Annotated in this window: 66 protein-coding genes (2 of these 66 cut by a window edge); 55 read left to right on the plus strand and 11 right to left on the minus strand. The window is 53.5% G+C overall.

Annotation, left to right across the window (positions count from 1 at the left end):
- From dcm to NOM67_RS00975, 37 genes are all read left to right on the plus strand, one after another.
- On the plus strand, positions 1–459 hold the 3' end of the coding sequence (gene dcm, locus NOM67_RS00790; protein ID WP_255933134.1) for a DNA (cytosine-5-)-methyltransferase. The gene continues 972 nt to the left of window position 1, outside the view; the window shows 459 of its 1,431 coding nt (coding positions 973–1,431); the start codon falls outside the window, past its left edge; it ends in the stop codon at positions 457–459.
- Complete coding sequence (locus tag NOM67_RS00795) at positions 456–1,490, plus strand: conserved phage C-terminal domain-containing protein (RefSeq protein WP_255933135.1); 1,035 nt, start codon at positions 456–458, stop codon at positions 1,488–1,490. Before dcm ends, NOM67_RS00795 begins: the two co-directional genes overlap by 4 nt.
- Before the next feature lie 37 nt (positions 1,491–1,527).
- Positions 1,528–1,956, plus strand: coding sequence for a hypothetical protein (locus NOM67_RS00800; RefSeq protein ID WP_255933136.1), 429 nt, complete (start codon positions 1,528–1,530; stop codon positions 1,954–1,956).
- A 2-nt stretch (positions 1,957–1,958) separates the two neighbouring features.
- On the plus strand, positions 1,959–2,261 hold the full coding sequence (locus tag NOM67_RS00805; RefSeq protein WP_255933137.1) for a hypothetical protein: 303 nt from the start codon (positions 1,959–1,961) through the stop codon (positions 2,259–2,261).
- A 75-nt stretch (positions 2,262–2,336) separates the two neighbouring features.
- Positions 2,337–2,633, plus strand: coding sequence for a hypothetical protein (locus NOM67_RS00810; RefSeq protein ID WP_255933138.1), 297 nt, complete (start codon positions 2,337–2,339; stop codon positions 2,631–2,633).
- Positions 2,630–2,815 (plus strand): hypothetical protein, encoded by a 186-nt coding sequence (locus NOM67_RS00815; RefSeq protein ID WP_255933139.1) that lies wholly within the window; start codon positions 2,630–2,632, stop codon positions 2,813–2,815. The genes NOM67_RS00810 and NOM67_RS00815 overlap by 4 nt, the downstream gene beginning before the upstream one ends.
- Positions 2,816–2,817: 2 nt before the next feature.
- Positions 2,818–3,348, plus strand: coding sequence for a Rha family transcriptional regulator (locus NOM67_RS00820; RefSeq protein ID WP_255933141.1), 531 nt, complete (start codon positions 2,818–2,820; stop codon positions 3,346–3,348).
- 2 nt (positions 3,349–3,350) lie between these two features.
- Positions 3,351–3,944 carry a DUF1367 family protein gene (locus NOM67_RS00825; protein ID WP_255933142.1) on the plus strand — a complete coding sequence of 198 codons (594 nt, stop codon included), beginning with the start codon at positions 3,351–3,353 and terminating at the stop codon, positions 3,942–3,944.
- Positions 3,941–4,270: a nuclease domain-containing protein gene (locus NOM67_RS00830; protein ID WP_255933143.1), complete on the plus strand. Its 330-nt coding sequence runs from the start codon at positions 3,941–3,943 to the stop codon at positions 4,268–4,270. The genes NOM67_RS00825 and NOM67_RS00830 overlap by 4 nt, the downstream gene beginning before the upstream one ends.
- Entirely contained in the window at positions 4,267–4,692 is a 426-nt protein-coding gene (locus NOM67_RS00835; RefSeq protein ID WP_255933145.1) for a hypothetical protein, read from the plus strand. The genes NOM67_RS00830 and NOM67_RS00835 overlap by 4 nt, the downstream gene beginning before the upstream one ends.
- A complete protein-coding gene (locus NOM67_RS00840) occupies positions 4,689–5,387 on the plus strand; it encodes a TIGR02642 family protein (protein ID WP_255933146.1) in 699 nt (232 codons plus the stop codon). The genes NOM67_RS00835 and NOM67_RS00840 overlap by 4 nt, the downstream gene beginning before the upstream one ends.
- A 929-nt stretch (positions 5,388–6,316) precedes the next feature.
- A complete protein-coding gene (locus NOM67_RS00845) occupies positions 6,317–6,619 on the plus strand; it encodes a hypothetical protein (RefSeq protein ID WP_255933148.1) in 303 nt (100 codons plus the stop codon).
- Positions 6,620–6,655: 36 nt separating this feature from the next.
- Entirely contained in the window at positions 6,656–6,850 is a 195-nt protein-coding gene (locus tag NOM67_RS00850; RefSeq protein WP_255933150.1) for a DUF3283 family protein, read from the plus strand.
- Positions 6,851–6,872: 22 nt separating this feature from the next.
- The gene (locus NOM67_RS00855) at positions 6,873–7,058 is read left to right on the plus strand and encodes a hypothetical protein (RefSeq protein WP_156128726.1); all 186 of its coding nucleotides are present in this window, start codon (positions 6,873–6,875) and stop codon (positions 7,056–7,058) included.
- A 145-nt stretch (positions 7,059–7,203) separates the two neighbouring features.
- The gene (locus tag NOM67_RS00860; protein ID WP_042031437.1) at positions 7,204–7,521 is read left to right on the plus strand and encodes a phage holin family protein; all 318 of its coding nucleotides are present in this window, start codon (positions 7,204–7,206) and stop codon (positions 7,519–7,521) included.
- On the plus strand, positions 7,521–8,000 hold the full coding sequence (locus NOM67_RS00865; protein WP_255933151.1) for a TIGR02594 family protein: 480 nt from the start codon (positions 7,521–7,523) through the stop codon (positions 7,998–8,000). The genes NOM67_RS00860 and NOM67_RS00865 overlap by 1 nt, the downstream gene beginning before the upstream one ends.
- Positions 8,001–8,055: 55 nt before the next feature.
- On the plus strand, positions 8,056–8,280 hold the full coding sequence (locus tag NOM67_RS00870) for a hypothetical protein (RefSeq protein ID WP_255933152.1): 225 nt from the start codon (positions 8,056–8,058) through the stop codon (positions 8,278–8,280).
- Position 8,281: 1 nt separating this feature from the next.
- Complete coding sequence (locus NOM67_RS00875) at positions 8,282–8,512, plus strand: hypothetical protein (RefSeq protein WP_255933153.1); 231 nt, start codon at positions 8,282–8,284, stop codon at positions 8,510–8,512.
- Between the two features lie 53 nt (positions 8,513–8,565).
- Positions 8,566–8,745, plus strand: a complete 180-nt coding sequence (locus NOM67_RS00880) for a hypothetical protein (protein ID WP_225628359.1) — start codon at positions 8,566–8,568, stop codon at positions 8,743–8,745.
- A complete protein-coding gene (locus tag NOM67_RS00885; RefSeq protein ID WP_255933157.1) occupies positions 8,746–9,642 on the plus strand; it encodes a terminase in 897 nt (298 codons plus the stop codon).
- A 34-nt stretch (positions 9,643–9,676) separates the two neighbouring features.
- Positions 9,677–10,045 (plus strand): hypothetical protein, encoded by a 369-nt coding sequence (locus tag NOM67_RS00890; protein ID WP_255933159.1) that lies wholly within the window; start codon positions 9,677–9,679, stop codon positions 10,043–10,045.
- Positions 10,046–10,103: 58 nt separating this feature from the next.
- Positions 10,104–11,801 carry a terminase gene (locus tag NOM67_RS00895; protein ID WP_255933160.1) on the plus strand — a complete coding sequence of 566 codons (1,698 nt, stop codon included), beginning with the start codon at positions 10,104–10,106 and terminating at the stop codon, positions 11,799–11,801.
- Entirely contained in the window at positions 11,801–13,927 is a 2,127-nt protein-coding gene (locus NOM67_RS00900; RefSeq protein ID WP_255933161.1) for a portal protein, read from the plus strand. Before NOM67_RS00895 ends, NOM67_RS00900 begins: the two co-directional genes overlap by 1 nt.
- Positions 13,928–13,968: 41 nt before the next feature.
- Complete coding sequence (locus NOM67_RS00905; RefSeq protein ID WP_255933162.1) at positions 13,969–14,661, plus strand: Gp49 family protein; 693 nt, start codon at positions 13,969–13,971, stop codon at positions 14,659–14,661.
- A gap of 131 nt (positions 14,662–14,792) precedes the next feature.
- On the plus strand, positions 14,793–15,728 hold the full coding sequence (locus tag NOM67_RS00910) for a hypothetical protein (RefSeq protein ID WP_255933163.1): 936 nt from the start codon (positions 14,793–14,795) through the stop codon (positions 15,726–15,728).
- A 72-nt stretch (positions 15,729–15,800) separates the two neighbouring features.
- Positions 15,801–17,018: a DUF4043 family protein gene (locus tag NOM67_RS00915; RefSeq protein ID WP_255933164.1), complete on the plus strand. Its 1,218-nt coding sequence runs from the start codon at positions 15,801–15,803 to the stop codon at positions 17,016–17,018.
- 68 nt (positions 17,019–17,086) lie between these two features.
- Entirely contained in the window at positions 17,087–17,476 is a 390-nt protein-coding gene (locus NOM67_RS00920) for a hypothetical protein (protein ID WP_255933165.1), read from the plus strand.
- Between the two features lie 66 nt (positions 17,477–17,542).
- Positions 17,543–17,986: a hypothetical protein gene (locus tag NOM67_RS00925; RefSeq protein WP_255933166.1), complete on the plus strand. Its 444-nt coding sequence runs from the start codon at positions 17,543–17,545 to the stop codon at positions 17,984–17,986.
- Positions 17,986–18,615: a hypothetical protein gene (locus NOM67_RS00930; RefSeq protein ID WP_255933167.1), complete on the plus strand. Its 630-nt coding sequence runs from the start codon at positions 17,986–17,988 to the stop codon at positions 18,613–18,615. The genes NOM67_RS00925 and NOM67_RS00930 overlap by 1 nt, the downstream gene beginning before the upstream one ends.
- Before the next feature lie 11 nt (positions 18,616–18,626).
- A complete protein-coding gene (locus NOM67_RS00935; RefSeq protein ID WP_255933169.1) occupies positions 18,627–19,286 on the plus strand; it encodes a DUF6682 family protein in 660 nt (219 codons plus the stop codon).
- A 2-nt stretch (positions 19,287–19,288) separates the two neighbouring features.
- Positions 19,289–21,205, plus strand: a complete 1,917-nt coding sequence (locus tag NOM67_RS00940; protein WP_255933170.1) for a prophage tail fiber N-terminal domain-containing protein — start codon at positions 19,289–19,291, stop codon at positions 21,203–21,205.
- A gap of 1,820 nt (positions 21,206–23,025) precedes the next feature.
- Complete coding sequence (locus NOM67_RS00950) at positions 23,026–24,312, plus strand: DUF3672 domain-containing protein (RefSeq protein WP_255933173.1); 1,287 nt, start codon at positions 23,026–23,028, stop codon at positions 24,310–24,312.
- A 191-nt stretch (positions 24,313–24,503) separates the two neighbouring features.
- A complete protein-coding gene (locus NOM67_RS00955) occupies positions 24,504–24,818 on the plus strand; it encodes a hypothetical protein (protein ID WP_255933175.1) in 315 nt (104 codons plus the stop codon).
- Between the two features lie 11 nt (positions 24,819–24,829).
- Positions 24,830–25,465 (plus strand): hypothetical protein, encoded by a 636-nt coding sequence (locus NOM67_RS00960; protein ID WP_255933177.1) that lies wholly within the window; start codon positions 24,830–24,832, stop codon positions 25,463–25,465.
- Between the two features lie 9 nt (positions 25,466–25,474).
- Positions 25,475–25,855 (plus strand): hypothetical protein, encoded by a 381-nt coding sequence (locus NOM67_RS00965; RefSeq protein WP_255933178.1) that lies wholly within the window; start codon positions 25,475–25,477, stop codon positions 25,853–25,855.
- Positions 25,855–26,115 carry a bacteriocin gene (locus tag NOM67_RS00970; RefSeq protein ID WP_042031411.1) on the plus strand — a complete coding sequence of 87 codons (261 nt, stop codon included), beginning with the start codon at positions 25,855–25,857 and terminating at the stop codon, positions 26,113–26,115. Before NOM67_RS00965 ends, NOM67_RS00970 begins: the two co-directional genes overlap by 1 nt.
- A 12-nt stretch (positions 26,116–26,127) precedes the next feature.
- Entirely contained in the window at positions 26,128–27,546 is a 1,419-nt protein-coding gene (locus tag NOM67_RS00975; protein ID WP_255933179.1) for a hypothetical protein, read from the plus strand.
- A gap of 49 nt (positions 27,547–27,595) precedes the next feature.
- Here the strand turns inward: NOM67_RS00975 and NOM67_RS00980 are convergent, their stop codons facing one another.
- A complete protein-coding gene (locus NOM67_RS00980) occupies positions 27,596–28,036 on the minus strand; it encodes a hypothetical protein (protein ID WP_255933180.1) in 441 nt (146 codons plus the stop codon).
- A gap of 183 nt (positions 28,037–28,219) precedes the next feature.
- On the opposite strand from NOM67_RS00980, the gene NOM67_RS00985 reads away from it, so the two are divergent.
- The 5 genes from NOM67_RS00985 (at position 28,220) to NOM67_RS01005 (ending at position 36,292) form a co-directional block, all read left to right on the plus strand.
- Entirely contained in the window at positions 28,220–28,399 is a 180-nt protein-coding gene (locus NOM67_RS00985; RefSeq protein WP_255933181.1) for a hypothetical protein, read from the plus strand.
- 79 nt (positions 28,400–28,478) lie between these two features.
- Positions 28,479–29,294, plus strand: coding sequence for a KilA-N domain-containing protein (locus NOM67_RS00990; RefSeq protein ID WP_255933182.1), 816 nt, complete (start codon positions 28,479–28,481; stop codon positions 29,292–29,294).
- The gene (locus tag NOM67_RS00995; RefSeq protein WP_255933183.1) at positions 29,291–29,434 is read left to right on the plus strand and encodes a hypothetical protein; all 144 of its coding nucleotides are present in this window, start codon (positions 29,291–29,293) and stop codon (positions 29,432–29,434) included. Before NOM67_RS00990 ends, NOM67_RS00995 begins: the two co-directional genes overlap by 4 nt.
- A gap of 104 nt (positions 29,435–29,538) precedes the next feature.
- On the plus strand, positions 29,539–36,015 hold the full coding sequence (locus tag NOM67_RS01000) for an LPD38 domain-containing protein (RefSeq protein WP_255933184.1): 6,477 nt from the start codon (positions 29,539–29,541) through the stop codon (positions 36,013–36,015).
- A gap of 73 nt (positions 36,016–36,088) precedes the next feature.
- The gene (locus tag NOM67_RS01005) at positions 36,089–36,292 is read left to right on the plus strand and encodes a hypothetical protein (protein ID WP_069556139.1); all 204 of its coding nucleotides are present in this window, start codon (positions 36,089–36,091) and stop codon (positions 36,290–36,292) included.
- A 62-nt stretch (positions 36,293–36,354) separates the two neighbouring features.
- Here NOM67_RS01005 and NOM67_RS01010 read toward each other — a convergent pair whose 3' ends face one another.
- Together NOM67_RS01010 and NOM67_RS01015 are read right to left on the minus strand one after the other, a co-directional pair.
- Positions 36,355–37,182: a hypothetical protein gene (locus tag NOM67_RS01010; protein WP_255933186.1), complete on the minus strand. Its 828-nt coding sequence runs from the start codon at positions 37,180–37,182 to the stop codon at positions 36,355–36,357.
- Positions 37,183–37,192: 10 nt separating this feature from the next.
- The gene (locus tag NOM67_RS01015; protein WP_255933189.1) at positions 37,193–37,507 is read right to left on the minus strand and encodes an Arc family DNA-binding protein; all 315 of its coding nucleotides are present in this window, start codon (positions 37,505–37,507) and stop codon (positions 37,193–37,195) included.
- Positions 37,508–37,689: 182 nt separating this feature from the next.
- Here NOM67_RS01015 and NOM67_RS01020 point away from each other — a divergent pair, with 182 nt between their 5' ends.
- From NOM67_RS01020 to NOM67_RS01035, 4 genes are all read left to right on the plus strand, one after another.
- Positions 37,690–37,857 (plus strand): hypothetical protein, encoded by a 168-nt coding sequence (locus NOM67_RS01020; RefSeq protein ID WP_255933191.1) that lies wholly within the window; start codon positions 37,690–37,692, stop codon positions 37,855–37,857.
- Between the two features lie 82 nt (positions 37,858–37,939).
- The gene (locus NOM67_RS01025; RefSeq protein ID WP_255933193.1) at positions 37,940–38,755 is read left to right on the plus strand and encodes a phage antirepressor KilAC domain-containing protein; all 816 of its coding nucleotides are present in this window, start codon (positions 37,940–37,942) and stop codon (positions 38,753–38,755) included.
- The gene (locus tag NOM67_RS01030; RefSeq protein ID WP_255933194.1) at positions 38,752–39,258 is read left to right on the plus strand and encodes a hypothetical protein; all 507 of its coding nucleotides are present in this window, start codon (positions 38,752–38,754) and stop codon (positions 39,256–39,258) included. The genes NOM67_RS01025 and NOM67_RS01030 overlap by 4 nt, the downstream gene beginning before the upstream one ends.
- Positions 39,255–39,386, plus strand: coding sequence for a hypothetical protein (locus NOM67_RS01035; RefSeq protein ID WP_255933195.1), 132 nt, complete (start codon positions 39,255–39,257; stop codon positions 39,384–39,386). The genes NOM67_RS01030 and NOM67_RS01035 overlap by 4 nt, the downstream gene beginning before the upstream one ends.
- A gap of 28 nt (positions 39,387–39,414) precedes the next feature.
- Here the strand turns inward: NOM67_RS01035 and NOM67_RS01040 are convergent, their stop codons facing one another.
- Entirely contained in the window at positions 39,415–39,777 is a 363-nt protein-coding gene (locus NOM67_RS01040) for a helix-turn-helix transcriptional regulator (protein WP_255933196.1), read from the minus strand.
- Between the two features lie 942 nt (positions 39,778–40,719).
- On the opposite strand from NOM67_RS01040, the gene thiI reads away from it, so the two are divergent.
- Positions 40,720–42,168 carry a tRNA uracil 4-sulfurtransferase ThiI gene (gene thiI / locus NOM67_RS01045; protein ID WP_043851942.1) on the plus strand — a complete coding sequence of 483 codons (1,449 nt, stop codon included), beginning with the start codon at positions 40,720–40,722 and terminating at the stop codon, positions 42,166–42,168.
- A 74-nt stretch (positions 42,169–42,242) separates the two neighbouring features.
- Here thiI and NOM67_RS01050 read toward each other — a convergent pair whose 3' ends face one another.
- Complete coding sequence (locus tag NOM67_RS01050) at positions 42,243–42,635, minus strand: hypothetical protein (protein ID WP_041209924.1); 393 nt, start codon at positions 42,633–42,635, stop codon at positions 42,243–42,245.
- A 92-nt stretch (positions 42,636–42,727) separates the two neighbouring features.
- On the minus strand, positions 42,728–43,363 hold the full coding sequence (locus tag NOM67_RS01055; protein ID WP_041209925.1) for a trimeric intracellular cation channel family protein: 636 nt from the start codon (positions 43,361–43,363) through the stop codon (positions 42,728–42,730).
- 382 nt (positions 43,364–43,745) lie between these two features.
- On the opposite strand from NOM67_RS01055, the gene NOM67_RS01060 reads away from it, so the two are divergent.
- Both NOM67_RS01060 and NOM67_RS01065 read left to right on the plus strand, forming a co-directional pair.
- The gene (locus NOM67_RS01060; protein WP_124242801.1) at positions 43,746–44,648 is read left to right on the plus strand and encodes a flagellin; all 903 of its coding nucleotides are present in this window, start codon (positions 43,746–43,748) and stop codon (positions 44,646–44,648) included.
- A 585-nt stretch (positions 44,649–45,233) separates the two neighbouring features.
- Entirely contained in the window at positions 45,234–46,130 is an 897-nt protein-coding gene (locus NOM67_RS01065; protein ID WP_124242800.1) for a flagellin, read from the plus strand.
- Positions 46,131–46,209: 79 nt separating this feature from the next.
- Here the strand turns inward: NOM67_RS01065 and NOM67_RS01070 are convergent, their stop codons facing one another.
- Positions 46,210–46,452, minus strand: coding sequence for a hypothetical protein (locus NOM67_RS01070; RefSeq protein WP_124242799.1), 243 nt, complete (start codon positions 46,450–46,452; stop codon positions 46,210–46,212).
- 136 nt (positions 46,453–46,588) lie between these two features.
- On the opposite strand from NOM67_RS01070, the gene NOM67_RS01075 reads away from it, so the two are divergent.
- From NOM67_RS01075 to NOM67_RS01100, 6 genes are read left to right on the plus strand one after another with little or no spacing between them, the layout of a single operon-like run.
- A complete protein-coding gene (locus NOM67_RS01075; RefSeq protein ID WP_156852064.1) occupies positions 46,589–47,488 on the plus strand; it encodes a flagellin in 900 nt (299 codons plus the stop codon).
- Between the two features lie 36 nt (positions 47,489–47,524).
- Positions 47,525–47,950 carry a flagellar protein FlaG gene (locus NOM67_RS01080; RefSeq protein ID WP_156852063.1) on the plus strand — a complete coding sequence of 142 codons (426 nt, stop codon included), beginning with the start codon at positions 47,525–47,527 and terminating at the stop codon, positions 47,948–47,950.
- 25 nt (positions 47,951–47,975) lie between these two features.
- Positions 47,976–49,373 carry a flagellar filament capping protein FliD gene (gene fliD / locus NOM67_RS01085; protein ID WP_071911539.1) on the plus strand — a complete coding sequence of 466 codons (1,398 nt, stop codon included), beginning with the start codon at positions 47,976–47,978 and terminating at the stop codon, positions 49,371–49,373.
- A gap of 33 nt (positions 49,374–49,406) precedes the next feature.
- Complete coding sequence (gene fliS / locus NOM67_RS01090; protein ID WP_156852062.1) at positions 49,407–49,829, plus strand: flagellar export chaperone FliS; 423 nt, start codon at positions 49,407–49,409, stop codon at positions 49,827–49,829.
- Positions 49,829–50,152 (plus strand): hypothetical protein, encoded by a 324-nt coding sequence (locus tag NOM67_RS01095; protein ID WP_156852061.1) that lies wholly within the window; start codon positions 49,829–49,831, stop codon positions 50,150–50,152. The genes fliS and NOM67_RS01095 overlap by 1 nt, the downstream gene beginning before the upstream one ends.
- Positions 50,152–52,242 carry a 6-hydroxymethylpterin diphosphokinase MptE-like protein gene (locus tag NOM67_RS01100; protein ID WP_156852060.1) on the plus strand — a complete coding sequence of 697 codons (2,091 nt, stop codon included), beginning with the start codon at positions 50,152–50,154 and terminating at the stop codon, positions 52,240–52,242. Before NOM67_RS01095 ends, NOM67_RS01100 begins: the two co-directional genes overlap by 1 nt.
- 60 nt (positions 52,243–52,302) lie before the next feature.
- Here the strand turns inward: NOM67_RS01100 and NOM67_RS01105 are convergent, their stop codons facing one another.
- The 4 genes from NOM67_RS01105 to NOM67_RS01120 all read right to left on the minus strand — a co-directional run.
- Complete coding sequence (locus NOM67_RS01105) at positions 52,303–52,974, minus strand: trans-aconitate 2-methyltransferase (RefSeq protein ID WP_156852059.1); 672 nt, start codon at positions 52,972–52,974, stop codon at positions 52,303–52,305.
- Between the two features lie 46 nt (positions 52,975–53,020).
- Positions 53,021–54,067, minus strand: a complete 1,047-nt coding sequence (gene pseI, locus NOM67_RS01110; RefSeq protein WP_156852058.1) for a pseudaminic acid synthase — start codon at positions 54,065–54,067, stop codon at positions 53,021–53,023.
- Between the two features lie 130 nt (positions 54,068–54,197).
- Positions 54,198–54,836, minus strand: coding sequence for a formyltransferase family protein (locus NOM67_RS01115; protein ID WP_156852057.1), 639 nt, complete (start codon positions 54,834–54,836; stop codon positions 54,198–54,200).
- Positions 54,837–55,206: the final stretch of a hypothetical protein gene (locus tag NOM67_RS01120; RefSeq protein WP_156852056.1), read on the minus strand. 539 nt of this gene lie beyond the right edge of the window; only the last 370 of its 909 coding nucleotides appear in the window; its start codon lies off the right edge, out of view; its stop codon occupies positions 54,837–54,839.

The raw sequence follows: 55,206 nt of genomic DNA on the forward strand, positions 1-55,206 counted from the left end.
ACGTTGGGCCGCAATCAGGGGCAGGAGAATGCGGTTCTGGCCAAGTACAACAGCATCAAAGGCCACGATCAACGCGTCATATTCGCTGCCAATAACTGGGATGAGCTGGTGCCGATAGCATTCAGCTCCAAGGACTATTGCGGAGACGCAACCGAAAACATGTCTCCGACACTGCGAGCTGGCGGACACGCAGGCAGCCATGCCAATGCAGGTGCTCCCCCTGCGATTGCTACAGCAATGGCTGTTCGCCGCCTAACCCCAGTCGAGTGCGAGCGCCTGCAGGGGTTTCCTGATGGTCACACTGACGTGCCATATCGCGGCAAGCCAGCAGCTGACGGACCGAGATACAAGGCGATCGGCAACTCCATGGCGGTACCGTGCATGGCATTCATTGGCAAGCGCATAGACCAGCACATGTCTGAGATAGACCTCCCAGCTGTCGATGAGGAGGCAGCATGAACACCGTTATCAAATTCCCGGGGGCAGGCGCCCCCATTTCCAAACCTATCAGCAGAGGTAGCAACGTGAGCGAAAATGCCCGCAATGGCTTCCGCCTCGCTTACTCGTCGATGCTGAACGCCCCCTGGTACAAGGATGTCGCCAAGAAGTCGGTGTGGCTGCATCTGCTGCTTGATGCGGCCTATGAGAGCCGTGAAGTCACCTTCAATGGCAACCGCCTCACCATTCATCGAGGCCAACTGGCTTGCTCTGCTCGTTCGCTCGGGAAAGCGTGTGGCGTATCTGAGGATCAGGCTCGTAGGGCGCTGGACTATTTCGAGGAGGAGGGGGCGATCGGCAGGACGACCAAGCAGGGCAAGAGCGGTTACACCATCATCAGCCTGCTGAATTTCGACGCTTATCAGCGCGGAGTTTCGCAACACTTTAGCGCGGAGTATGGCGCGGAGTTTGAGGGCGCGCCAGATATGGTGTTAGAGGGTGATCGCCAACTCAGCGGCGCGGAGTTAGGTGCGGAGTATCACGCCGAAGATCTTATCATTAATAACAATATAAACTCTGAAGATAATAAACAGATCTCTTGTTCTGTTTCTGACGAAACAAAACCGGCTAAAAAAACGGCAGAGCCATCAGCCGATTCTCTGGCTGTGCTGAACCACCTCAACGCCGCATGCAATCGCCGCTATCAGGCCAAGCCAACCACCCTGCAGAACATCAACGCCAGATTGGCGGAGGGATACTCCGTAGCCGATCTGCAACTGGTGACCGACTTCAAGCGCGAGCACTGGTCTGCAAACCTGAAAATGGCCGAGTACCTGCGGCCAATGACCCTGTTTGCGCCGCAGAAGTTCGCCGGTTATCTGGCTGGCGCCCAACGCTGGGATCAGATCGGCCGCCCGCGCTGCGTGAACGGCGAGTGGGAGGGCTTCGAGGGCAAGCGCAAGCCGATGTCCAACATTGCCGCCGCCCAGCAGCAGGCGCGCAGTCTCATCGAATCGGGAGCTGTCAGCTATGACGACGACACTCCCCTCTAACGTGACAGCCCTGCCAGCAAACCAAGAGGCGCCAGCCATGAGCGCCCGCATGGCTGCGTTTATCGCCGAGGAGCTGCTGCCGCTGATGGCGGGGAGCTGGCCTGCCAGCGCCAACCAACTTGATGCCAATGCACGCGGCGTGGCGCTGGCCTGGGGTGGCGTACTGCGCGGGTTCACCCCAGCCCAGATCCGGGAGGCGGTGATGTGCATGGCTACCGAAGCAGAGCGACAGTTCGCCCCGCGCCCGGCAGAAGTGCTGGCAGAGATATTTCGCAGGCAGGCAGCCACGGCTGCACCAACCAGGGCGCCACGGCTGGAGATCTCCATCAGGGCATGCGAGATGGAGGCGACCGTGATCGTGCTGCAGCGTGACGGCGACGTGACGAGCGAGGCGGTGCAGGTTGAGCTGGACAGGATACTCACCGATCGCCGCCAGCGCGGTTTTGCCATCACAGGGAGGATTTAGGGATGTTCAACCAAGACGTGATCGCCGCGGTCAAGGCCGCGAAGTTTTGCCGGGTGGTGATCTATCCGCCCGTGCGCGGCTGGTGCGGGGAGCGGGTGCTGCTCGAGGTGGCAGACGAGATCGCCGTGCTGGGACACACCGATTGCCAGCGCGGGGCGGGTCATTGGCTGGTACTCGACACGACGCCTGAGCAAGTGGCGGAGGAGGCCGAACTGCTGAGAGGCGCGCCAGTGCTGGTGTTGAGAGGTGGTGTTGCAAATGGAGCTGTGGATAACTTTGATGGGGAGGGCCTTGCCAACCAGTGACAACCGGTATATCGCGCCGTAACATGTTCATGCCGGACTTAGACCACCCGGCTGTTTGACCAAAAGGACCCGACCATGACCGCAAAATCGAATACCAGAGATCTATCCGTTGCGACCCAGCTGGGGCGCGTCATCGCGATAATGCGCGACGGAAAAGCCCGCACCCTGCGCGACATCGAGCGCGAGTGCTGGAACCGCTTCGGCCACGCCGACACCCAAGCCGCCATCAGCGCCCGCCTGCGCGAAGTGTGCTGCCATGGCTGGGAGAAGCACTCCACCTGCCAGACCATCGACAGCAAGCAGGTTTGGCATTACAGCCTATCGCCGTTCCCCACTGCGGAAGCCGTTGCGGCTAAGGCGGTGGCAGCATGAAAATTCCACAATCCGTGCTGGTAGCCGCGATCGCCTCGGTTGGTCGCTATTTCCAACCGCTTCCGCCTGCGCTGTTCTTCAATCCGAGCAGCTCATTCTGCATACCCAACCCGCGCAATGACAGGGCCGCAAAACGCCAGCGTGCCGCCGCCAAGCGCCGCAACAAAGCCAAGCGGGGGTGAGGATGAGCAACCTGACCAAAACCCAAGAGGCCCAATTCCGTGAGCTGGTGATCGCCAAACACGGTGAGGCGTTCACAACCTCCCGCAAGGTCGCTGAGCTGTTTGGTAAGCGGCACTCCGATGTTATGCGCGCCATCTCCAATCTTGAGTGCAGCGCCAGCTTCAACGAGCGCAATTTTGCGTTGGTTGAGTATCGCGATGGGAAAGGGGAGGCTAGACCTGAATACCTCATCACCAAAGATGGAATGGCATTCCTGGTGATGGGCTTCACAGGCAAGCAGGCTGCCCAGTTCAAGGAGCTCTATATCCTTGCCTTCAACTGGATGGCTGAGCAGATCCGCACTACCCATGAGCTGACCAGTTGGCAGCACGACTTCACCCGCAGAGAGGCTGTGTCTGTTGCCAACGGTACGCTGCATGGGCAGGGTCTGGCCCGCCGCCGTATCGAGAAGCATGCGCTGAGCAATGAGCAATCAGCCATCCATGCCAAGCTCCAGCTGTGCTTGAACCTGATCGGTGAGGAGGCAGCATAACCATGGAGCTTACCCTTCTAAAAATGTCAGGCGGGGTGCTCGCCCCGTCCACTCCGGCCGATGCCGAAGCCATCAAGCTGATGCCGATCGGTACCACCATCCTGGCTAAGGGGAAGGGGCGCCGCAATCTGGCGTTTCACCGCCGTTTCTTCGCCCTGCTCAACCTGACTTTCGATTACTGGGAGCCAACTGGCGGCATGGTATCGCCAGCCGAGCAGGGGATCCTGTCCAGGTTCGTTCGCTACCTCGCCCAGTTCGGCGCAGGTAGCGTGCTGGACAAGGCCAAGGATGAGTTTATCGACCAGCTGGCCAGCAGTCGCATCGAGCGCCACGGACCCCAGGCTGAGAAGTCGTTTGAGGTGATGCGCAAGTGGCTCACCGTCGAGGCCGGTTATTACACCGTCGTGATGCTGCCTGATGGCGGTATGCGCAAGGAGGCCAAGAGCGTCAGCTTCGCCAAGATGGAGCAGGCTGAGTTCTCCGACCTGTACCGGGCTGTGTTCGGGGTCTGCTGGCGCTATGTGCTGAGCAAGCAGTTTACCACCGAGGAGGAGGCTGAGAACGCCTGCTCCCAGCTGATGGGGTTTGCCGGATGAGATTCGAGACCAGCCCAATCCGCTCCAGCGACCTGCGCGATGGCGCTCGCGGCCAGATCTGCAAGATCCAGCTCGCCGGGGTCTGTATCGGTGGCACTGAAACCACCGTGCTAGCCCATCTGCCCAGCGCTCCGCATGGAATGGCACTCAAGGGGGATGATTTGGTGGCTGTTGAGGCGTGCTGCGCTTGCCATGACGCCATTGATGGCCGTATTGCCTATGACTGGCAGCCAGGGGAGCGTGAAGAGGTCACCTATAGCGCCCTGACCCGCCAGCTGCACAGCTGGGTGGTTCGCGGACTTGTTAGTGTGAAGGGGGTGGCATGATCCGCCTATCCGCCATAGAGGCAGCCCGCCTGCTGGATAAGCACCCGAAAGCGAAGGCGGTAGCGAACCAAGCCAAGAAATCCAAGCAGGTGGATGAGCTGCACGGCAAGGTGCTGGCCCAGCTGGTCGGCTTCCCTGACCCCGCCACCGAGCTGGTGTTCCATCCCAAGCGCCGCTGGCGTCTCGATTACGCCTGGCCAACCCGTATGATCGCCGTCGAGATCCACGGCGGGATCCACTCTGGTGGCAGGCACACCCGCGGCAAAGGTTTCATAGAGGACCGCGCCAAGATGAACGAGGCCGCCCTGCTCGGGTGGACTGTCATCGAGGCCACGCCAGAGCACATTCAATCCGGCCAGCTGCGCGCCTGGCTGCTCACCGCTTTCAATCAGGACCAAGACCAAACGAGGACCAACCCATGAGTAATTCACTGGAAATGGCACTGCGCCTGTTCTCACCAAAAGGGGCGCTCCATGAGCCGACATCCAGCAACTTCAACGCCCTGGGGCGGGATGACTTTATCGGAGCTCTGCAGGTGGCCGCCAAGTCAAACCAGCGGGGGCTCCAGTACCTGATGGCCGATCACCTGCTCGATACCGCTGCCATCTCTGAGCTACTGGCTCACTTTGAGTACGCTACCGGTAATGAAGAGGCCGGTGGAATGGCGTTGGCCATCCTGCTGCGCCGCCCGCTGCCTGAGCAGCTGGATCGGCTGGTATCCTCCCACCCCCATTACGATAAGGAGCGCCGCCGTGCCGCAGTGGTGATGGAGAAGGCCAAACGTGCCCACCGGTCAGGAAATGGCCACGAATATCAGCGCCTGCTGGCTGAGCGTAACGGGATCTTGTCTCTCGCCCACGACCACTGTGTCGCCGAGATGCTGCAATCCGGCCGCTGCCCGCACTGCAAGGGGACCGGGATCCGCCCCCGCAAGGGTGACGAGTGCCCCAAGTGCCACGGTACCGGGCGAGTAGTGCCCCATGCAGATATGGTCGCGCGTCGGTTCGGCCAGGAGATGCGACAGAGCGTAGAGCAGCTGGTTGATGAGGTGATCCACCAAGCGTCCGATCTGTCCAAGATCATGGACCGGCAGGTGCGCGAAATGCGGGCGGCTTAACGTGTATTTTTCAGCGTTTTTTTGGGGTAAAAAATTGATGTTGGATCTGGCCTTAAAATTGAGTGTCGTTTTTCGCTCTGATTTGAACATCAACTTGAGTTGATTTTCGAGGTGGAATCGCTCAGTATTAGTACGCTAAAGTTCAGCAAAAAAAGGGCCCTAAGGCCCTTGGATTTTGGTGATGAAATCCTCTAGATGCTTACAAGCATCGACAGCAAGCCTGACAAGTCGGAAAAACGCGTTGGCTAGCTTGAGGAGTGATTCTGCTGAGTAAGCTATTGCAAGTAGCTTATCAGCTAGCTTCGAAGGCCCTGCAGTTGCAAGCTGTGGGGTCTTTGTCTTTTCGGCTTTCGCCGAACGTTTTCGCCCATTCTGGCGTCTCGATGGTGCCATATAGTTCCTCTCTATTAGGCGGTTGATAAAGTCGTTTGTGTAAAAGCATATTCACCTCGCTTGCTGTTTGGTGTAGTTGGTGGCTTGCTGCCAATCCCTGCATTTTCCGATCATTCGTCAGCGGGGACAAGGCATGATTAGCGGTATCGAAATTTAAGGTTATGCCTACCAATGGCACTGCACTCTAATTGTAAGAAGCTACCAGCAAACAGCGTGTTGGACAAACTTGCCAAAGTGACACGATCTATGTTGTTGATTTAATTGTGTAATATAAAAAGTTAGTCCAATGAGTATGTTTTGGTATGTTGCCATCACAAGAAGAAAACTCCTCTTGGGGGATTTCCGCATCGCCATTGGTGTTAATCGTGACACCGCACCAGGCACGTTTCGATCTGCTCTCGTTGTAAAACCGCTTTTTACAACGGCGCCAGCAAGATTCGTTGTATTCAAAGCAACCTTATCCTGTGAATTTTCTACTGCGTGCAGACCTCCATCGTACCGGCTAAATTGAGAGCAGTTGGCTATGGAGGGACTCAATGGACAGCAAGTGGAGGTGGCCTGCTCTTAAGGTGGCGAGGTGGGCGCTCAATCATGGTGAGTTCTTCGATCTGTACGATGTGTCATATCTGCTTGGCATCCCATCAAGCGATGCCGGCAAGTTGGTTATCTATCTGAGGTCGTTACGCTGTGTGGCGACAGAGGCAGAGACCAGGCGTTGCAAGCCTGAGCGTGGGAGGGTGGCTTGCCGCAGGGTATTCCTCAAGGTAGTGGCAATCCATATTGATCCTGCAGTAGAGCAAGATAGCCTTGGCGTAGTGGAGATATCGGTTACCGATTGAGGTAGTATTCCTCAAAACTGCGTTTTGGAGTTGTCTATGTCATTCAATCTGTGCACCCTTCCCAAGGATGAGCAAGAGCGAGTTGAGGTCGAGAAGGCCGCAGCCTATGCGGTGTGGAAAGAGCGTAATCCCGAGATCAAAACTCCAGCCGAGAGCGAGGCCTGGAACTACAAGGGGGAGATGCAGGCTTACTTCCTTCAGCAGGTTGAGCGGTATAGAAAAATCAAATAACCATCACAATAAGGAGATACATATGGATATGAAAGATGCAGCAGAACTTAGAGCGAAGTGGGATGGATCGCCATGCGAACACGCCAATCTTGCGAAAGAGTTTTATTCTGGCTCACCTACTGGTGACTATGTGTGCACCAAGTGTGGCTCAACAGGGTGGGGAAAGGATTGGGCAACTAAAGAAGTTAAAGAGTCGCACAGGTCTTAATATTCGGCATGCGCAGTTTGCTGCTGGTTGAATCCCAGCCTCCCCAGCGTTAGTATCTATCAAAGATGGCCAGATTCCCCCGGGACTCTGGCCTTTTTCATTTCCGGCCCGCCATCGTGCGGGCTTTGTCGTTTCTGGAGGGGCGATGACGCCTGACAAGGATCCACAGAACTACAGCATGCTCGCCTATCTGGCGTTTGGCGGGCTGAGCGTATGGGGAGGGCTTGTGACCTACATACAGACAGTGAAGCGCGAAGGGCGGCAGTTCCGCTGGGCGGAGGCGGCGCTGCAGGTTGTGGTGTCAGGCTTCGCCGGGATGCTGACCATGCTGCTGAGCTGGTATATCGCCGCACCGCTGCCGCTGTGTGGCTTTATGGCCGGCCTGGCTGGCCTGATGGGGTCGAAGGCTCTGGAGCTTTACGAACGCCGGGCAACCGGCTGGATGACTGGGGGGAAAGAGTAATGGCACAGCGTTGGGTAGAAGAGGCCCGCCGACATATCGGGCTGACTGAAATAAAGGGGCCTAAGCACAACCCGGAAATCGTGGCGATGTGGAAGGCTATCAAGCGTGGCGGCATCCAAGACGATGAAACGCCGTGGTGCGCGGCCTTCGTAGGTGCTTGCTTGGAGCGCGTCGGCATTCAGTCCACCCGATTCGAGGGGGCACGCTCTTATGCCTCCTGGGGGGAGAAGCTGGATAAGCCGGTGGCTGGCTGCGTGGTGGTGTTCAGCCGTGACGGCGGCGGCCATGTCGGTTTCGTTGTGGGGCAGGATAAGGCTGGCAATCTGTTGGTGCTGGGTGGTAATCAGGCGGATGCCGTGAATGTGAAGGCGTTCCCTCGCTCCCGGGTTACCGCATACCGCTGGCCAATTGGTGAGCCCATGCCGGCAGGGGATCTCCCGGTCATGGCCCCTGCCGAGTTCTCGAAGTCAGAGGCGTAGGCGTCAGCCTTGCCGATATCGCCGGGTAACCGGTAACAGCAGAGAGGAGAGTGCGATGGATAACATCGTAGAGTTGGTGTTTCACTGGCTTGTAATCCTGATGGCCGTGGTAGGGGGCGCGTCCCTTGTTGTGCAGGGTCTGGCCAAGATTGCGGCCGTCACCCCGTCCACCCGAGATGACGAGATTATCGGGAAGGTTGATGCCTTCTTGGTCGGTCTCGCCAAGATCCTGGACAAGCTGGCCCTGAACCTGCCGGCCGACAAAGCCCGGAAGCAATAACATGAACAGCTTGCTCCAACTGCTCGACATTCTAACGGCCCTTCTGGGCCGTTGGCTTAAGCAGGAACGGGCAAGGGAGGTGCAGGAAAGCTATGACCAAAACCATAGTGACCCACAAGGGCGCTTTGCTGATCGCTTCGGCGCTGCTTCTGGCCAGCTGCCAGACGACGCCAAGCCAACCAGCGAACTGCCCGCCACCAACTCCCAGGCTGACATGGAGCCCCGCCAATAACGGCGGGGTTTGTCTTTCTGGGGAATCAACGGCCGACCTACTGGACTATCTCGATGCATTGGAGCGATGCAGTGGTTAATGGCATTACCGTGACCGGGGTGATCACTCATGTGAAGGAGTATGACGGCAGTCATGCCCTGGTTGTTCTCAATACCGGCGTCTCCGTAGTGGTACCTGCAACCCATCAGCCCGTACCCGGCGACACCGTTGTCGAAGGCGAGCTATCTCTCTAAATGGCAAAGACCGACTGGGCACAGCTCAATGCAGAATTCCTGCAGGAGCACGAAGCGACCGGCATCAGTGCAAAAGACTGGTGTGACAGCCGCGGCCTGAACTACAACTCGGCGCGTCGCTATTTGAAATCTCGGGGGCAATCCTCCGCACAACCTGAAAAATCTCGCGTAGCTGCGCAATCTGCGCAATCCGAAGTGCGCAAAACTGCGCAATCTGCGCAAAGTGCGCAACCCAAGGGGAATGAAGGCAAGGCCAATAGAGGAGAGGGAAGAGGGGAAAAGTCATCTTCATCCCCACACACCTCGGCCGATTCCGGTCAGGAACCCAAAAACAAGATGGGGGGCGGCAGGGATGGCAGCGGCCGCTTTACTCTTGGGCACAAAGAGTCAGTAGGTAATTCAGGCAACCCGAACCCGCCAGCCAACATCAAGCCAGGTATGCAGATAGCCAAGACCCACGGCGGTTACGCCCAGTTCCTCGAGGCCGATGAGTTGTTCGACCAAGCCGAGGAGTTGAGGTTGCGGGATGAGCTGATATTCACCCGGGCTCGCGTTATCTCCGTCACCAAGACCTTGAAGAATCTGCAGCAGGACTTGCTGGACGCCACCGAGATGACCGACCGGATAGCGCTCTATGACAAGATCCTGAAAGCCGAGCAGGCGCTGGATCGCAACATCACCAGAATTGAGTCCATCGAGCGAACCCTGAGCACCTTGCGAATTGATGCGGTGACCGGCCCCAAGATTGAGGCTGATACCAAGCGCATCGAGGCGGCCACCCGCAAGCTGACGGCAGAAGCCGATCGGCTGGAGAAGGATGGCGGCAGTGATACCACCCCAGTTAGCGAGATGGTTTCAGAGCTGCACGACATGGGGACTGGAGGGTTGATGTCGTGATAAAATATGCCGTCGCTATCAGCTGGGGGATGTAATGAGAATTTACCGCAAGGACGAGATGGGGAAGGCTGTTTACATCGCTGACTACCAGTTGCCAAGAGAGGTGTGCGACGCCATCGATTCAGGCCGCGAGGGATGCGAGGTGTGGTACGAGCTGCCGCCTGTCATGGTGGAATTGCGACTGATTGGCAGTGACAACGAGCCTGATTATGCCGCCACAGTTACCCATGATCGCATCCTCATTGAGCCATGCCGCCTTTACCGCAACGGCGTGCTGGTCGAGATGGGGGCCATGATTGCCGACCCCATCCATGTGGCGATGTTGGCTGATAACGTAAAGCAGCGCGCTGCAGCCAGGGATGAGATTGGCCATATCACTGCAGCATGGCGCGAACGAGCATAACCACAGCATCCAAACACCAACCCGCTTCGGCGGGTTTTTTATTGCCTGAGGCCCACCAATGACCGAACTCGACATCTCAGCCATGACAGAGCGGGAGCAGATGGCCTACATCCGCGCAAAGCTAAGCGATAAGTGGTGGCGGATGAACAACCTCTACATGATCGAGAACGAGCAGGGCCAGTTGGTGCGCTTCCGGCTGCGCCCGGCGCAAGAGCTGCTGTTCAAGACCATGTGGTGGCTGAACATCATCCTCAAGGCCCGTCAGCTCGGGTTCTCCACCGCCATCGATATCTACCTGCTTGATGAGGCGCTGTTCAACAAGAACCTCAAGTGCGGGATCATCGCTCAGGATCTGACGGCGGCCGGCGAGATATACCGCACCAAGATTGAGGTGCCGTTCGATAACTTGCCCGGCTGGCTCAAGGCCCAGTTCAAGGTGGTGACCCGGCGCGGCGGGGCCAATGGCGGTCATATCCTGTTCCGGCACGGCTCCAGCATTCAGGTGGCCACCTCTTTCCGCTCCGGTACCGTCCAGCGCTTACATGTGTCCGAGCACGGCAAGATCTGCGCCAAGTACCCTGAGAAGGCCAAGGAGGTGCGAACCGGTACCCTGCAGGCGATTCACCCGGGCGCAGTGGCCTTTATTGAATCCACTGCCGAAGGTGTGGGTGGCGACTTCCATGCCATGAGCATGAAGTCGCTCGAGCTGGCCATGGCATCCGGAGAGCTCAGTAAGCTGGATTGGAAGTTCCACTTCTTCGCCTGGTGGCAGGACCCCAAGTATCGAGCCGACGTTCCGGCGTCAGGGGTGGTGGCCAGCAAGGCCCAGCTTGAATACTTCGCCGCTGTTGAGAAGGCGATGAACTGCACCATCAGCGACGAGCAGCGTCAGTGGTACGTGCTGAAAGAGTCCACCTTGGGCGCAGAGATGAAGCAGGAGTTCCCCAGCACGCCGTTGGAAGCGTTCCTGACCTCTGGCCGTAGGGTATTCGACCCCGTCGCCACCATGGATGCAGAGGGCGACTGCATGCCACCTCTCATCGTCTACGACATGGACCCGGTAACCGGCCGGCGCGAGAAGGCCCGCAAGCCGGACAAACTGGACGAGCGGGGCCAGCGCTCCCTCGAAAACATGCTGCTGGTGTGGGAGTTGCCAGATCCCGATGAGGATTACGCCATTGGCGCCGACGTGGCGGAAGGTCTCGAGCACGGCGACCGCTCCAGCTTTGACGTGATCGCCAAGAGTGACGGGCGTCAGGTGGCCCACTGGTTCGGCCATCTGGATCCCGGTCTCTTTGCCCAGCTGCTGGCCCACGTAGGTAAGTTCTACGGCACCGCAGAGCATGGCCCCGCCTATATCGGCCCAGAGCGTAACAACCACGGCCACGCCGTATTGCTCAAGCTGCGCGAGCTCTATCCTACCCGACGCATCTACACCCAGGAGTATATCGACCGGGATCGGGACGATGAGACCCTGCGCCTCGGCTGGCTTACCACCCGCCAATCCAAGCCGATCGTGGTGGATGGCCTCAAGGCCCTGCTGCGAGCCGGGCAGTCAGGGATCCGCTGGATAGGCACCATTCACGAAGCAACCACCTATGTCTACGACAAGAGCGGCAGCATGAACGCCCAAGACGGCTGCTACGACGACCAGCTGATGAGCTACATGATTACCCAAGAGATGCGCGCCCGCATGCCAGCCCGCGTCGTCAAACACGAATCCTCCCGTAAACCCAAGCACTGGATGGCCAACTGATGATCAACGCCCAACCAAAGGCCCCCAAGAAAGGCGGCCTCGACACCCAGCAACTGCTCAAGCTGATGAGCGATATCAATGGCCAACCTGACTGGCGAAGCCTCGCCAATCGGGCCTGCGCCTACTACGACAACGATCAGCTGCCGCCCGAGGTGGTTAAGGCGCTCAAGGAGCGCGGCCAGCCAATCACCGTCCACAACCTGATCGCCCCGACTATCGACGGCGTGCTGGGCATGGAGGCCAAGAGCCGTACCGATCTGATGGTTGTCGCTGATGACCACGATGACGAGCTCGAGCAGTTGGCCGAAGCCGTGAATGCCGAGTATTCAGACATGTGCCGACTGGGCGGTCTTGATCGCGCTCGTGGCGACGCATATGGCGGCCAGATTAAAACTGGCGTTGGCTGGGTGGAGGTGTGCCGCCGTGATGACCCGTTCGGCCCGCGCTACAAGTTCAGCAGCGTACACCGTGACGAGGTGTATTGGGATTGGCATAGCCGTGAGTCAGACCTGAGCGACTGCCGCTGGCTGATGCGCCGGCGCTGGGTCGATCTGGATGAGGCAAAGACCATGTTCCCGAGCAAGGCTGAGGCTCTGGAGTGGGGGGTTAACGATTGGAACGGGATGGTTAGCCTGACCTCAATCGAAGGGATGGATCCCAATCTGGTCAGCGCTTACGACGAATGGAGCCATTTCAGTGGCAAGGAGGTCGAATGGTGCAGCCGTGAGCGGGATCGTGTCCTGCTGCAGGTGGTTTACTACCGCACCTACGACCTGCGCGAGGTTCTTCTGCTCGACTCCGGGCGGGCGCTGGAGTTCGACAAGACCAATCAGCTGCATATCGCCGCCATCTCCATTGGCAGAGCAAGACTGGATCGCCGCCCTGTGGCCGTGATCCGTGAGTCGTGGTTTGTTGGCCCTCATCACCTTGTCGATCGCCCTTGTTCTGCTCCGCACAACATGTACCCGCTTGTGCCGTTCTGGGGCTACCGCAAGGACCGCACCGGAGAGCCATATGGCTTGATTGCCAGGGCGATGCCGGCACAGGATGAGGTTAACCTGCGCCGTATCAAACTTACCTTCTTGCTACAGGCCAAGCGCGTCATCATGGACAAGGACGCCACCAACATGAGCCGGGATCAGGTGCTGGAGCAGGTAGAGCGCCCGGATGGCTATATCGAGCTCAATCAAGACCGAGTCAACAAGACCAGCGTGAGCGACGCCTTCAAGGTGGAGCAGGATTTCAACGTGGCCGCCCAGCAGTTCCAGGTGATGCAGGACTCGGTGAAGCTCATTCAGGATACGATGGGGGTTTATGCCGCCTTCTTGGGGCAGGGATCGACTGGCCAATCTGGCGTTGCCATCAGTAATCTGGTGGAGCAGGGGGCGACAACCCTGTCGGAGATCAACGACAACTACCGGATGGGGTGCCAGCAGGTAGGGCAGCTGGCTCTGGCCTATCTGCTGGAGGATATGGCCAGCAAGCGCAACTACAAGGTGACCGTCAACCGTGACGACCCGCGCCGACGCAAGGCGGTGGTGATCAACGTGGAGCAGGAAGACGGCAAGCTGACCAACGACGTGACCCGGTTGCGAGCCCATATTGCCCTGGCGCCAATCCAGCAGACTGCCGCCTACAAGCAGCAGCTGGCCGAGCGGATGACGCAAGCCATGTCCCAGTTGCCGCCGCAGGCTGCAGCGGCATGCTTTGATCTGCTGGTCGAGCTGATGGATGTGCCGCGCAAGGCGGAGTTTGTGGAGCGGATCCGCAACGCCCTGAACATCCAGAAGGACCCTGACGAGATGAGCGATGAGGAGCGCGCCGCCGCAGAGCAGCAGGCACAGATGGCCCAGATGCAGCAGCAGATGGCTATGCAGGAGGTTCAGGCCAAGCTGGCAGAGCTGGAAGGCAAGGCCGCCAAGTGGCAGGCAGAGGCTCAGCGCATCACCAAGCTGACCGACTCTATCCGCTTCGAGGACGCCCTCAAGCAGGCACAGACCGGTAAGACGCTGCAGGAGATGGAGCAGCTGGCAACCCAGCAGCAGGCGATGCAGACCGAGCAAGCCGCACTGCGCGCCCAGCTGCTGGACACCATTCAGCAGCAGATTGACGCGATCGCACTCTGATAGTTGCTTTCCTAATCGCCCAGCGTTAGGATTTCTCCATCATGGCCCAGTCTTTCGAGATTGGGCCTTTTCATTTCCAGACCCGGCCATTGAGCCGGGTTTTTTATTTGGAGCAGGCCATGACTGACCGCCAGCAGATTGATGCCGAGATGGAGCGAGATATTGAGGTGCTCGGACTGACCGCGCCGCGCGTTACACCTGACCAGATCGAGGCGCTGATGGGTGGTGTTCGCTATGAGGTGCAGGTTGTTCCTGGCACCACAACCACACTGGCCACCGCCATTGCTGCCAACGGCTTCACCCTTGCCATCGGCATGACCGCCTGCGCCGACCCGGCCAACTTCAATGCAGAGCTTGGCGCCAAGTACGCCATCAAGGATGCCGAAGCCAAGGCCCGCCAAGAGCTGTGGAAGCTGGAAGGATATCGACTCAAGCATTACCTAGGTAAACCGGTAATGGTGTTTGGCGGTGATTGCATGGTGTCCGGCACCATTAGCTTGGATGAGATTCGCGGTGTTGATGGCGGAAGCCCAAAACCCAGCCACATTGAGCGTATGCACCAGGAGCAAGAGCAACTGGCCGAGCGCACCGGCAAGCTGGAAACCTTTATTCCGAGCGAAACATTCAAGCGGCTTCCTCATCAGGAGCAGAGCCTCATGAAGCGACAGTTGGTTGCGATGCGTGAATATCTGGCCGTGCTGAATGAGCGCATTGCAGCAGCAACGAATCCCTAGCGATAGACGACAGCCTTTGCCCGCCTTGTGCGGGCTTTTTTATGCCCAGCCTCAGCCGGGGAGTGCTTTCACCGAGAGCCTTCCCCCGCTTGGGCAGCGATACCACCCACTGAAAACCCACGAGGACGACCATGAATAAAACCATCGATAACCTGACCGGAACTGAAAGCCTGGACGAACTGGAAGCCATGCTGGCCGATATCGAGCGCGAGCCCGATGCCGAACTGGACAATGGCACTGACACCAAGCAAACGGACGTAGAACCCGCGCCGTCGGCGGGCGAAGTGGCAGCCGGTAACGAACAAGCCGCAGCCGCTCAGGTTGAGGAACAGGCCAGCGCACCTGAAAAGGTCGTTATGGCCAAGAACGGTCAACACACCATCCCGTATGAAGTGCTGGAGCAGGCGCGCAACGAGACCAAGCAACTGCGTGAGCAGCTGGTTCAGGCGCAGCAGGTCCAGGCGGAGCGGGATAAGTTGCAGGCGCTGCTGGAGAAGAACGGGATCGACCCATCGGTTGACCCTGACGACATCAGCCAGGAAGAGCTGGAGCAACTGGCGCAGGACTACCCGGATCTCGGAAAGTCCATTGCTGCCATTGCCCGCAAGCTCCAAAAGCTGGAGCCGCAAGCCGCGCCACAACAGGTTCAGCCAGTCGCCAACCCGGTACAGGCCGCACTGCAGGCGGTACCTGACCTGGCCGCATGGCGTGATGGCGACCAAGACCGCTTCGATATGGCCCTCACTATCGATGACAAGTTGCAGGCCGACCCCGCGTGGAGCAACAAACCGCTGGCGGAGCGATTCGCAGAGGTAGCTCGCCGCACCAAGCTGGCCTTTGGTGATGAAGTGGACACCGCGCCACCTCCCGCCAAGGCACCCAGCAAGGAGGCAGAGAAACCTGCTGACTTTATCCCGTCCAGCCCGTCAGCACTCGGCCAAACCCATCAGGCTCCGGCAACCGGTGTTGAGCGTTATGGTTCCATGTCCCAGACCGAGCTGGTCGGGGAGCTTGGCGCCATGACAGATTCCCAGATTGACGACCTGCTGGAACAATCCGGGTTCTAACCAACAACCCTGTGTATATCAACCAACCCCGACCACTGTGTCGGGGTTTTTGTTTTCATGTAGGAGAGGATCATGACCCAAGTCACCTCGGCGCAAGCCAACAAGATTTTGCAGGCCGCCCTGTTTACCGCGGCCAACCGTTCCAACTCGTTTGTGAACATGCTGACCGAAGAGGCACCCAAGGGCGCCAAGGTCAACGGCGGCAAACAGACCAGCGCTGGTGCTCCGGTAGTTCGCATCACCGACCTGGCCAAGCAGGCTGGCGACTCCGTTGACATGCAGCTGTTCCATCAGCTCTCTGGCCGCCCGACCATGGGTGACAAGAAGCTGGATGGGCGTCTCGAGTCCCTGTCCTTCGCTGACTTCTCGCTCAAGGTTAACCAGACCCGTCACGGCGTGGATGCTGGCGGCAAGATGAGTCAGTCCCGCACCAAGCATGACCTGATCAAGACTGCCCGCGTGCTGCTTGGTGATGGCTACTATGGTCGCCTGGTTGATCAGCGCGGCTTTGCCCAGTTGGCTGGCGCCCGTGGCGATTATTCCGCTATCGACATCATTCTGCCGCTGGCTGATGATCCGGAATTTGCCGACATCATGATCAACACGCTGACCGCGCCAACCTACGAGCGTCACTTCTTCGGTGGCGATGCGACCAGCTTTGAGGGTATCGATGCCTCTGACCGCTTCAACCTCGGCTGCGTTGACAACATGTCGCTGTTCCTGTCGGAGATGGCCAACCCCATCCAGCCGATCCGCATGGTCTCCGACCCGTCCGGTGGCGAGCCTCTTTACGTGCTCTACGTCACCCCGCGCCAGTGGCACGACTTCTATACCTCCAGCTCAGGCAAGGACTGGCAGGCAATGCTGGCATCCGCGATGGAGCGCAGCAAGGGCTGGAACCATCCCATCTTCCGCGGTGAAGGTGCGATGTGGCGCGGCATCCTGGTCAAGCCCTACAAGGGCATGCCGATCCGCTTCAACCAGGGCAGCACCGTCAAGGTGTGCGCAGCCAACTCCGCCACCGGCGTGGAAGTGGACAAGGTTGCTGGCACCACCATCGACCGCGCCGTGCTGCTGGGCGGTCAGGCGCTGGCTAACGCCTTCGGCTCTGGCGAGCAGGGCGGTTCCTTCGGCATGCACGAAGAGAAAACCGACCACGGCAACAGCACCGAGATCTCCATCAGCTGGGTATCCGGCCTGCAGAAGATCCGCTTCAAGCAGCGTAACGGCAACATTCAGGACCATGGTTGCATGGTGTTGGATACCGCCGTCAGCGCCGTCGGCCGCTAATCCACCCACCCTAGCGAGGGGGTTGGTGCCCCCTCCTGTTGATATCTGACCAGATAAGGAGCCATATCATGGCCAAAACTACCCTGCTCGCCCGAGCTTACCGCTGGTTTGTTGGTTCGTTCGGCAACCTCTCTATCTCCCCGACCTTGGTGGCCAAGCTGGCGGCTGTGCCGTCCGGTGATGTAGTCGCGTTCGGTGACAAGGTGGAGCCCAACCTGAAAGTGGTTGGCGCCACCCTCATCAGCGGCGCGCTGGGCGCCAGTACCACCCTCACCGTCACCGTAGGATCGACGGTCATCATCAACGCCGAGAGCACAGTGGCGGCAGTGGCCAAGTATTTCCCGGTTGATGACCTGCTGACTGATGTCGGGCAGGAGATCACCCTCACCGTCGGCGGTGGTGCTGCGACCGGCACGGTCAAGCTCAAGCTGCACTATGAGGTGATCGGCAACCTGTAAGGCTGCCAGTCACGCCATGCCCGGCCAAGTGCCGGGCTTTTTCATTTCTGGATTGGAGATATTGCCGTGAGCGACAAAATTGCCGTGGTTTATATCGGCGACAAGCCGAGCAAGAAAGACACAGTGACCGGATCCCGCCTGGTGTTCCCACGCCACACGCCAGTTGATGTGGAGAGCCACATCGCCATGCAGCTGCTGGAGTTCCCCACCGTCTGGGTCAGCAAAGAAGCGCTGGCCGGCACGCTGGAGCGACAGGAGACCATCGCAAAGATGGAGGCGGAAGAGCAGGAGCGTCTGGCTGCCGAAGCCGCACGCCTTGCAGAAGAGCAGAGCATGGTGGTCGGCACTGTCGATCTGGCCAAGCTCACCTCGGCCCAGCTGGCAACCCTGGTTGAAGGGGAGGATTTGGGTATCGAGAAGCAAGGTGCGAAAGAGAACGTTGGTGAATTCCGCATTCGCGTTCGTGATGCCATGAAAGCCAAGCTGGCTGCCGGTCAAGGTGGTGAGTAATGGTGCCGGTGCTGGATAGCCGTCTGGTTAGTCCGGACACCCTGATCCCGCTGGTTCGCCAGCGGGTTTCTGGCCCGCTCGACAGCATTATCAGGCAGGCCATCATTCGAGCTGCAATCGACTTCTGCAAGCGTAGCGCGCTGATCCACCTTGAGCGTCAGTTTGACGAGGTTCTCGAGGGGCAGACGGTGAGCTTTGCCAAGATGAGCAGCATCAATCGCCAGGCTCGTCAGGATGTGCGAGAGCCGCAGGTAACCGGATCCGTAATCCACCGCATCACATCGCAAGGCGTACCTCTACAGCCAGGCGCCGACTACCACGTCCAGTCAGCGGAGTCTGTGCGGTTTCTGGTTGCCTTACAGAATGTCTGCATCATCGGGGCCATTGAGCCTCTGCCAAGCGCAACGCTGATCCCGGCCGCGCTGGTAGAGGATTACGCCGAGGCTATGGCTGACGGCGCTGCGGCAATCCTGCAGTTGCAACCAGGGAAGCCGTGGGCGAGTCCGGAACTGGCGCAACTGAACAAGGCTCATTTCAATGAGGCGGTGCGTGACGCTCATAGATTCAGAATTGAGCAAACCCCGAACGCCCAGATCCACAACCCTGTGCGTCGCCATCAATTCTTCTAAGGGGTCTCAGGATGACTACCATCAAGGCGCTTCTTGAGCGGATCTCTATCGAGCTCACCGATAAAACCAGGGTGAGCTGGTCAGCTGCCGACCTGGTCAGCTACTACAACAGCGCTATCGCGGCGATCGCCAATTACCGGCCTGACGTGTTCGCCCAAACTCAGGAGTTCACCTGCGTGGCCGGAACGCGCCAAACCATGCCTGCAGGTGCTGTAAAGCTCATCGAGGTAGAGCGCAATACTGGTGGCCGCAAGATCAGGTTCTATAAGCGAGGCGAACTCGACGACCTTGACCCTGAGTGGATGACAGGAACTGGGGCTGCGGCGGCAGAAGCCTACCTTCATGAGCCAACCAACCCGCGCACATTCTGGCTGTACCCAGGTGTTGCTGCTGGCGTCAAAGTGGATCTGGTACTCAGTGCCCTGCCTGCGCCGGTTGACGTGGCGCAGGTGGAGTCTGGCGTTGCTCTGCAGGTGGATGACACCTTCCTCACTCCCTGCATGGACTGGATCATCTATCGCGCCTATCTGCGCGACTCTGACGATACAGCCAACTCAGCCCGAGGTCAGCTCCACCTCCAGGCATTTGCCCAGTACCTTGGCATCAAGTTGCAGATGGAGCGCGCAGTAATCGCTTTGCGTGACGACAAGTTTCAAACCAACCAGGGGTAACCATGATCCGCATTTTCGGCACCATGACAGACCCGTCAGACTCACCAGTTCCCGGTGCCATCATTGAACTAAGGGCAATCAGCAGCACCAATGAGGTTCTGCTTGGTTCAACCGTCAACCATAAGTGTGATCAGCAAGGCGCTTATAGCTTCCAGTTGGCTGCCGGAATGTATGATGCCTATGCGCAGAATGATCGCTGTGGAGACATGGATTACCTCGGCACAGCCAAGGTTTCAGCTAACAGCGTAGATGGAGACCTGTATAGCATCCTGGTTGATGGTGGCATCAATATCACCCCGCCAATGCTTGATAGCGCATTAGCAGCAGCGCAGCGAGCCGAGTCAGCAGCAGCCCTCACTGCGGCAGATAGGGTTAGCACCGGCCAGAATGCAGAATCTGCCAAGGCGGACTCTGCTGCAGCTAAAGCAGCAAGGGATGAAGCTGTATCAGCGTCTGGCACAGCGGTTTCAGCCAAGGAAAGCATCGTCTCTGACGCCAGAGATGTAAGGGGGCTTGCTGTTCAGGTAGCAAGTCAGGCAACAGATGTGTCTGCCAAGCATAGTGATGTGGTAGCCAAGGCTGCACAGGTTTCAGCTCAGGCTGATGTCGTATCAACCAAACATGGCGAGGTGGTAGCCAAGGCGGCACAGGTCTCAGATGATGCGTCCTCCACCCAGTCGGCAAAGAACATATCGGTAGCGGCTGCCGATACTGCCACACAGAAAGCTGCGTCAGCTGCGACCCATGACGCCTCGGCTCAAGATGCTGCAACTCGGGCTGAAAATGCAGCATCTGCCGTTGTTGGTGCCGTTCTTGATGGTGGGGAGTGTGACCTATCAACTGGCGTATACCCACTGCCAATAACAGTTGCAGGCAAGAAATATTCAACTATTTGGTATGTAGCTGTAGCCGGCTCAGTTTCAGGTGTCGCTTTTGATGTAGGCGACCTGCTGCGCTATACGACAGCCAAAACAGGATATTATTTCAAGGTTGACGCTAAAGATGATGTTTACAGCGTCAACAACGAAAAAGGGGCGGTTGTAATAACCCCTGAAAAAATTGGGGCAGAGAAAACAGGAATTGCACAGCAGCTTGTAGATCAACACGCGTCAAAAAATGGGGCACACTCTATTGCTGGTGTCCAAGGGTTGACTGAAGCTCTTGCAGATAAGTATTCGTCAAATAATAAACCATCAGCCGAAACAATTGGCGCTGAACCTGCTGGTGCAGTTGCTTCTGCCGTTACATCCCATGAAGCAAAGGTAAACGCCCATCCTATTTCTGGCGTCAGCGGCTTGCAGGCAGCACTTGACGCCAAGCCAAGTCGAAATATTCTCATCAATGGTGAGGTGACTCGTATAAACCAACGCGGGTTCGATGGAAACTGGGCAAACCTTGCGGTTGGTGCATACGGATATGACCGCTGGAAGAAAGCAGACGCAACAAGCATGTCTCAGGTTGTTGAGGCGGGAAACTTCATAACTGGTGCCAAATACCGCCTAAGCGGGGCCGGCGTCACTGCGGCAACACTGACCGCTCCAGCTAGCGGAAATTGGACGGTGACAGTTCCGCAATCAGCTCGCAACGTTCAGCTGGAGCTTGGTGAAACCAGCACTCAGTTTGAAGTGCGTAACATTCAGCAAGAGCTGGCCATGTGTCAGCGTTATTTTGAAAATGGAAACTATGTTGGTAGCGCATACTATGATACAGCTGGAAACCAGCTACCAAGGATCGCTTTCAAGGTTACAAAACGTGCAGCTCCAATCATGACTGCTTTTTCTCCCAGCGGGACAAATTTTCCAGGCCCATCTTTCTATTCCGTAACGGTTGACGGTGCAGGTGTAGCAACTTCAGCAGGAAACATTCCAGCAAAGACAATTCTTGGTGTTTTTGCATGGGATGCAAATGCGGAACTGTAACAAAACTTTCGTTAAATGATCATAGCTTGCAGATAAATAATTAGCTATCAGAATGGTATCGCGTTAATAGCGCTTCACATTCTGTCAGCACAGAGAAAACGTCATGTTAAAATTACTCTTGCTATGATGATGTGGCGTAGTTAGGATATTACTAATAATGGCCCCGCTCTACCGAGTGGGGCTTTTTCATTTCTGCCTTTCGAGAAAATCATCATGCCGCTTATCGACATCGTGACTATGCGAGGTATGGTGCCGCGTGTAGAGTCGCATCTATTGCCTGATGAAGCTGCGACCTTGGCACAGGATTGTCATTTTGACCGCGGCTCTGTCGCGCCACTCATGCAAGATAGGCAGATCGGGATCTCAATTCCTATTACTCCTGTCACGCTGTTCCACTACTATGGAGACCACTGGTTTGCTTGGGGCAAGCTGGTTGATGTGATGCGCTCTCCTATCGCGCAGGACAAGTACAACAGGGTTTACTTCACCGATGGCGAGTTCCCAAAGCTAACCTATGACGCCATAGCTACAGCAGGAAACAACAAGCCTACCAGCTGGTACCGCCTTGGCGTTCCAGCTCCTGCAACCCCTCCGAATATGCAGTCGGTAACTCCACCTAGTGGTAGTAATGATGACGACCCAACAGACGATGAGACACGCTTCTACGTTGAGACCTATGTAACTGGGCTCGGCGAGGAGGGGGCGCCAGGCCCGGCCAGCGGCAAGGTCACCATCACAATACCTGGCTCAACGGTTGTTGTTGGCCTCTCACCAGCCCCAACCAACGACAGTAACATCACCCATCGCCGGCTATACCGTTCTGTTTCTGGCGGAGGGCTTGCTGACTACCTGCTGGTTGCAGACTTGCCGATCGCCACCGTGAGCTATAGCGACAGCAAAAAGGATGGGGAGCTTGGCCCGGTGCTGGAAACTTATGGCTATTCGATGCCGCCAGAGAAGATGCGCGGGATCTGCCAGATGGCTAACGGCATCTGTGCCGGCTTTGTCGGCAATGCAGTGTTGTTCTCTGAGCCATACCTTCCTTATGCATGGCCGGAGAAGTACAAGCTGACCACGGAGCACGACATTGTGGCGATCGCTGCTATCGACACGGCCTTGATAGTGGGGACCAATGGTTATCCATACCTGTTTCAGGGTGCGTCGCCATCGTCAATTACTGGGCAAAAGCTGTCATCAGTGCAGCAGGCATGCGTCAGTGCTCGCTCCATGGTAGCGCTGGATGGTCTGGTGCTCTATGCATCCCCAGATGGCCTGGTAGGTGTTGGCGCTGATGGCGGTCACCTTGTCACCGAGGGGGTCATCACTCGGGAACAGTGGCAGGCGTTGAAGCCAGAAACCTTGCGAGCCTGGTACAGCGAGGGGAAATATGTTGCCCTAACCGACGCCAATGGCTTTGTGTTCGACCCGAAATCTGGCGATCTGCGCTGGTTGAGTGGGAGATGGGATGCTGCGGTGCCAGACATGCAGCTCGATGCGCTAATGCTTGCCAAGGGAACCCAGCTGTTCCAGTGGCATGGAGGAAGCGATCCGCTCTCAATGCGTTGGCGATCCAAGGAGTTTGTCTTGCCGCCTGGTGTTCGCCTTGGGGTAGCAAGATTGATGGGTGAATCGCTCGGCTCTGTTGGTTTTTCGCTGTGGCTGGATGGCGTTAAGACTTTTGAGCTTACCGCTGGGTCTGTTCCTGAAACCTCGTTCAGATTGCCTCCGCTACGAGGTCGGCGCTGGCAGGTAGAGGTAACAGGAACTGCTGCTGTAGAGCGGATCATGCTTGGTGGTAGCGTCTCGGAGGTATCGGCATTATGAGTGGCGCATCATTTCGAGCAAGCAACACCCAGCAGGGCCTGACTGAGAACATGCAGATCCTGACTGGGCAGAAAGGGGATAGGCTCGATAAAGCCCTGACGTTGCGTGAAGCCGCTGAACTTGGGATGGTTAACTTGCGGCGTAATGGGTCTGGCCAGATTGTGCCAGAGCTTCCTCCTGACAAGCCTACCGACCCGGAATGGTCTGGGGTGCAGCAGCCCGTGGCGCCAACCGGGGTAACAGCTGATGGAGCATTCCACACCATTACGCTGACATGGGACATCCCGGCATACAAGGGGCACTCCTATGCCGAGATCCTGCGCGCTGAGGTCGATAACCCATCAAGTGCAGTAGCCATAGGCACAACGCTCGCCAATGTTTACTCAGATGCTGTTGGTAAAGGGTTCTCTGCATTCTACTGGGTCAGGTTCGTTAACAAGAATGGCATGGTTGGCCCGCTTCACAGCACGGATGGATTACATGCGGCTACCAGCCCGGATGTCGATGAGATCGTCGCATCAGCAACCAATTTCGCTATCTACAACCCGGCCAAGCCAAACGAAAAAGAGATCGTCTTTGGCGTTACGGATGATGGCAAGGTGGCCATCCGCGAGGCAGTCATCAAGGCTGCGACCATCCAGATTATCCATTCAGAGAAGATCACCGCCGACTATATCAAGGCCGGGGTGAGCATCAGCGCTCCGCTTATCACTGGCGGACAGATAGATATGGGTAACGCCTTTATGTCTGGCGGATCGGCTGGCTTCGGTAAAGGTGGGCCATATGCCGCATGGGGCTGGGGTTGGTACACCATGATTTATGCCGACGGCAGTGTGTATACCAATCGTCTGCGGGCAGAGGGTGGCTATGTTCGCAATATGACCATAGGTAACTGCACAATTGAACAAGACTGCGTGGTGAAGGGGACGGTATACGCAGAGCGAATTGTCGGAGATATCGTTGCCGTAGTTATGGTGAATGTACACGGTGTTGCGGAGGGGACTTTCGGCTGGGTTCCTTATATCAGATTTTCTATCGAACCGATAAACATGAATAGGATGATAGCGCGAATTGGCTTCTCAACAGGTGAAGGCTCATTTCGTGTAATAAATGACGGGAATGTTGTTCAAAACCTTTCACCTGGTGAGGCTATGACATTCCTTATCAGTGCTGGCGCAAGGAACGTTGAGGTTCAGTCGTACAGCAAAGGTGGCTCTGCCGTAGCGCATAGAGCAGACATGTTTATATACAAAAAAGATGACACCAGGGTAATAAATACATAACTGCGTCGTGAATATATCTGCAGCTTGCTGTGAAATAGTTGCGATGCCTGATTGGAGCAGTATAAGCATCACCGGTTATGCACATGAATAAATTTGCGTTGTAGTGGCGATGATGTTCAAGAATGGCAGATAAACATTTGGCTAACCATATTGACTATATCAACCGTATCGCTAGAGATACCGGGAATGCAATGCTATCAGTCGAACTGCAAGACGCCATCCGTAACAGGGTGGCGTTTTTGTTTGTGCGTGGTGATGACGGCTTTGTCCTCAAGCCGCTGGCTGAGAATAGCGTTACCGGAGTGCTGGTGTGGGTGGGCTGGGGTGATGGCGGGGCGCCAGAGCGGCACCTGCCGGAGGTAAAGCGCCTTGCTCGCCTGATAGGTGCCCGCTGGCTGCGCTTCCACTCATCCCGCAAGGGGTGGCTAAGGGTGGCGCCGAGAATGGGGTGGGTGCGTCAGCCTGATGATGCTGACGGGCTTTATGTGTTTCAAATCAACCTGTGATGGGGTGAGGTATGGGTAAGGGTGGCGGGTCCAACGAGATCCAGGAGACGGAGGCCCAGCGGGCTGCTGCTGATGTGGCGCGGGAACAGTGGAACCTCTACAACTCCGACTTGAAGCAGTATGAGAATATCTTCATAAACAAGGTTGATGACCTCAATAGTGGCAAGGAGTACGACAAGCTGGCCGGAACCGCGGCACTTGGTACTGCTCAATCATTTGGTGAGGCGCGCGCCGGGCTTGCCGACTCCATGGCTGCTGGCGGTATTGACCCTACCAGCGGCAAGTATCAAACCGCCATGTCTGACTTGGAGACAGATCAGGCGCTGAGCCAGACCGACACCACCAATCGAGCCCAGTCCAGTCAGCAGGATAAGTACGTGGCCGGCCTCAAGGATGTGGTTAGCATTGGAGCTGGACAGAAGGCCGAGGCGCTTGCAGGCATGGGCGACGTGGCCAATACCAGCTTGCGCAAAGCAGCCTTTGACGCGCAGAACTCATTTGCAGACAAGCAGGCTACAGCTGGGTTGGTTGGTGCTGTGGCTGGCGCTGGCACTGCATACGGCCTCAACCAATTTAAATCTCCTGCTCCAGCAGCAACCAAGAAGATCAGCCCCACAGCGTCAGTGCTGCAGGGTAAAGGCTACTAAGGGGAAGTCATGGGATACGCTGCCGATACTTACGCAAAGATCACCAGAGACCAGTACCAAGACTGGAAAAATCGATTCTACCCCAAGCAGAAGGAACTGATGGAGCTGGCCACCAATGGCCAGTTGCTGCGTGACCAGCTTGGCCGGGTGGATGAGAACAACGCCAATGCGCTGCGCTCTGCCCAGCAGGCCACGGCAAACCGCAATGCTCGCATGGGGGTTGATGCTCAGCAGAACCCGGGAGACAACAGTCAGGGGTTGCGCATGGCATTGATGACTGCCGGCACAGAGAACGGCTTGCGTGAGCAGGAACAGGCGCGCCAGATGGGGATCTTGACCGGTGCGGATGCTGGGCTGCGTGAAGCAATCAAAACAGGTGGGGGTATGTGATGGGGTACGGACTGCTTGATATTGGCGCCCAGACGCGCCAGCAGGGTATGGCAGGGTTGCGCGATGCGGCCAATCGAGAGCAAGAGCTCGAGCTTGGCAATAAGCAGCTCAAGACCCAGGAGAAGCAGGCGAAGATGTCTGCAGCTGGCGCAGGGGCCGCTACTGGCGCCATGATTGGCGCATCTTATGGTTCTGTTGGCGGCCCTGTAGGTGCTCTTATCGGTGCCGGCGTTGGCTTTCTGGCAAGCAGCTTGTTTTAAGGTGAGGTGAGTATGGGTGTATCAGGATTGGCGGAAGGCTTTCTGGCTGGCTTCAACACCATGGACCGCTATCAGCGCGGACAGCAGGAACAGATCCGACAAGAGCGAGAGCTGGGGTTGCGTGATGCAATGGTGAAGCAGAACAAGGAGGATTCTGATCGGAACTTCTCCCTGCGGAAAGCCGAGTTTGACAACATGGTTGGACAACAGAAAACAGCCAAGGAACAGTGGGGGCAGGAGTTTGGCCTCAGGCAGCAAGAGGCGGAGGGCCTGCGGGCTTACCGCAATGCAAACTTGGGGTTTGCTCAGGCTGCTGAGAGTCGAGCCAAGCAAGAGCATGACTGGCAGGTGAGTGAGAGGGCAAACCAAAAGCTTCTTGAGGATAGCCTGCCATTGATTGAATCTGCATTCCAAGCGAGATTAAAAGGCGATACAGACCCAGCAGGGTATGTTGACCTGATGAAGAACAAGGAGTTCCAGAAGGGGGGCGCCCTCTACCGGTTCAATTTCGACAGATATAGTGATGGCAAGCATCTTCAGGCAGCCCGGCAAATCGTGCCGCAAATTTCTGGTCTGATGAAGGATATCGACTCTGGAAAAGTGAGTTGGGGAGATGAGGATGGTCAGCGAGCCATTGTGCAACGCGTCAACTCGCCGGAAATAATTAGCCCATTAAATACCATCCTTGAGCAGGAGGTTAAGCGCGGTATTGGCGAGGTGGATGCCGCATCTGGTAAGAAAATAGCTGATAAAGAGCTGACGCATGTTATTCCCACTGAAGATGGGCGCGGTGTCATGTATGGGCTGAAGGTAACTTATGCTGACGGAAGTACTGCTGATAGCGTGGTGACTGAGGGGCGCAGCACGCAGCCTGGTGATCCGGTTAAAGTCTCTAAATGGGGAGATCTGATAAAGACGGTGTACGAGCGCAGTAATATGTATCAGCAACTGAGCGGGGCCGGTCAAAACCGTGAAACTCTAAACCGTGTTGGTCAGAGCCTTGGTTTGGCCCAGCCAGCTGACTTGAAAGGTTGGCAGAAAGCTAGAAGTCAGTATGCCAATGAGACCCAGAGGGGGGAGGCAAAAATATTGGCCAGTGGTGATACCAATGCCAAAGCGTTGGCCGCCGAGTTCGTTGCTAGCAGAGAAAAGGGCGCCAGAGAAATAGACCGCATTTACAACGTGGACGGTGGTAAAAAGTCAGGCACCACAAGCGCAGAACCTGATGCGCCCCCCAAATTGCCTGAGCAAGTAAGCGGTTGGGCTGGCAATGACAAGAGAAAGCAGAGCTTTATTGACGCAGCGGTGAGTCGCGGGTTTGACTTCTCCACATATACACCAGAGCAACTTGATGGTGAATACCAATCCATCATCAAGAAACAGCGCCAGCAGTCAGCCTACGAGGCGATAATGGGCGGTGGCAAACAGTAAAGTCAGGGCGTGGCACAACAAGGCCGGGGTCTCCCGGCCTTTGGCTATTTTATAAAACCGAATAGGGTTTCACAGCGCGACTTAGTCGATGCTGTTCGACGTGTTCTAATATTCGATCCCATTCTTCTTGCAAAGTTGTATACAGCAATTGGCCACTGGCATTCCAAAGATCCGGTGATGCTTTGATAGTTTCCCAGATCCTGAGTTCGTCGTAATCCAGCAGGTCTGGGCGCGCCAGCGCTAGGTTGGCAAGGCGAACCGACTCATCGGTTGACCATAACCTATCAATTACCTCTAAAAAGCTTTCGCCACGCTCGATATCGAAGATAGCTTCAGCTCCTGCGCGCTCAACCGCCCACTCAATCACGCCTGTGATCGTCCTCTTTTGATGTCTTGCGAGTAGGTCGATCAGATACTTGGAACGGGGGTCTAGCCTCAGCGACAGGTTGACGCTGGTCGTATTTTTTTTGGATTTTTTCTCGATCGCCATAACCAGTCCTAGTGTGCCGACGGGATAGTTATCGGCATTTTTTCAATGGTTGTAAGTATTTATCGTGTGCATGATGTGAGTCAAAGCGTTGGTTTTTGTATTTTGTGCCGCAAAGTATTTGCTTGCGCTTGTTTGCTGGGCTATTCTGGCAATGCTTGAACAATAGATAAACAGAGGGAATCCATGATTGATGCCAAGAAAAAACCAGTCCAGATAAGAATGACGCCAGAGATGGTTGACGAATACAGCAAAAATGCAAATCAACATTTCAGAACGCTGCCAACGGAGGTCTTGTTTCGGCTGGCGGTACTGGATGCGCTGGTAAAGCGGGGGGAGGTAAACCTGAATGAGTTCAAGTTCTAGCAGAAAGAGTTCGGCCTCAGCGGGCGCAACCGCTAAGGCCGAGGATGTAAACCCAAACCACTACGTTAAGGACTACCGTATGACTATACATCAATCCGATAGACAAACGAAAGTCAGTGCCATCGTTATCGAGAGCCATTCTATCGCAGTGAACGCTGATGGCATGTATTGCCTCAACGATCTGCATAAGGCTGCCATGGCTTTGGGCAAGGCGACTGAGAACCAATCCCCTAGCAAGTTCCTCAGGTATCAAGCGGACTTTATCAAGGCGGTTGAGGGCAAAGGACTAATTAGTCCTTTGAGGATTGTTAAGGGTGGCAAAAATCCAGGCACTTGGGCTGTAGAGCTGGTTGCCATGAAGTACGCCGGTTGGATCGACGCCAGTTATGAAGTGCAGGTCTACGCAGCCGCTCAAGCCCTGCGCCACGGCGATATCGAAAAGGCGGTTGAGCTCTCTGGCAGCAAGGCAGCCAAGGCCGCGCTGGATGACATGCGATTGGCCAAGGCCACCACGTTGCGCGCCCAGGCGCTCGATCAGCAGATCAAGAATGCCCAGGCCATCTGCAATTTGCTTCCCCATCTTAGCGATGTGTCGCGCCAAACCATTACCGCATCACTGGTTAACCCGGTGGTTGGCGCTGACATCATCCCGCTCCCTGTTATGACCGAGCATTACTACACTGCAGGAGAGGTGGGTGAGCGGTTTGGTATCAGTGCCAACAAGGTTGGTCGCATCGCCAACGAGCACAACCTGAAAACGGAGCGATACGGGAAGTTCTTTCTGGATAAGTCCCGCAGTTCGACCAAGCAGGTAGAGACATTCCGCTATAACGAGGCTGGGGCTGAGGCGGTTGGTGTCATCATCACCGCACTGGAAGTGGGCGGTGCTGCATGAGCGCCGCCCAACTGAAAGCCGAGCTCACCGATCTGCTGCGGTTGCTGGAGACAGAGGATTTATCCCCTGAGGCGCGGCAGGATGCTACCGATCGCATCATGCGAATGATGCCGGTTGAATATTCGCCTCACCAGCGTTAGCATCTCCCCATAGTCGGCCAGTCTGTTTATTGGCCACCAACCATATCAAGCCCTGATCGGTTCTCCGGTCGGGGCTTTTATTTTGCAAAGAACCCGAGGATATCATGGCAGAAACCAATGAATTCGACGCCTACTGGGATAACAAGCTCCGCCAGCGCGATCTCGAGATTGGTGTCACAGACGGCGCCAAGGGGGTTGCCGGTGCGGCGGTAAAAGGTGTCGGTTCCCTGGTCTCAAATCTAAGCGCTGGCGACATTGCGCGCGGAGCCCGCGGCCTTGTTGATCCAACCATGAACAAGGTGGAAGAGGGCGGGGTAATTGATACCGCACTTACTTGGCTGAATGACACGTTCGACCAGGACGGGAGTGAGCGTAGGCGTATTTCTGATCGGGTTAAGGAGCTGCAGGCCAGCGGGTCATTGCCAAACAGTGATGATCAAAATAATGAGCTGACAGTGGCAGCGCTGCCCGGGTTATCAGCACTTACTGAGCCACTGAAGGGTGCTGAGGTTGTCGGTGACATTGCAGACAAGGCGATAAAGCCAGCGGCAAAGATCATTGGCGAACCAATCAAGGAGGTCGGTCAGGGCATAATTGAGTCAACTTCTCCAGATATGCAGGAGGCGATGAGCAACCCTGAGATATTCAAGGACGGAAAGTTAGGTCGAGGAGCAGGTGATCCTGCCGCGTGGGCTGGCGTTGCCGCACAGGCTGTCGGCTCTCTAATCCCGACCGTAGCCACAGCCGCGATCACTAAAAACCCTACGGCAAGCCTTGGTGTCGGCATGGGGATGTCTGTTGGTCAGGCTGGTGACAGTGCCTATGATACCGCCATCAACAGCAACCCAATGGACTTGATCGACTCACCAATATTTGTTGGTGAGTTGAAGAAGGTCAGTCAAGACCCTGAGTTTGCAGAGCTTGATGGGGCGGCAAAAGTGGAGGAGGCACAGCGGAGATATGCAGAGCTTTCTTCCAGCATGGCAAAGTCCAAGCCTGAGACGATGGCAGCTGCGGCAATGGGAACGCTGCTTGGTGATGCAACCATCGTGAAAACTATGCTTGGTTCTGGTGCCGGCGGAGCAGTTCGTGGAATGCTGAAAGGTGCTGCAACGGAGGCCCCTGGGGAATTTGGTGAAGAGTGGCTGCAACAATACGTTGGAAATACCACCCAGAACCAGATGGCAAATACACAGCTTGTCGATCCTATGGCTGGAACCCTCGATGCCGGCCTACATGGAGCTGCGGGCGGGGTGATGGCTGGCGGAGCGATGGGCGGCACCGCTGCCAAGTTTGCCAAAGTTCTGCATGTGAATAGAGACAATCTGACACAAGAGCAAGCTATTCAGATCGTTGAGAGCTCCATGAAAAAGCGTGGCGCTGATGATGCCACCGCTCGTCAGGTAGCTGAGCGGGCGGCCAATATGATGGCAAATCCTGAGCTTTCATATGCGGATAATCCGATGACTGAAACAGCTGGGCAAGTTGTGGATCAATCACCGCTCGGCCCCAGCGCCGGCAAGTTTGACGAGGTGCGTGATGTGCCGTCCTATCTGCGCCGCGATGGTACCGCTGATCGCTTCAAGGGCATGGCAGAGAACAGTCCGGTGCAGGAGGCGCTTGCCGGCTCGCCTGCGCCAACAGTTGATGATCTCCTCTCGCAGGCCATGTCTCAGCCGGGCGAGGATATTGCAGCCACCGCCATTTCTGGACAGCAGTCCGTTGCTGCAGACAATGCGGTAGGTCAACCGACAGCAGCCACAGATACAGCCGGAGAGTCTGTTGCTGACGATGCAGCTCAAGCACAACCACAGGAGCAGAATGCAGCGCCATCTGCGCTGGATGCCGTAGTTGGCCAGCTCCAGACACTACGCATAACCCGCAAAGGCAAGCCTTTTGCCAGCGAGAAAGAGGCCGCCATGGCCAGCCGCAAGGGCAAGGAGATGCCGGTGCCGCTCAATGGCGGCGGCTTTGGGGTGGCAGAGATCGCCGAGGTTGAGCAGGCTAAGGCGGCCGCAACCACGCAGCCAAGCGCTCCGCAACTCTACAACATCAGTGTCACAGACCCGAATCGACCATCTGATCAGCCAGCTGCAAGCGTAAGCGCTGAAACAGATCCGGCACCGTCTGCCACGGCGGGCGAGGCCGGCCAACTAGCACCGGCTATCGATACCGGATACCGCGAGGTGATCCCCGTCAACCAACCCCAAGCAGAGGTGAGCAATGAGCCAGTTACCCCAGTACCTGCAAGCGGCAGTGAAGGACAAGGCTATCAGCCTGGCGCAGGCGAACCAGCTGCAGCAGGTGCTGGACCAGACATTACCGGACTCTCCGACCGAGCTGGATCCCGAGATCCGGCAGACTACGCTGCTGCTCCACCTGTACCTGATGGACAGCAGCAAAATGACCAAACACTGACAGCCCCGGCCCCTGATGCCGGGGTTGCTGTTTCTGCGGTGGTGCAACCTGATCCGGTAGCGCCGGAGCCTGCCGCCGCGCCAGCCAGCAACGTGCGCATGTCACAGCAGCAGGAAGGGCTTTCTGTTGACGAGGCAAGTAAAGTCGTGGACGATTTTCTAAAGGACTACAATGGCAACATTCCGGTTGAGCCATTTATTAGAGAAAAGGCCAATGAGATCTATGGACCAGCAATCGATGAACAAGGGCTTGGAGACAAAACCAAAGGTGCCTACCACCCAGGTAAATCCATCGTCACCGTCGTCTCACGGAACGCAAGAGATGGAGTATCTTCCGATAGAGGGCGCAATCGAGAGCGCAGCCTCAGCGAGGATCAGGGTCGCGTTGGACGCGGAGAGGGAGGCCGGTCAGGAGCAAAAGCGGACCTCATCACTACGTTACGTCATGAGTTGCTGGGCCACTACGGCACTGACACGTTTACGCCAGAGAATAAGCAGCGTCTTCTCCAGAAGCTGATCGACGCCAAGAATGAGAAGTGGATCGCCCCAGTCTGGAAACAGATTGCGGGCGATTCTGTTTATGGCAAGAAGAGTGACCTGCATCAGGCGGAGGAGGTCTTTGCCCATATCGCAGAGAAAGAGCTGCCGCCCCGCACCATTCAGGCTTGGAATGACATCAAGACCGAATTCGCGCGTCTGCTGCGTAAAGCTGGTTTGGCGAAAGGCCCCATCAAAGAGCATGAGCTGGACAGCCTGATCAAGGCCGTTGGCAAAGGCATTCGCAACGGAGAGCGCACCAAACAGAATATTCGTGGCGATCACGAGGTGATCGGCAAGCAAGCCGACGAGCCAGCCAAAGACGACAAGCCAGAGCGCATCATCAGCTTTTCCAAGCAGGCCATGGCGCAGGGCGACAAGCCTGCCAAGCACCTGACCCGTAAAGAGGCTGAGCTGGTCACCAAGGAGTGGTTCAAGCAGTACCGGGGCGCCAGCGGCATTGATGTGCAGATCCACGCCACCCAGGCCGAACTGGAGAAAGCGCTGGGGCTGGTTGCCAAAGATGGCCTGATCCGCCGCGCCGCCTTCGATGACGACACCGGCACCTTGCATGTTGCCGCCGATACCATCTCCAATCCCAAGCGGATGCGCGAGATCCTGCGCCACGAGGTGCTGGCCCACTACGGTCTGGCCAATGTGCTTGGCGATGGGGAGTACACCAAGCTGATCAGCCGCCTCATCAAGTCGAAGAAAGACCCTAGCATGAAGGCGGTGTGGGAGTGGGTTGACACCCACTATGCCGACGATGATATCGGGGTGCAGGCAGAGGAGGTGATCGCTCACCTGGCCGAGATTGAGCCCAGCGCATGGCGCCGTGGCTGGGATACTGTGGCGGCCTGGGTGACCAAGGCGCTGCGCATGGTTGGCTTTGCGCCTGATGGCATTACGGCGGCAGAGACCCGGAACCTGATTGAGGCGCTTGGCAAGAAGATGAAGCGCGGCGGCCCTGATGATGGCGGCCCCGATGGCGGTAAGAAGTTCAGCCAGGAGGCAGAGCAGCCAGCCAAGGCAACCGGTGTCAAGATGAGCCAGACCAATACGGCCGCCGCAGATGCGGCCATGGAAAAGCTCAACCTCGGCCCCAAGCCAGACATCATCGACAAGACCAAAACCAACCTGGACAAGCTGCGCAATGTAGAGCGGAGCGTGGTCAAGTCGTGGGTGGATCGCTTTATCAAGAAAGCCAACACCGAAGTACTCGATGCGCTGGCCCCCATCAAGTACGCCGAGGATGCAGCAGGCATTACCGATGCAGCAGACTCAGGCTATGTGGCTGCACGGATGGCAACCGGGGCTGCCTCCACCATGCAGGCGACCATGCTCTATGGCCTGCCAGAGTGGAAGGATGGGGTAATCCAGCGCAAGGCTGGTACCGGTGAGAAGGACGCACTGCTTGGCATCTTCTCCGATCTCGGAGCCGATCTGCACAACTGGCTGGGCTGGATGGCTGGCCACCGGGCCGAGATGCTGATGAAGCAGGGGCGTGAGAACCTGTTGAGCGAGCAGGACATCGAAGCACTGAAAGGTCTCGGCAATGGCAAAGAGGCCAAATTCAACGAGGCAAAGGCTCGCTGGAACCGGCTCAACGCTGCCACGCTGGATCTGGCGCAGGAGGCAGGCCTGTTCACCAAGGAGGCACGCTCTGAGTTCGAAAGCGAGTGGTACATCCCGTTCTTCCGGGAATCTGATGATGGCGACGTACTGGCGCCATTCAAGCCGAAGGGGATCGCCAACCAGAACGCCGGCATCAAGAAGCTCAAGGGCGGTGAGGCCAATACCGCAGATCTGCTCGAGAACATCTTCACCAGCACCAGTAAACTGATCGACGCCTCCATGAAGAACATGGCGGCACAAAAGACCGTCTGGAACCTGGCTGACACCGGCATCATTGAGGTGGTAGCCAAGCCGAATATGATGGACTGGCGTGCTCTCAAGAACGGGAAGAACCTGATCACCGTCAAGATTGAAGGCGAGGATTACATGATCAAGGTGGAGGATCCAGACCTTTACCGGGCCATGACCTTCTTCGACCGCCAGCCGTTCGGAACCATGGTAAATATGGCGGCGAAGGCTAAGCGCCTGCTGACAGCCGGGGTGACTGCCTCGCCGGAGTTTATGCTGCGCAACTTCCTGCGAGACTCCCTATCCAGCTGGGCGATCAGCAAGGACGGATTCAAGCCGGTGATCGACTCCATCAAAGGGGTGAAAAAGACGCTGGCCATGGATGGCAGCACTATCGATGTGATGTTCAGCGGCGCCAGCTTCCTTGGCGGCTATGTCAATGGCAACGACCCGGGTGCCATGGCCGATACAGTACGCAAGTCATTGCGCCGCAAAGGAATGACACCTGAGCAGATTGCCCGCTACGAAAAGAGCATCATCCGCAATGTGGCACACGCCAAAGGCGTGGTGGCTGATGTGTGGGAGAAGTACAGCCGCTACGGCGAGGCGCTTGAGAACGCCAACCGCGAGGCGGTATACGATGCAGCCATCAAAGCCGGCAAGAGCCATGCGCAAGCGGCGTTTGAGTCAAAGGATCTGATGGACTTCTCGATGATGGGCGGGGCAAGAGCAATACAGGCCGCATCACTGGTGCTGCCGTTCTTCAACGCCCGCATCCAGGGCCTTGGCAAGTTGACCAGGGAGCTGAGAGATAACCCGCGCGAGATTGCCAAGCGGGCAGGCATGATCACCGCCATGTCGCTGGGATTGCTGGCTGCCAACTGGGATGACGAGCGTTATGAGGAGCTGCCAGATTGGGACAAGGACGCCAACTGGCACTTCTTTGTAGGTGATCAGCACTGGCGCATTCCCAAGCCGTTTGAGATCGGGGTGATGTTCGGAACCATCCCTGAGCGCATGGTGCGTGCCATGGGCGACAAGGACACCGGCGCCCAGTTCGGCAAGGCGGTGGCCAGAGCGATCGGAGACACCTTCGCGCTCAACCCTACCCCACAGATCGTCAAGCCAATGGTTGAAGCGGCGTTCAACTACGATACCTTCCGCGGCGGCCCCATCGACTCGCCGCAGGATCTGGCGGTGCAGGCCGAAGCCCGCTACAACGAGCAGACCAGCCTGCTGATGCGCAAACTTGGCGAGGTTTCCGGATTCTCGCCAAAGCAGCTTGAGCATTTGGTGATTGGCTATACCGGAACGATTGGCGGCTATGTCATGGCCACTGCAGATGGCCTGATCCGCGCAGCAAGCCCTGGAGAGTCGGCCAGCTGGCGCGCTGACGAGATCCCGCTCGTCAAGTCGGTGTACCGTGGCACCGGGCCAGCGAAGTCAACGCAGCACATGGAGCAGTTCTACCAAATGCTGAATGAGGTGAACCAGCTCAAGCGCACTATCGACCAGTACCGCAGCGAGGGGCTTACCGATAAGGCCAACGAGTTGTTGGATGAGCAGGGCGGCATCTTGAAGTCTCGCCGTAGCCTGAGCCGCACCCAGCAGCAGGTCAGGGTGGTGCGCAACAAGATTGAGCTGATCCAGCGTGACCGCACCATGAACGCAGAGGATAAGCGCCGGCGCATTGACGAGCTACTGGCACGCCGTAATGACCTGGTGTATCAGGCAGTGAACAAGAACAGGGTGAACTGGGAGTAAGTGGAATAGCGGCCCTGGCTGAGCCTCTGCAAAGGGGTTAAGCTGGGGCACTTAACCAGTTAGGACCCTGACCATGTGGATACTGTTCGCGTTGATAATGATGGTTGTGGCGCTCAAGGCATTCAGTTTCAGCTTTACGCTGGCACTAATCCCATTCGCGGCCGGGTGTTGGTGTTTTAGCAAATCCAGCAGGAGCGATCTGGATGACTTTATGGCATTCAGCTTTTTCTTTGTCCTGGTTGGATTTGCTATTGCTGCGCTTGATCAGCTGTTTTAGTTTTATTCTTTTCTTGTGCAAGATGAGAAAATAACAGAGCAAGCATCAATATATGTAAAGTACTAACTTTCTGATTTTCTGTTGATCATCAGTAGCGCAGCTATGCCACCAATAGCAGCCCATTGAATCAATAGCCTATTAAAATCTATCGACACGCTAGTTCTGTCTTCATAGGAGCTAGGTTTTGGCGGTGTTAATATAAAAGAATAACCGGCTGGTGATTCTTTTTTTGCTCTACCCCAGTCAACCTCATACTTCCATGGAGGAATTATGCTCATCAATACAAATGCAAGCAGTAATACATTAAACGTTTTTTTACTTGAATCCATTCCCAATATCCTCAATTTTAGTTGTTTGTAAGCCCGCAGAGCTATAATTATAAACGCAACGCTCAACCCACCAATAATCGCATTCTCAGCAATAACGCCTGAGTTTGAACTGCTTTTCTGCTGCTTCGGTTTGTTGGATTCATCCTTTGCTTTCTGCTCCCAATACTCATCAAACTCATTGTATTTTCTTGCAGTATGCTTAGTCGGCTCCGTGCTCGCGCTTTTACTTGTTATCTTATCCCAGTATTTTATTTTGGTTAAACGCTCAACCTCTCTAAATCTTTCAGATAGAGGTTTGTCACGCCATTCTGGATCTGCGCTAAGTTTATCATCTATCCCAATGGCTATATTTGCAACCTCACCACCATGAGCCATCCATGACTTTAGGTCTGGATTTGTATTTAATGCTGATTGCACCTCAGACTGTGAATCGGTACTTGCAATGGCTCCGGCGGATATTAAAAATGAAAATAATAAGGAAAAAATAAAACGCATCATATACCAACCATTACGCTGAAAAATACATAATGCATCATCTGGATGGTGCATGTCAGTGACCATAATCACGTCATCATTTCTTGCTTTTCATTTCTTTTGCGATCACCTCCATCATTTCCCGAACTTCTTTTATCTGCTTGGCTATGGCGGTCACATTGTAACGTGGGTCGTCCTTATCTATGCCAGGGTCTGTTATCTCTACAGATGCGATCATTCGTGGCGACCCAGGCCCACCATTTAGTTCACCGGTGAGACTGGCATCAATTGACTGCTGAAGTCGATGCACTATCTCGGCGTTCAGGGAGCGGCCAGATCTGTCTGCGCTTTCCTGTAGGCTGGAGCGCATCTCATCAGACATTCGTAGTGGGTATGGCTTCGGCTGGCTCATGGCATTTTCCAGTGTTTCTATATGGGTATTTAAGCATTATCAATGGCCATGATGGCTCTGATAGAATCACAAAGCAAAGATTCTATTTGACTCTGAGTCTTTTTGATTCTAGCCTTGAGAGAAGAGCTGGCAGTGTCAACTCTTGCAACACCAACGAATCAGCAACAAGCAAGGAGAGTTAAGTGAGCAACCAAATTCCACCGACATCAATCCGGTTACCGGAAGATCTGAAAAAGTGGCTGGGGCACCGTGCCGTTGATAACGGCGTGAGTCTGACAAAGGAGGTGATTTCCATCCTGTACTCAGAGATGAAAAAAGATGGTGGATTGGATCATGACAGCATGTCGTGATGCCATAAATAGAACGACCCAAGCTGCACCAACAGCTCGGGTCGAGGATGTAAACCAAAACCGCAACGTTAAGGACTACGGTATGAATATACAACAGCCTAACAACTTTATGAAGCCATCAGTTGATGGTCATCCTAACAACCCCCCAATGATCGCAGGGGTTGAGATCACCACTGATGATGCTGGGCGCTTCAATCTTAACGCCCTCCACCGGGCAAGTGGTACCGGTGACCATAAGGCGCCAAATCAATGGCTGCGAACCAAGCAGGCTAAAGAGCTGATTTCAGAGCTAACCAACCAGACTGCTAATTCACAGTCTGGTCATGAAGTGCTAAAAGTTATCAATGGTGGCGCGGCTCCAGGCACATTCGCTCATGAGCTACTGGCGATTTCATATGCTAGTTGGATCAGCCCAGCCTTCCATCTGCAGGTCAATCAGGTGTTCCTTGACTACCGCACTGGCAAGCTGGCTCCGGTGGTTGATCCGATGGTGGCATTGAACGATCCAGCCACCATGCGCGGGTTGCTGTTGAGCTACAGCGAGAAGGTGATCGATCTGGAGCACAAGGTTGAAGAAATGCAGACTGATGTTGAGGCGTTGGAGCGCATCGCCAAGGCAGATGGCAGCATGTGTATCACCAATGCCGCGAAACACCTGCAGGTGCAGCCAAAATACCTGTTCCAACTGCTGTCATCCAAGCGCTGGATCTATAAGCGCGCTGGCGGGAAGGTATGGATTGCCTACCAAGATAAGCTCCAGTCAGGAGTTCTGGAGCATAAGGTTGATGTGGTGACCAGGCCTGATGGCAGTGAAAAGGTTTCTGAACGTGTTCTGGTGACAGCTAAGGGCATTGCAGCAATATCCAAGATGCTTAGCGTTGCGGGGGTGGCGGCATGAACAAGCTTGAGCCTATTGATAGAGAGTTCCGCGACGACATTAGCCAAGATGAGGCCACTGAGCGCAGGAATACCATAATCGCCAGAATGAAAGATCTGGCATCACTAGATGAGTCGGAAATGACCGGTAGTGATGAGCCACTTCGGGCGCTACGATCACTCCTTGCATGCTATTACCTGAAATACAATGGTGACAAGTTCTCACACGGCAGTGTTGTCCTTCCGCTTAGTCATGATGTCCTTGAGGTTGCAATTGCAACCAATGTTGAGGGGGCATTTTATGAAGTCTATGGCGGGCAGCAAGGAAGGGAGAACGCTCATCGGATGTTGCAGATGATGTGTTTTTATTCTGGCGAAGACGGTGAATACAAATTTGGCATGACCAAGCTTGGCTTAGAGATGATGGATGAGCTGATGATGAGCCTATGCAGCATTGCCAGAGACGCCATTGACCGAACCGGATGTGTTAATGCAGAAAGCGTTGGCATGGGGGTGATGCAATGAGCACCGCCCAACTGAAAGCCGAGCTTACCGATCTGCTACGGTTGCTGGAGGCAGAGGACTTGTCACCTGAGACTCGGCAGGATGCCACCGATCGCATCATGCGAATGATGCCGGAGCAGGCGGCTTAATACTGATGGGGCTTAGGCCCCATTTTTGTTACCCGACTCTCACCCCAAGAATCTCCGCATAGCAGTTCAGCATTGAGGCAAGATGCGGCTTCGGCAGCATCGCGGCCCTGTTGATCAGCCCCATATGCTCATCATCTGACACGCTCCAATCCGGATCAGCCAGGATGGCCTGAACCGACATACCCATCGCACTCGAAATTATCACGGCCTCGGCCAGACCCATGAAGTCGTCGCTGTTCGGCGATAGCCATCTCGAGATACTTGAGCGTGGTATGTCGGTCAATTTGCTTATCTTGGCCTGGCTGAGCTTTCGCTCGGCCATCAGCTTGCGCACCTTTGTCTTGGTGCGATGGACATAGGCCAGGCTAGAACTGGTTAGATACAGCTTCATACGTCGTGTTCCTCGTTTGTATGTTCTAACCGTGCTCTAGATCATGTTTTTATTGTTGTCCCAAATTTGAGACACCTATTGCGCAATTGCTCAGTAATGGCACATGTAGGTCATGTAGATTGTAGTCAAAAAAATGAGTATGACGCGCCAAGAGTCGCCGCGGATCACCAGTAACGATGGAGTGTGAGCGGGTTATGATAAGTCATATAGGACGGGATTTTTCGTTAGGAAATAACAAGATAGCGGAGGTGATAAAAGATAGTGCTCCCATCTGGAGAAGGAAAGTTGTAAACTCGCTTCGTTACTGTATAAGCATACAGTGTTTCACAGTCGAGAGACTGGGAGTTGATAAGCGAGGACCTGATCGGATGGATTCACTAGCTGAACTTGAGGACTACTTAGAGACGCTTGACCTGGCGCCGGAGGAGGGTGAGGAGATCGCGCGCATTCTTGAAAAACTACGCGATGAAGTAGCCGTTCAGTGATGTTCGGCATTGAGCATAAGCCCGCCACTGAGCGGGCTTTTCTATGCCTGCGATTTGGTCGAGTTTTTGGCTGTATTCTTGGGACAATTTTGGGGCAATAAAATCAGGTTTGGGGCAATTTTGGGGCAAAAATATAGGTGGAATGAGGTGGTATGAGGAGGGAGTGTAATTGCCGCTAAGGCAGGAAAATCAATGTGTGTCAGGGATTGCGCGGAGTGGATGTTGGCGTGGCTGCTCTAGGTTGATTACCATACCGGGGTAGTAGATATAGGTCTTCATCGTATCGGTCTGTCGCCAGAAGTGGTGCCGGGGTGCAGGGTCGGGAATATACGCAAGATTGGCGCTGCACGGCAAACACTGCGTGGGGGAATGTGAGCAAACGCTCATCCAGTAGGCGCTGGCCACAAAGTTCTGATATAATTCGCGCCCTTAAATCAAGGTCACCCGAGTCATTACCATGAAGTTCATTATCAAGCTGTTCCCGGAAATCACCATCAAGAGCAAGTCGGTTCGCCAGCGCTTTATCAAGATCCTGCAGGGCAATATCCGCAACGTCCTGCGCCGCTTCGACGACGATGCCCGCGTAAGGATGGATTGGGACAAGCTGATCGTGAGCTCCCGCAATGACCAGTTCCGCGAGCAGGCTATCGAAGCTTTGGCCTGTATTCCCGGCATTCAGGCCTTCCTCGAGGTTCAGGCAAGCAAGTTCACCGATCTGCACGACATCTTCGAGCAGGTGAAAGCCGTGTGGGGCGACCAGCTCAAGGGCAAAACCTTCTGCGTGCGCGCCAAGCGCCACGGCAAGCACGAGTTCTCCTCTCTCGAGATTGAGCGCTATGTGGGCGGTGGTTTGAACCAGCACTGCGAAAGCAACGGTGTGCGCCTCAAGAACCCGGATGTGAAGATCAACCTCGAGATTGACGGCGAAGAGCTCTTCATCGTCAGCGCCATCCATCAGGGCCTGAGTGGCATGCCCATCGCCACTCAGGAAGATGTGCTGAGCCTTATCTCCGGCGGTTTTGACTCAGGTGTGGCGTCGTTCCAGTTCATCAAGCGCGGCTGCCGGGTGCACTACTGCTTCTTCAATCTGGGCGGCGCCGCTCACGAAATCGGCGTCAAGCAGGTGGCCTATCACCTGTGGAACCGCTTCGGTTCATCCCATCGGGTGCGTTTCACCGCAGTCGACTTCGAGCCGGTGGTCGCCGAGATCCTCGAGAAGATCGATAACGGTCAGATGGGGGTGGTGCTCAAGCGGATGATGATGCGTGCCGCCGCCAAGGTGGCTGACGAGTTCCAGATCCCGGCGCTGGTGACCGGCGAGTGTGTAGGCCAGGTATCCAGCCAGACCCTCACCAACCTGAACGTCATCGATCGGGTGACCGACAAGGTGATCCTGCGCCCGCTTATCACTTGGGATAAGCCGGACATCATCAGCGAAGCCCGCCGTATCGGCACCCTGGAGTTTGCCGAGACCATGCCGGAGTATTGCGGCGTCATCTCCAAGAAGCCGACCGTGAAGGCCGATCTGGCGCGTATTGAAGAGGAAGAGGGCAACTTCGACTTCGCCATTCTGGACAAGGTGGTGGCCGAGGCCCGTTACCTCGATATCCGTCGTATCGGTGAAGAGACCGCCGCCGAGGTGCAGGAAGTGGAGACTACCGCCGAGAGCGGTGACAACGAGGTGATCCTCGATATCCGCTCCATGGACGAGCACGACGAGAAGCCTTTGCTGGTGGAAGGGCGTGAGGTCATGCATATCCCCTTCTTCAAGCTGGCTACCGCCTTTGGCGATCTGCCCAAGGAGAAGACCTACCTGCTCTACTGTGATCGCGGCGTGATGAGCAAGCTGCAGGCGCTTTACCTGAAAGAGAAGGGCTTTGCCAACGTCAAAGTTTACCGTCCGTAATTTGACGCTCAATCTCCCATAAAAAATCCGGCCAATGTGCCGGATTTTTTTATTTCACCAGTTTGTCATGCCCATCAGGGGCAGGGGACAGGGGTGAAAGAATCTTGTCCCTGACAGCGCCAGCCCATCTCGGCTTCTCGCATCTGCCAAAGATTATTGCTGCGATAGAGGGTCAGGATATAGAGCATGTCACTGTGGGCACCATCCAGTGCGACAGAGAGCACCAGATCGTTATCCAGCTGCTGGGCATGGATACGACTTGTCATGTCGCCATGGCCGACAAAGCGCAGCGCCACTTCCCTATAATCATTGACCCAGCCTTGCTGCTCGTTGCTGGCCTGACGTATTACCTGATTGAACTGCTGTACTGGTGCCGAGGCCAATCGGCCAAACACCGCCTGTGCCTCGGCATGAAGTGCCGTCACGCTGGTGAGAAAGAGCGTGGCGAACATTCCGATCTTTTGCATGAGAAGTTCCGGCTAACAACAACTGTGTTGTATGACAACAGAAAAGCGCGTTTGGTTCAACGCGAAGCCCCGCACACTGTGCGGGGCTTCCCTCAATTGCTGCGCTGTAGCGAGAAGGTGGGCAGGGAGAGATGCCAATAGATGGCGGCAACCCGCAGGCCAAATACAGCGCTCATGCAGATAAGCATGGCGGTGACCCGATCCATATCGGCTTCCAGTGCCAGCGTGTAGAGAATGCCGCCGAGGATACAGGCGGTGGCATAGATCTCTTTTTGCAGCACCATGGGCACTTCCCGGGCCAGCACATCGCGGATCATGCCGCCAGCCACCCCGGTCATGGTGCCCATCAGCACAGCGATTAGCCCCGAAGTGCCAAAGTTGAGGGCTTTCTGGGCGCCGATCACTGTAAACAGGGCGAGCCCAAAGGCATCGGCGACCGGCAGCACGTACCAGGGCATGCGGCGGGGCAGTTTGACCATCCACATCCCGATGAGTGCCGTTGCTATCACCACCCAGATGTAGAGCGGGTCGCGTACCCAGAAGACGGGGGTGGCCCCCAGGATCATGTCGCGGATGGTCCCACCCCCTATGGCGGTGACTGCCGCCAACACCATGACGCCAAAACCGTCCATCCTGAGGCGGCCCGCCACCAGAACCCCTGAAAACGCGAATACCGCAGTACCAAACATGTCGCTGATGTAAACAAGCTGCTCAACCACTGTCTGCATGGAAACAACTCACGTCAAATTGTTGATGGGGCGGCGATTTTAGGGGCTGGCGGTGTCAACCGCCAAGATGCAGCGGGCAAAATTGCGAGTCTGCCCCGTTTTTTTTCCTCTTCCTGGAACCGTCGGTGTCGTATGGGTTGCTTGTGGTGCTGCGAGGGGCGCGTTGATACAGGCCTTCCCATCTTCACTGAAGTGGCGATTTTTTTCTTAAGTTAATCGATGACATGCCGATAAATAGGGTAAGCGGCGTTAATGCGATGAAGCGTTGAAAAAAATGCTAAAGACATCGAAAAACGAGCCGTTAAATAAGACGCATCGGGCACGAAACATAATAAAGCCCGAGCAAATAGAAGAGTAAATTTAATAGCTTAGGAGAATAGTCATGAGCCTTTTTATCAACACTAACGTTTCATCACTCAACGCTCAGCGTAACATGATGAATGCGACCAAATCACTGGATACTTCCTATACTCGTCTGGCTTCCGGCCTGCGCATCAACAGCGCAAAAGATGATGCGGCGGGTCTGCAAATCTCCAACCGTCTGACCTCCCAGATCAACGGTCTGGATCAAGGTAACCGCAACGCCAACGATGGCATCTCCTTGGCACAAACTGCTGAAGGGGCAATGGATGAAGTGACCGGTATGCTGCAACGCATGCGTACCCTGTCCCAACAATCAGCCAACGGCTCCAACTCTGCCAAGGATCGTGATGCCTTGCAGAAAGAGGTGGATCAGCTGGGTGCAGAGATCAACCGTATTTCGACTTCAACCACCTTTGCCGGTACCAAACTGCTGGATGGCTCTTTCGGGGGGACTTTCCAGGTCGGTGCTGATGCCAACCAGACCATCAGCTTTAGCCTGTCGCAAGCAGATGGCTTTAGTATCTCGGGGATCGCAGCCGCCGCGAATACATCAATCACTACAGCTACTGGTGCAACCGTGCTGCTGTCAGCCATCTTTGTCGGTGGTAGCGCTGGCGGGATCAGTATCAGCAGTCAGAGTAATGCACAAAACGTGCTGGCTGCCACAGACGCCATGCTCGCAATAGTAGATGGCAAGCGTGCTGAACTTGGTGCAGTGCAAAACCGTCTGGACTCAACTATTCGCAACCAAGCAAACATCTCGGAAAACGTCAGTGCAGCTCGTTCACGGATCCGTGATGCAGACTTTGCAACCGAGACTGCGAACATGACCAAACAGAATATTCTGCAACAGGCGGCCTCTAGCATCCTGTCACAGGCTAACCAGAGACCTCAGTCAGCACTTCAACTGCTGCAAGGCTAACAAAAGAAAACAGGGCGGTTGTTCAGGCCGCCCTGGTCAAGAGATGGAACAAAGGGGTGTTCGGGTTCGCACTCTGTTCTATCGGGAGAGATATAATTCTCTACTAGTAATGCCAAGTGTTGTCCAGCTGTTCAGTTCTGTCACGCTTGGTCATATTCTCCTGAGCATATGCTCATTTTTAGGCCGGTTCTCCGGCCATTTTTTATTGTGTCGCCAAATTGGCGTCACTCCTCTCAGTGTCTGCATACATCATGCCAAAACTATATTTCCTCAGGCTTATCTATGGGCATTGCTGGAAGGCTCTCCCATAGAGGGTGGAGCGATAGAGTATGTTACCCATCACAGGAGAATACTTGCCGCTACCGGCAACAATTTTCCTAAAGCTTGGCTAAATTCTGCCGTTAAAGAAGATGAGGCAATCGAGGGGTGTTCGGAATCCAACGTTTGCATAGCTGCGGGTAGCCTGTCTGTTCAAACAGATACCCGCCGAAGAGAGAGGCCAGTTCAACCTCCTCTTCTACGGTGGGCCGTCACGCAGTTATGGTGACGCAACCCGCAGTCGCATGTTCTTCGGGAGAATTTATTATGGCCATGTACATTAACACCAACACGTCATCACTGAACGCCCAGCGTAATTTGATGAATACCACCAAATCCTTGGATACCTCGTATACCCGTTTGGCATCTGGTCTGCGCATCAATAGCGCAAAAGATGATGCGGCGGGTTTGCAGATCTCCAACCGTCTGACTTCCCAGATCAATGGTCTGGATCAGGGTAACCGTAACGCCAACGACGGTATCTCTCTGGCACAAACGGCTGAAGGTGCGATGGACGAAGTGACCGGTATGCTCCAACGTATGCGTACCCTGGCGCAACAGTCTGCCAACGGCTCCAACTCAGCCAAGGATCGTGAAGCGCTGCAAAAAGAGGTCGATCAACTGGGTTCTGAAATTAACCGCATTTCGACCGATACCAGTTTTGCTGGTACCAAGCTGCTGGATGGTAGCTTTACCGGTTCTTTCCAAGTCGGTGCCGATGCCAACCAAACTATCGGTTTTAGTTTGGCTCAGTCAGCTGGTTTTAGTATCTCAGGTATTGCTGCTGCTGCTGCAACTACGATTGCCACGACCGCAGCTGCTGTCGGGATTACAACGATCTTTGTAGGTGGTAGTGCTGGTGGTATCAGTATCAGTAGCCAGAGTAATGCTCAAAACGTGTTGGCTGCGGTAGATTCGATGCTCGGTGTGGTTGATGGCAAGCGTGCCGAACTTGGTGCGGTGCAAAACCGCTTGGATTCGACCATCCGCAACCAGGCCAATATCTCGGAAAACGTCAGCGCAGCCCGCTCTCGTATCCGTGATGCGGACTTTGCAACCGAAACCGCCAACATGACCAAGCAAAATATCCTGCAGCAGGCTGCGTCCAGTGTCTTGGCTCAGGCTAACCAGCGTCCGCAATCCGCATTGTCCTTGTTGGGATAACAATGCCGGAGCCTCATCAAGTGTGAAAATGCGGCCTCTTCAGGCCGCATTTTGTTTTTTATCTTCTCTGCATTCCGAATCAGGACATATCTTCAGCCCCCTCGTTTGCCCAAGCGCACTTCATTTCGCTGAAATGGGGGGCTATAAGCGCACTGGCGTCAAAGTTTTGGCTACTCACTTTAGACGATGCTTCATTTTTAACGCTTGATATCTGATTTTTCAGATTACCTGTTGTGGGCATTCTTTTTCCTAAAGATTGCATTTTTGCTGCCGTTAAAGAAGATGAGGCAATCGAGGGGTGTTCGGAATCCAACGTTTGCATAGCTGCGGGTAGCCTGTCCGTTCAAACAGATACCCGCCTGAAGAGAGAGGCTTGTTCAACCTCCTCTTCTACGGTGGGCCGTCACGCAGTTATGGTGACGCAACCCGCAGTCGTGTGTTCTTCGGGAGAATTTATTATGGCCATGTACATTAACACCAACACGTCATCATTGAACGCCCAGCGTAATTTGATGAATACCACCAAATCTTTGGATACTTCGTATACGCGTCTGGCATCCGGTCTGCGCATCAACAGTGCAAAAGATGATGCGGCGGGTTTGCAGATCTCCAACCGTCTGACTTCCCAAATCAACGGTCTGGATCAGGGTAATCGTAACGCCAACGACGGTATCTCTCTGGCACAAACGGCAGAAGGGGCGATGGACGAAGTGACCGGTATGCTCCAACGTATGCGTACCTTGGCGCAACAGTCTGCCAACGGCTCCAACTCAACCAAGGATCGTGAAGCGCTGCAAAAAGAGGTCGATCAACTGGGTTCTGAAATTAACCGCATTTCGACCGATACCAGTTTTGCCGGTACCAAGCTGCTGGATGGTAATTTTGCGGGTTCTTTCCAAGTTGGCGCCGATGCCAACCAGACCATCGGTTTTAGTTTGACCCAAGCCAATGGCTTCAGTATCTCGGGGATTGCTGCTGCGGCAAATACAACAGTTGATGTTGGTACTGTTATAGGTACAGCTATCAACGTGACAGCTATCTTTGTTGCGGGTAGTTCTATCAGTATCAGTACCCAAAGTGGTGCACAGCAAGTGTTGGCAGCAGCTGATGCAATGCTCGGAGTTGTCGATAGCAAGCGAGCCGAGCTCGGTGCGGTGCAAAACCGTTTGGATTCTACCATTCGTAACCAGGCCAATATCTCGGAAAACGTCAGTGCGGCACGCTCTCGTATCCGTGATGCTGATTTTGCAACCGAAACTGCCAACATGACCAAGCAGAATATTTTGCAACAAGCTGCATCCAGTGTTTTGGCTCAGGCTAACCAGAGACCGCAGTCTGCTCTTTCCCTGCTTGGGTAATGAGTAGACCAGGCTGACTAAGATGGGAGAGATAAGATGGCAACTGAAATAAGCAATCTGTCATCTGCCAATGGCGCTTCCTTACAGCTAAGTGACAAGAGCGGCCAAGTGGCCGCTCAACTGCTTTCTGGCACGGTAGAGGATGCCGGGGCCGTGCAGCAGAAAAGTCAGGGGCAGCCAAAGGAGACTGAGCTTCAACAAGTGCAGAGCCAGGCAGATATTGAAAAACAGGTACAAAACTTGCAGGAATTTGGCAAATTGCAAGGATGGACCGTTAATTTCAGCATGGAGCAAGAGTCTGGCCAGATGGTAATAAAGGTAATGGACTCTGATACCCGCTCGGTGATCCGCCAGATCCCTACGGAAGAGTTGATTGCTATCCACAAGCGGATCCAGGCGTTGCAACAAGGTGAAGCAGGGGCGAACCCCAAACGCGGATTGTTGTTTGATAGCGAGATTTGAATCGAATTGATGAGGAGAAGATAACATGGCCATTACTTCTGCCGGGGCGGGCTCTCAGCTGGATCTCGAGAGCGTTATTGCCTCTAGCGTGGCTGCCAAGAAGGCTCAACTACAGAAGCCCATAGTCACCAAGCAAAACAGCACCCAGATCAGCATATCAGGTATAGGCCAGTTGAAGTCATCTCTCACCGCATTCACCGATATTCTCGATACCTTGAGCAAACCCGGGGCCTTCAACAAGCGAGCCGTTACCATCACCCAGGATAAAGATAATCCAGTGATGAAGGTGGAGAGTAAAAGTGGTGGCTCCAATGGCCAGTACAACATTACCGTCAATAAATTGGCTACTACTAGCCGTGTTGAAGGTGAATTTGCCAGTTCGACCACCCCACTTGTGACTCAAGACGGTCAATTAACTTTTAAAGCTGGTACCAAGGAGTTCAAGGTTGATGTCAAAGCAGGGGATACTCTGCAAGACATTCGTAAAAGTATCAATAGTAATGGCGATAACTTCGGTCTTAGTGCAAATATCGTCAATACGGCAGATGGTAAGGCAAAATTTGTTATTGACTCCGGTATATCTGGAGATGGCAAAGATTTGGTGATCACTGGCAATAATTCTGAGCTGGATATCTTTGCTACAGGTGCGGCAGGTTCGGTGATGAGTCAGAAGCAAGCTGCTAGTAGTGCTGAGATTACTGTTGATGGTAATACACTTAAAAGTGATACCAATGTATTTGACGACTCTATTCAGGATTTGAAATTAACGGTTTTGCGTGTATCCGATAAAGAAAGTGATGGCACGACTCTGAAATCCAACAAAGTTGCGATAACAACAGATAAAACTGCAATTCAGGATATGGTCAAGCAGTTTATTGATGGTTATAACGCACTGCAAGATAAAATGGATGCGCTGGGCAAGCGCAATAGTATCGTTGGCGGAGTTAGACAAGATGATGGTGGCGCGCTTGCTGGTGATGCGAGCACACGTACCATTAGCAGTTTTATGGCTAATACCGTAACAAATAAAGCAGGTACCAGTACGACTTATTCAACCATCTTCGAAGTGGGTATTAAGATGGACAATAAAGGTAAGTTGTCTCTGGATAAAACCAAATTTGATGAGGCTGTGGATAAAAACTTTGACCAGGTTGTTGGTCTTTTTGGTGGCGAAAAGGGTATTGCTGCAACCTTGAATACGGGTTTAAAAGAGTATTCCAAGTCTGGAGGGATGTTGGATCAACGTACAGATGTTTTAAATGCTGATCTGCGTAGCTTGAACCAAAAACAAGCTACATCCAATGCCCAACTGGTAAAATATGAAGCATCACTACGTGCTCAATATGGCAGCTTGGATGCGTTGCTGGCGAAAATGAATCACTCTGCGGCTGCGCTACAATCACTACAAATCAACAACAAATAAATTATATATTGCAAACATTACGAGGAGCAGGCGATGTACCAGCGTAATCTAAAAGCATATAAGGCAACCAGTGTCGCTGCTGACTTGGCTGTTGCTGATCCTCATCGTGTGATTCAGCTCATGATGCAAGGTGTACTTGAACGTTTGGCTCAAGCCAAAGGTGCAATTGAGCGTCGCGATATGGAAGCAAAATCTACCGCTGTATCGAAAGCTCAGGGGTTATTACATGGTTTGCAGGATGCGCTTGATATGAGTCAAGGGGCTATTGCTGAAGATCTATATAGCCTCTACTCCTACATGGACGAGCGAATTTGGGATGCGAGCCTTGCGTTGGATGCAGCCCCGATTGAAGAGGCTATGGCTTTGATGGTTACTATAAAATCTGGTTGGGATCAGTTACCCGATTCAGCTAAACAACAGGGCTATCAAATGAGACAGCAACTGGGTGAGTTGTAATGACCACTTTAGCCGCTCTACAGCAAGCTCTCACAGACAATTACGAGCAACTTCAATATCTATTAGCCAGAAAAAGCTATGATGATGCTCTGGTCTGTATGGATTATCGGATCTCTTTGATTGATCGTTTGTTGTATCTCGTTGAAAGTGAGCCTTCACTGAAACAAGATGCCACTTTGTTGGCTACATTACTTTTCCAACAAGAGGAAAGTATGAAAAAAGTGGCATCCAATCACCATAAGATAATTTTAAATGAGTTATCTGCGATTGGGTTGGCGAGTAAAGCAAAGCAAATTTATAGTGTGAATAGCAAGGAGTTCTGATGTCGGAAAATATTGATGATATTTTGAAAAAAGCTGAGGGTGTTGCTTTACGACTAAAAGAACGTGCAGAGCAAGAAGCTGCCATGTCGGTGGCCTTGCCCCTTCGATTCTCACAGAATATTGCTGCATTTCGTAAATATATCCCCCATATTGCAGATATGTATGAGTCATATAAACCAAGCCGACCATTTCGTTTTTTTTGTAATGAAAATGGCCAGCCAAATATGGCTTGGAGCGATGATGATGTCGCGGTATATGGTGATGAGCCGTATCTTATCTGTGAGACATTAGTTAAAGAGTTCATGGATAAAGGGGGGTTATCCAAGTTCTCATTTAGTCAAGAAGCCAACCCACTCGGATTTATGCACGTTGAGTATCTTAATAAACTCAATGCTTATCTTGATGATCTTGCAGCTCGAGAAGAGCCATTAAAAAAAGTACCAACTGAAGTTCCGACCGCACTGGTGTTTGGGGTTGGGTTGGGTTACCACCTTGGTTATCTTTATGAACAATGCAAAATTGGCACTTTATTTCTTTTTGAACCAGATCTAGATCTTTTTTATGCATCTCTTTTTTGTTTCGATTGGGCACCTCTGCTTGATTATTTACATAAAGAGAACCTCGGTCTACATATCCTATTAGGCCAGGATGAAGATACTATTTTTAATGATTTTGCATCGGCTATTCATAGCCGTGGTTCTTTTCTTATCGCTAATGCCTTTATCATGTGGGGTTACCAAAATGATAAAATCAAAAGTTTAATTGAGAGAATCCAGCGGGAATATTATCTTCTGGTAATGGGGTGGGGTTTTTTTGATGACAATCTGATAGCTCTTTCTCATACAGTTGATAACGTTGAACGAGCTGTTCCATTCTTGGTGCAGGAAAAAAAAATCCCATCGGAATATAATAGAACTCCAGTTTTTGTTATTGCTAATGGCCCATCTTTGGATGCCTCTCTTCCTGTTATTGAAAAAAATAAAGAAAAAGCAATTTTAATTTCATGTGGTAGTGCTATTTCAGCTTTGCATAAAGTTGGTATCAAACCAGATATTCATGTTGAGACTGAACGAACTAAGATTGTTTATGATTTTTTGGTTAATATGAATGACCTAAATTATCTTAGAGACATTCTTTTCCTAAGCACGGATGTTATTCACCCCTATTGCTCAACGTTGTTCGACAAATCAGCATTAATGTTTAAACTTAGTGAGCCTGGAGTGATCCTCTATCATGTAAACTTCCCTCATCTTCTCAAATATGCTGCATTGGGAGGGGTAAACCCTTTAGTCGGAAATATCGGGGTGAGTGCTCCTATTCATCTCGGCTTTAAAAATATATATTTATTTGGCCTTGATAATGGTTATAAAAATAAAGGACATCATCACTCGAAATTTAGTGCCTATTATAATAGTGATGAAGGGGCTGAGGTGCTTGGGGATTTAATGTATGGAGACAGCCAATGGCAGCATGAAGGTAACTTTGGTGGTGTTGTAATAAGCAACGCCATGTTTAATACATCCAGAAGAGTTATTGAGCAAGTATTAGCTGCGAATGAACATGTTCAGTGCTTTAACTGCAGCGATGGGGCTAAAATTGCAAAAGCAAGACCATTGCCTGATAGTGAAATCAGTTTTTCACAAGTCATAGATAAAGCTGAGCTGATTCACCAAATTACGCAACTATCAGCCCCAATCCCTTTGTCAAAAGAAGACTTCAAACCATATCTGGACGTTGAGTTTTTTGACATTTTAGTCGATAAGATGATGGGAGAGTGGCAACAAGAGTTCTCATCCAGGAATGAGATTAATCAGCTAATGTTGCGTAACTTTGGTTACCTTTCACAGATTGCAGCAACTCAGCAAAAACATATATCCCAGATTATGATTGGCTCAATGAACTATGTATTTACCATATTGAGTTCAATTCTCTATTCTTTTGATGGAGAGGAAACAACGATGGAGTTGATGAGGCCAGCAATCAGCTTATGGTTGGACTTTTTAGCAAAGACAAAAGAGATGTATCCAAGAGCATTTGATAGTATTGATATGGTTGATAATGAAATAATGTCCTTTTTTAGAAAAGGATGATGTAGTTAAAGGATGTATGATTTATCTTGATTATGGGAGGCAAAAGCCTCCCTTTTTATATCAGTAATTTCTTTGGGTATATGGATTTTTTGCATCAAGAAGTCGCAAGTCCTTTTTCAATAGTTGAACAGAAACCAATGCATCCGGTTCCAATTCGTGAGAACCATCATGATGTTTGATGTGCTCAAATACTAGACAATAACTTGGGTGCCAACTAAACATACTACTGTAATTCATTTTATAGCTAAAGAGGTCGGTATGATGTTGGTAGTCATTTCGATAGTGTCCTGCCGGGGGACAAAAGTCGTAAATAGCCATTACGCCCTTGTCTGCGAGCAATTTGTCACTATTAGCAGCAATGCTGAATAAATCTTGTGGATCACATAGATATAAACAAAAACCGAAAATAATTAGATCGACACGTTCAATATCAGGTAAACCATCTGCGGTTCCAACGCTTAGATTTAATGCGGGATAGCTCAGAGTGCCATCCTCAATTGCGGTTTGTGATGGATCTACTCCATAGCAGGTGGCACCATAATGGTTAGCCAGTTGTGCTAATCGCCAACCGTTGGCACAGCCAATTTCAAGGATTCGTTTCGGTTGGTAGCCGATATTTTGTAGTGCTGTGAATATGGGGTCATTACTCAGAGATTTTTGATTGATGCAGAGCTTATTTCTTTCATACCATGCATCAGCCTCTTCTTTCATGAAGATGCTTTTCTGAATCATGTATTCCCCCTTTATTGCAAGTTATTAGAAAATGTCGCTTGAGGTATTATAAAATGTCATCAAAATGGACAGATTTACCTCGATGAATATCATGACGAGCTTTTCTTCCCAGTATCTTTGGTAAAGCTTCGGGTGGCAATCCATAGCCAGGCCTTATCCTTCGAATATGCTCCGGTTTGATGATTTCTCCAGCCTGTATATCAGAGACAAAATAAAGAGAGCGACGAAATATTAAGCTGGATTCTTCAGCTTGGTTGTTACCACTTTCACCGGTTCCCAATGTTTGCCAACAGAGGTTGGTTTGGTCACATAGTGCTTTCAATTCATCTGGCTCTAAAGAAAATTCAGCATCAGGTCCACCATCTTCACGAGCAAGAGTCACATGCTTCTCGATGGCTACAGCGCCCAAGGCGACAGCCAACTGAGCAGCGGTATTGCCCAATGTATGATCAGACAGACCAACGGGTACTGAAAAGGTCTCGGCCAAACGAGTGATTCGTTTGAGGTTGATATCGGCAAGTGGTGTCGGGTAGCCGCTTACACAATGAAGCAATAGAATCTGTGTACATCCGTTGTCACGTAAAATGGTCAGAGCTTGGGCTATTTCGGCTTCACTAGACATTCCTGAAGAGATAATGACTGGTTTTCCTTGTTTGGCCACATACCTTATCAAAGGGTGATCTGTGATTTCGAATGAGGCAATCTTGTATGCAGGTGTGCCTAGACTCTCTAAAAAATCGACAGCACTCTCATCAAATGGTGTCGAGAAAATAATTAGTCCTCTAGTTTTTGCTCGCTCGAAAAGTGCTTGATGCCATTCCCATGGCGTATGGGCTTGTTTATATAAATCGTAAAGTGTATACCCATCCCATAATCCACCTTGGATATGAAATTCTGGCAAATCGATATCCAATGTCATTGTATCAGCAGTATAGGTTTGTAATTTTATGGCATCAGCACCAGCATCCGCAGCAGCATCGATGAGCGCTAGTGCATTTTCTAATCTCCCATTATGATTACCTGATAGCTCCGCGATAATGAAGGGTTTTTTGTGATGCCCAATCTCTCTTCCATCAATAGAAAAATATGACATTGTGTCCTACTTGCTTAACATGTGTTCATAGATGAAGTATTCATTTTTGAAGGCAATCTGTCAAATAAACAGTTACCATCATAAAAATAGACTACATTGTTTTTTGCTAGTATTACTTACTCGAAGTAAATTATTTTATGATTTTTTCAATTTTTATTTTATACATGTGACCATTTCTTTCAAAGAATGCGGGATAGCGTTCTGGATCGGCCACGCGTAACAAGTTAAATTGCTCATCAATGGTCTTCTTGATATCAATTCTGCTATCCTCAGGAGTTCGCTTTCTGTAGAAAGTAGGTTCACCAACTTGTTCAAATGGAGATGATGTGTAAATATTTTTTATTGCCCATGACATCAACTCTATTTCGGATGAAAAAATTTTATTATTTATTTCATCGAAAAGTTCACCACCATCAAAGAATATTTCTTTTTGCTTCCATATTTTTCCGGAATCTAGTTTGTCTTCTGCATCTAAAAGTGTTAGGAGAATACGGTTTTTCCCTTCAATTATTTGCCAAATATGAGGAGACATGCCCCTTCCATAAGGCAGGTTACTTGCGTGGAGTACTAGTGTATAATCAAAATTATCTCTTGTTTCTTTATCTATTATTTCATGGCAAGAAACTAAAAAGAGAATGTTGCCAGAGGTTAACTGGTTTGATTTTGTTACTATGTTGATCTCGTGTCGTTCACTTATACTATGCGCCCAAGTTCGAATCCAACTATTTACAGGGTGGTTACTCTCAGAACAAATTATTGATATCTTCATTTAAGAACCTATCAGCATATTAATTAATTTGTTAACGCCCTGCCCATCGATGAGTGATTGTGCATGTTTGGCAATTGATTCTCTATATATGGGGGATGACATTTTTGTTAATTGAATGGTCATTTTTTCATCAAAAAATGGGTCATCCCAATATATCCCATTGGGGAATAAGTTATTTTCCTGACTCCATTTAAATTGTTTTTCTTGATTGTCAACAACACAAACCAAAATGCTAGGTAAGCCACATTTAGCAAGCTCAAACATGGTTTGTCCCGCCGAACTAATTGCAAGATCACATTGAGACATTAATTGCAACATCTGAATGTCATTAATGTTTTTGTAGATGGTGCACCATTTATTAAATGCAACA

Source organism: Aeromonas sp. SG16 (genome assembly GCF_024436135.1).
Classification (GTDB): Bacteria; Pseudomonadota; Gammaproteobacteria; order Enterobacterales; family Aeromonadaceae; genus Aeromonas; species Aeromonas jandaei.

Coding starts and splice junctions, on each gene's coding strand:
- NOM67_RS00795 (WP_255933135.1), top strand. CDS start 456: ATGAACACCGTTATCAAATTCCCGGGGGCAGGCGCCCCCATTTCCAAA.
- NOM67_RS00800 (WP_255933136.1), top strand. CDS start 1,528: ATGAGCGCCCGCATGGCTGCGTTTATCGCCGAGGAGCTGCTGCCGCTG.
- NOM67_RS00805 (WP_255933137.1), top strand. CDS start 1,959: ATGTTCAACCAAGACGTGATCGCCGCGGTCAAGGCCGCGAAGTTTTGC.
- NOM67_RS00810 (WP_255933138.1), top strand. CDS start 2,337: ATGACCGCAAAATCGAATACCAGAGATCTATCCGTTGCGACCCAGCTG.
- NOM67_RS00815 (WP_255933139.1), top strand. CDS start 2,630: ATGAAAATTCCACAATCCGTGCTGGTAGCCGCGATCGCCTCGGTTGGT.
- NOM67_RS00820 (WP_255933141.1), top strand. CDS start 2,818: ATGAGCAACCTGACCAAAACCCAAGAGGCCCAATTCCGTGAGCTGGTG.
- NOM67_RS00825 (WP_255933142.1), top strand. CDS start 3,351: ATGGAGCTTACCCTTCTAAAAATGTCAGGCGGGGTGCTCGCCCCGTCC.
- NOM67_RS00830 (WP_255933143.1), top strand. CDS start 3,941: ATGAGATTCGAGACCAGCCCAATCCGCTCCAGCGACCTGCGCGATGGC.
- NOM67_RS00835 (WP_255933145.1), top strand. CDS start 4,267: ATGATCCGCCTATCCGCCATAGAGGCAGCCCGCCTGCTGGATAAGCAC.
- NOM67_RS00840 (WP_255933146.1), top strand. CDS start 4,689: ATGAGTAATTCACTGGAAATGGCACTGCGCCTGTTCTCACCAAAAGGG.
- NOM67_RS00845 (WP_255933148.1), top strand. CDS start 6,317: ATGGACAGCAAGTGGAGGTGGCCTGCTCTTAAGGTGGCGAGGTGGGCG.
- NOM67_RS00850 (WP_255933150.1), top strand. CDS start 6,656: ATGTCATTCAATCTGTGCACCCTTCCCAAGGATGAGCAAGAGCGAGTT.
- NOM67_RS00855 (WP_156128726.1), top strand. CDS start 6,873: ATGGATATGAAAGATGCAGCAGAACTTAGAGCGAAGTGGGATGGATCG.
- NOM67_RS00860 (WP_042031437.1), top strand. CDS start 7,204: ATGACGCCTGACAAGGATCCACAGAACTACAGCATGCTCGCCTATCTG.
- NOM67_RS00865 (WP_255933151.1), top strand. CDS start 7,521: ATGGCACAGCGTTGGGTAGAAGAGGCCCGCCGACATATCGGGCTGACT.
- NOM67_RS00870 (WP_255933152.1), top strand. CDS start 8,056: ATGGATAACATCGTAGAGTTGGTGTTTCACTGGCTTGTAATCCTGATG.
- NOM67_RS00875 (WP_255933153.1), top strand. CDS start 8,282: ATGAACAGCTTGCTCCAACTGCTCGACATTCTAACGGCCCTTCTGGGC.
- NOM67_RS00880 (WP_225628359.1), top strand. CDS start 8,566: ATGCATTGGAGCGATGCAGTGGTTAATGGCATTACCGTGACCGGGGTG.
- NOM67_RS00885 (WP_255933157.1), top strand. CDS start 8,746: ATGGCAAAGACCGACTGGGCACAGCTCAATGCAGAATTCCTGCAGGAG.
- NOM67_RS00890 (WP_255933159.1), top strand. CDS start 9,677: ATGAGAATTTACCGCAAGGACGAGATGGGGAAGGCTGTTTACATCGCT.
- NOM67_RS00895 (WP_255933160.1), top strand. CDS start 10,104: ATGACCGAACTCGACATCTCAGCCATGACAGAGCGGGAGCAGATGGCC.
- NOM67_RS00900 (WP_255933161.1), top strand. CDS start 11,801: ATGATCAACGCCCAACCAAAGGCCCCCAAGAAAGGCGGCCTCGACACC.
- NOM67_RS00905 (WP_255933162.1), top strand. CDS start 13,969: ATGGCCCAGTCTTTCGAGATTGGGCCTTTTCATTTCCAGACCCGGCCA.
- NOM67_RS00910 (WP_255933163.1), top strand. CDS start 14,793: ATGAATAAAACCATCGATAACCTGACCGGAACTGAAAGCCTGGACGAA.
- NOM67_RS00915 (WP_255933164.1), top strand. CDS start 15,801: ATGACCCAAGTCACCTCGGCGCAAGCCAACAAGATTTTGCAGGCCGCC.
- NOM67_RS00920 (WP_255933165.1), top strand. CDS start 17,087: ATGGCCAAAACTACCCTGCTCGCCCGAGCTTACCGCTGGTTTGTTGGT.
- NOM67_RS00930 (WP_255933167.1), top strand. CDS start 17,986: ATGGTGCCGGTGCTGGATAGCCGTCTGGTTAGTCCGGACACCCTGATC.
- NOM67_RS00935 (WP_255933169.1), top strand. CDS start 18,627: ATGACTACCATCAAGGCGCTTCTTGAGCGGATCTCTATCGAGCTCACC.
- NOM67_RS00940 (WP_255933170.1), top strand. CDS start 19,289: ATGATCCGCATTTTCGGCACCATGACAGACCCGTCAGACTCACCAGTT.
- NOM67_RS00950 (WP_255933173.1), top strand. CDS start 23,026: ATGAGTGGCGCATCATTTCGAGCAAGCAACACCCAGCAGGGCCTGACT.
- NOM67_RS00955 (WP_255933175.1), top strand. CDS start 24,504: ATGCTATCAGTCGAACTGCAAGACGCCATCCGTAACAGGGTGGCGTTT.
- NOM67_RS00960 (WP_255933177.1), top strand. CDS start 24,830: ATGGGTAAGGGTGGCGGGTCCAACGAGATCCAGGAGACGGAGGCCCAG.
- NOM67_RS00965 (WP_255933178.1), top strand. CDS start 25,475: ATGGGATACGCTGCCGATACTTACGCAAAGATCACCAGAGACCAGTAC.
- NOM67_RS00970 (WP_042031411.1), top strand. CDS start 25,855: ATGGGGTACGGACTGCTTGATATTGGCGCCCAGACGCGCCAGCAGGGT.
- NOM67_RS00975 (WP_255933179.1), top strand. CDS start 26,128: ATGGGTGTATCAGGATTGGCGGAAGGCTTTCTGGCTGGCTTCAACACC.
- NOM67_RS00980 (WP_255933180.1), bottom strand. CDS start 28,036: ATGGCGATCGAGAAAAAATCCAAAAAAAATACGACCAGCGTCAACCTG.
- NOM67_RS00985 (WP_255933181.1), top strand. CDS start 28,220: ATGATTGATGCCAAGAAAAAACCAGTCCAGATAAGAATGACGCCAGAG.
- NOM67_RS00990 (WP_255933182.1), top strand. CDS start 28,479: ATGACTATACATCAATCCGATAGACAAACGAAAGTCAGTGCCATCGTT.
- NOM67_RS00995 (WP_255933183.1), top strand. CDS start 29,291: ATGAGCGCCGCCCAACTGAAAGCCGAGCTCACCGATCTGCTGCGGTTG.
- NOM67_RS01000 (WP_255933184.1), top strand. CDS start 29,539: ATGGCAGAAACCAATGAATTCGACGCCTACTGGGATAACAAGCTCCGC.
- NOM67_RS01005 (WP_069556139.1), top strand. CDS start 36,089: ATGTGGATACTGTTCGCGTTGATAATGATGGTTGTGGCGCTCAAGGCA.
- NOM67_RS01010 (WP_255933186.1), bottom strand. CDS start 37,182: ATGGTCACTGACATGCACCATCCAGATGATGCATTATGTATTTTTCAG.
- NOM67_RS01015 (WP_255933189.1), bottom strand. CDS start 37,507: ATGAGCCAGCCGAAGCCATACCCACTACGAATGTCTGATGAGATGCGC.
- NOM67_RS01025 (WP_255933193.1), top strand. CDS start 37,940: ATGAATATACAACAGCCTAACAACTTTATGAAGCCATCAGTTGATGGT.
- NOM67_RS01030 (WP_255933194.1), top strand. CDS start 38,752: ATGAACAAGCTTGAGCCTATTGATAGAGAGTTCCGCGACGACATTAGC.
- NOM67_RS01035 (WP_255933195.1), top strand. CDS start 39,255: ATGAGCACCGCCCAACTGAAAGCCGAGCTTACCGATCTGCTACGGTTG.
- NOM67_RS01040 (WP_255933196.1), bottom strand. CDS start 39,777: ATGAAGCTGTATCTAACCAGTTCTAGCCTGGCCTATGTCCATCGCACC.
- thiI (WP_043851942.1), top strand. CDS start 40,720: ATGAAGTTCATTATCAAGCTGTTCCCGGAAATCACCATCAAGAGCAAG.
- NOM67_RS01050 (WP_041209924.1), bottom strand. CDS start 42,635: ATGCAAAAGATCGGAATGTTCGCCACGCTCTTTCTCACCAGCGTGACG.
- NOM67_RS01055 (WP_041209925.1), bottom strand. CDS start 43,363: ATGCAGACAGTGGTTGAGCAGCTTGTTTACATCAGCGACATGTTTGGT.
- NOM67_RS01060 (WP_124242801.1), top strand. CDS start 43,746: ATGAGCCTTTTTATCAACACTAACGTTTCATCACTCAACGCTCAGCGT.
- NOM67_RS01065 (WP_124242800.1), top strand. CDS start 45,234: ATGGCCATGTACATTAACACCAACACGTCATCACTGAACGCCCAGCGT.
- NOM67_RS01070 (WP_124242799.1), bottom strand. CDS start 46,452: ATGCAAACGTTGGATTCCGAACACCCCTCGATTGCCTCATCTTCTTTA.
- NOM67_RS01075 (WP_156852064.1), top strand. CDS start 46,589: ATGGCCATGTACATTAACACCAACACGTCATCATTGAACGCCCAGCGT.
- NOM67_RS01080 (WP_156852063.1), top strand. CDS start 47,525: ATGGCAACTGAAATAAGCAATCTGTCATCTGCCAATGGCGCTTCCTTA.
- fliD (WP_071911539.1), top strand. CDS start 47,976: ATGGCCATTACTTCTGCCGGGGCGGGCTCTCAGCTGGATCTCGAGAGC.
- fliS (WP_156852062.1), top strand. CDS start 49,407: ATGTACCAGCGTAATCTAAAAGCATATAAGGCAACCAGTGTCGCTGCT.
- NOM67_RS01095 (WP_156852061.1), top strand. CDS start 49,829: ATGACCACTTTAGCCGCTCTACAGCAAGCTCTCACAGACAATTACGAG.
- NOM67_RS01100 (WP_156852060.1), top strand. CDS start 50,152: ATGTCGGAAAATATTGATGATATTTTGAAAAAAGCTGAGGGTGTTGCT.
- NOM67_RS01105 (WP_156852059.1), bottom strand. CDS start 52,974: ATGATTCAGAAAAGCATCTTCATGAAAGAAGAGGCTGATGCATGGTAT.
- pseI (WP_156852058.1), bottom strand. CDS start 54,067: ATGTCATATTTTTCTATTGATGGAAGAGAGATTGGGCATCACAAAAAA.
- NOM67_RS01115 (WP_156852057.1), bottom strand. CDS start 54,836: ATGAAGATATCAATAATTTGTTCTGAGAGTAACCACCCTGTAAATAGT.